This is a genomic window from Cupriavidus consociatus, assembly GCF_017814975.1.
Lineage (GTDB): Bacteria > Pseudomonadota > Gammaproteobacteria > Burkholderiales > Burkholderiaceae > Cupriavidus > Cupriavidus consociatus.
Window position 1 is genome coordinate 111012 of record NZ_JAGIQA010000019.1, and the last position, 46878, is coordinate 157889.

The following is a 46878-nucleotide window of genomic DNA, read 5'->3' on the forward strand; positions in this document are numbered from 1 at the left end:
CTGCGCGACCGTTACGACAGCGTGACCCACCTGGCCACTTTTGGCCGCCCGGTCATGGTGGTTGTGGCCGAACGCGACAGCATCGTTCCGCCCCGGCTAGGCAAGGCGCTCTATGAAGCGCTGGACGAACCGCGCCGCCTGGCGGTGATCGACCACGCGGGGCACAATGACTGGACCGGCTACGTCGACGAGGCATGGTGGCGCAACGCGCTCGCGTTCCTGCTGTCGCCGCCGGCGTCCCGCTGATTTGCGCGTGCTCGGCCTCATGTTACGCGGCCCAGCGCTCGCACGCCTTGCGCACCGTCTCGCGCTGGCTGCGCGCGTCGGCATCGGTCTGGCGCAGCCATTCGGCATCGCCGTCGCGACGTTCGGCGAGCGCACGGATATTGGCCAGCGCCGGTAGCGAACCGAGCGCCTCGGCATGCGGCACCAGCGCATCGCAGATCGACAGGATATGGTCGGCGATCGGCATCCGGGTCAGCTCGTTGGGATGCACGTACTCGCCATCCAGGCCGAAGCGGCACGCCTGGAAGCGGTTGAAGGTGTACACCAGGTAATCGTCTTCCTGCGGCATGAACGGGCGCGACAGGAGCAAGTAGCGCGCCAGCATCTGGATATAGGCGGCGATATCGCAAGCGCGCTGCACCGTCAGCGGCGTGTCCATCACGCGGACCTCGATGGTGCCGAATTCCGGCTTCGGCCGGATATCCCAGTAGAAGTCCTTCATGCTCTCGATCACGCCGGTATTGCGCATCTTCTCGAAGTACGCCGTGAAGGCGTCCCACGTCAGCAGGAAGGGCGCGCGCCCGCTCATCGGGAATGCAGCGACCGAATTCAGGCGCGCCGAGGCAAAGCCGGTATCGACACCCTGCACATACGGTGACGACGCCGCCAGCGCAACGAAGTGCGGCACGTAGCGGCCGATGGCGTGCAACAGGAACAGCGACTCGTCCGCTGTCGGGCAGCCGATATGCACGTGCTGGCCGAACACGGTGAACTGCTTGGCCAGGTAGCCGTACAGCTCGGAGATGTACTGGTAGCGCGGCGAGTCCGAAATGGTGCGGTCGGACCACTGCATGAACGGGTGGGTGCCGCCGCCGGAAATGCCGAGGTTGAGCGAGTGCGACGCCGCCACCATCAGGTCGCGCATGGTGGTCAGCTCGTCCAGCGCCTGCTGGTAGCTGTGGCAGATGCCCGTGCTGATCTCGATCATCGACGGGCTGATCTCCGGCTTGATGTCGCCGGCATGCTCGGCGCCCTTGAGCGCGCGCAGCAGGTCGGGCGCGAACGGCGCCAGGTCATAGTCGTGGCGGTTGACCAGCTGCAGCTCCAGCTCCACGCCGAAGGTCAGCGCCTCGGATTGCTTGAACGATTCGAGCGACATCAGCGCCCTCCTCCATTGGCCCGGGATTCGCCGGCGAAGCGCAGCGCCCACGCTGCCAACACCGGACCCAGCAGTTGTTCGATCGCCAGCGCGCACAGGATGATGGCGGCCAGTGGCTGTCCGGTACCGGGGTAGATGCGCGCCACGTCGCTCATCAGCAGGTAGGCCAGCCCCGACATCGGCGCCAGCGCCAGCCCCAGTGCCATGCACTGGCGCATGCTCAGGCCCGAGAACGATCCCAGCGACACCACCCCGGCGAACTTGGCGAGGTGGCGCAGCAGCACCAGCACGACGGCATAGACGCCGCCCACGGCCCAGTCATGCGCGGTCAGCGGCAAGCCCAGTGACACCACCATCACAATGATCAGCAGGCTGCCGGCACTGCCAAAGTGCGGCGGCCACACATGCGGCTGGCTGTCCTGATGCTTGAACACCACGCCGGCCAGCAGCAGCGTCAGCGGCATCGACAATTTTAGTACCCGGGTCAGCGCCAGCGTGAACAGGACCAGGCCCACCAGCACCAGGAAGCTGTAGTGGTCATCAGCCGACATGCGCTCATAGATCACGTGGCCCACCTTGCCCACCACCCATGCCAGCAGGCACGAGCCCAGCAGGAGGTAGAGGGGATGCAGCAGCGCGGCGCCCAGGTTGCCGTATTCGGAATGCAGCCACCCGGTGGTCACCTGTACGATCGCGGCGGCGTAGATGCTGTTCAGCGCCGCCATTGCCATCAGCCGCTCCGTGACCTGGCCCTCGGCGCGCAGTTCGTTCTTGAGCTGCAGCACGATGGTGGGCGAGGTGCTGACGGCAATGCCGCCGGCCAGGATCGCCACGCCGGGCGAGGCGCCTATCCATTGCAGCACCGCCGCGACCAGGCCCCAGGTCAGCAGGCTCTCGAAGGCGCTGGTCAGCAGCAGCCAGCGATTGGCGCGCAGCCAGGTCAGCGACAGCCGGTGCCCGAGTTCGAACAGGGCCAGGGCCAGCGCCATATCGATCAGGATACGGGTCTGGTTGACCATGTTCTCGTCGACGATGCCGCGCCCCAGCATGCCGGCGAAGAGGCCCGCCACGGCATAGCCCACGATGCGCGGGCAGCGCAGCCAGCGGCGGCTGACTTCCCCCGCCAGGCCCGCGCCCACCAGCGCGAGTCCGACCCAGAACAAGCCGCCTGGGGCGAGGGGGAGTGTAGGAAATAGTTGGCTCAGTCCGTTCATGGTCGACATGGTAATGTAAGCACATCACAATCCATGTCAGTGATTGTCCGACACCGCACCAAACGCATCACGAACTTCTGTCAACTTCTCGTAAAAAACGCCATCTTCGAGATGGCGTTTTTTACATTTTGTGGGGAACTCAGCGCGCCCCGATCGCCGTGCGGCGCTTCAGACGCCCCAGACTTTCCAGCGCGGGCGCGTGGACTTCAGCGCCGTCTCCATCTGCGCATACAAAGTGCGCGTGGCGCCCTGCGCGGCGCCGCGTGTCCGCGCCTTGTCGAAGTAAGCCAGCGCGGTCTCGCGCTGCTGCACGCCGAGTGCCGACTCGACCACGCGCAGGCATACCTCGGCATCCCAGTCGTCGCGCACGGCAAAGGCGGCGGCGAAGTCCGCCATGGCCGCCTCATGGCGCCGCGCGGCGTTGTGGACCAGGCCGCGCTGGAGGCGCGGACCGGCCTGGTCGTCGGGATCGCCCTCGGTCAGCGCGACCGCCTGCTCGAACATCGGCAGCGCGCGCTCCGGATCGCCCAGCTCGCGCCAAAGCAGCCCGAAGCGGTTGTACAGCCAGGCGTCCTCGACCAGAAGCGCGCGGCGCTGCTGGGCCTCGATCTCGGCCAGCGCGTCGGCACGGTCATGTTCGTCCATGCGGGCCATCTGCGCCTGCAGCAGCACGGCGAAGTGTGCGCGCGCATGCGCCATGGGGTGCGCGGCTTCGCTGCGGGCCTCTACCGGCAGCGCATCCAGGCGCGCGTCCATATGCGCCATCGCGGCGCGCGCGGCCTCGGTCGGTTCGGCGCCACCCATGGCCTTCCAGGCCGCGATCAGGCGGCTGAAGGCCCAGGTGACATCGGCCGGGTTGCGCTCGAGCGGGTAGCGGTTGAGCACTTCGCCGGCCAGCTCGACCACCTTGCTGTGCTGGCCCGCGCCGGCATGGCAGTCGAGCAGGTCGATCCAGTGGTCGATGAACTCGCTGGCGGCCATCCCCTGGCGATGCAGCGCGATGCGCTCTTCCAGGTGAGCGGCATCGGCGGGCAGGCTGCGCGCCAGCAGGCGGCACAACAAGGAATACACGTGCGGATCGGCATTGCCGCCGTGCCCCGCGGCATCGCCCTGGCCGGTGGCGAAATACTGGTCGTAGCACGTCACGCCGCGGCGGCACGCGGCCACCAGCGCGGGGCGCAGCGCTGCCTCGGCAGCTGGAACTTCGTCGATGAACTCGCCCAGCGCCATGGCGGCGCGGTAGTAGGCGGCGCCGTCATCGGACTTGTCGGTGATGGCAAAGCGCAGCCAGGGCTCCCGTTCGGCATCCTGCGCGCCGGCCTTGGCCAGTTGATGGCGCCAGGCCAGTTCGCGTACCTGGGCCTGCGGGTCAGGCACCTGGCGCAGGTAGACGGCCAGATCGTCGAGCGCGCCCTGCGTGTCGCCAACGCCCCAGCGCAGCGGCGCGCGCAGCCGGCGCGCCTCGGGATGGTCAGGATGCTCGGCCAGCACCCGGGCGGCCTGGTCGGCGGCGAGCGCGTCGCCGGCGTCAGCGTCGAGCTGCAGCAGCTGCGGGTTGTCCAGCGCCACGCGGCCCAGGCAGACGCGCATCAGCGGCTCCACCGGCACGCCGGCGGCCTTGGCACGGGCAATGTAGTCCTGCGCCAGCGGCGCGATGTCTTCCGCGCCCAGGTCGGGATTGCGGAACATCAGATCGTGCCAGTAGCGTGCCGCGCCAGCCATATCGTTCATGCGCAGCGCGGCCAGGCCGGCGTGGAAATGCGCCGGCCATTCGCCCGACAGCAAGCCGCTGCGCTGCGCGGCCTCGTGCAGCCACGGGCGCGCCTCGGCGTCGCGGCCCACGCTCATCAGCATGGCGCCGTAGCGGTGCGCGATCACGCCGCGCGAGGCCCAGCGGTGCGGCGGCTGCAGAGGCAGGCTGTCCACGCGCCCAAGTGCCTCGTCCAGCACGGCGAATGCCGCGGCGGCATCGCCGTTGTCGAAGTGCAGCCGCGCGCGCAGCGTGACGAAATCGACCACCTCGGGCCGGGCCTGCGCGAGCTGGTCGGCGATCTGCAGGGCTTCGGCAAAGCGGCCCAGGTTGGCAAGCTCGATGGCGTGGTCGTAGCTGACTTCCGGCACGGACACGTACTGCTCCTTCTGCATTTTGGTAAGCGAGTGCGGGATTATGCGCCATGAGGGCGATCCGCATCCGGACAACCATCGGCACAGTGGCCGCTTTTTTTAGCCTGCGCACCAAAAACAAAACGCCACCCGAGGGTGGCGTCCTGCCTGGCGGGCATGGATGGCTTACTTGCCGCCAACCGTTTCCAGCACGGTCCACTTGCCGCCCACCACCTTGTAGACGGTGATGCCGCCGTCCTTCAGGTCGCCGCGGGCGTCATAGGCCAGCGTCCTGGTGGTCACGCCCTGCATGCTGGTCGCGGCCAGCACCGGCAGGTAGCGCGCCGGATCGGCCGAACCGGCCTTGACCATCGCGGTCATCATCGCGGTGGCGCCGTCATACGAATACGGCGAGTAGGTCTGCACCTTGGAGCCGAAGCGCTTCTCGTACTTCTTCTCATAGGCGGCGCCGCCCGGCATCTGCTCCAGCGGCAGGCCTGCCAGCGACACCACGGTGCCTTCGGCGGCAGGGCCGGCCAGCTTCAGGAAGTTGTCGGTCTTGGACATTTCGCCCGACACCAGCGGAGCCTTGATGCCCAGTTCCTTGACCTGCTTGGCCATCGGCGCGGACTGGGTTTCGGCGCCGCCGTAGAAGATGATGTCCGGGTTGCTGCGCTTGATGTTGGTCAGCACGGCCTTGAAGTCCACCGCCTTGTCGTTGGTGAACTCGCGGCGAACGATCTTGCCGCCGGCGGCCTTGGCGGCCTTCTCGAACTCGTCGGCCAGGCCCTGGCCGTACGCGGTGCGGTCATCGACGATGGCGATGTTCTTCGCGCCCAGCTTCTTCACCACAAAGGCGCCGATCACCGAACCCTGCTGGGTGTCGGAGGTCATCATGCGGAAGGTGGTCTTGAAACCCTGCTTGGTGTATTCGGGCGCGGTCGCCATGGCGATCTGCGGAATGCCGGCACGGTTGTAGACCATCGACGCCGGAATGGTGGTGCCCGAGTTGAAGTGGCCGAGCATGCCCTGGATACCGCCGTCGACCAGCTTCTGCGCGACCACCGAACCGGTCTTGGGGTCGGCCTGGTCGTCTTCGGAGACCAGCACGAACTTGACTTCCTTGCCGCCGATCTTGGGCTTGGTGGCGTTCATGTCCTCGATCGCGAGGACGATGCCGTTCTGCATGTCCTTGCCGTACTGGGCCTGGCCGCCGGTCATCGGGCCGGCATAGCCCAGCTTGATTTCCTGTGCCTGCGCGAAGGCGGCGGAGGCGGCGGTCAGGCCGGCCAGGGTCAGGGCAACGGTCAGTGCCGTCTTGTGGAATGTCGAGCTCATCAGATCTCCTTGGGTCCCAATTGGTGCCACGCTGTGCCGCGGGGGTGCCGGTATGGCTCCCTGAGCGGCGTATTTTTCGAGGTGCGGCCTGGCAGTGCCGCGCCCTCCTTGGTATGCGCGCCGGGGGCAGGATCGCCGCCACCGGTGCGCGCTTCGACAAGACGCGCGTCCGAGAGTGCCTCAGCCGATCGTCATCAAACTTGCATTGCCGCCCGCGGCGGCGGTGTTGACCGACAGCGAGCGCTCGATCAGCAGGCGGTCGAGCGCGACGGTCGGCTCGCCTTGCGCCAGCCCCTGCACGCCGATGATCGGCCCCGGGCGCGCCGCCACCTGCTCGCACACCGTGCGCAGCTGGTCTGAGTCGCCGTGGTGCAGCACCGCATCGATGGCGATGTCCGCGGCGGTCCAGTCAGCCACCATGCGGACGCGCGATTGTACGCCCTTAGGCAGGCGCGCAAACAGCCCCCGCGCAACAGGGTTTTCCGGCCATACGGCGCGCGCGCCGACGGTCAGCACGGCGGCCAGCTGCACCGCCAGGTCGGCTTCCTGCGCGGCCAGGCACAGCACGTGAGCGCGCGGCAGCAGCGTGTAGGTGTTGCGCTCGCCGGTGGGGCCGGGCAGCGTCACCGCCAGGCCCGACGGCGATGCCTCGGCAAAGCGCGCGCAGGCGTCGGCGACCGCGGGCAGCTCGGTGGCGGCCCAGTTGCGGAAGGCTTCGGCGGCGCGCGCTGCTTCATCGTCCGGGCCGACCATCTCGGCGTGGCTCGTCACATCTGCCGCGCGCACGCTGCGTGCCACCGCGTCCTGCGGACACACCGACAGCAGCCGGTGCAGGTAGAGCGGGCCGCCCGCCTTGGGTCCGGTGCCCGACAGTGCCTCGCCACCGAACGGCTGCACGCCCACCACCGCGCCGACGATGTTGCGGTTCACGTACAGGTTGCCCACATGGGCGCGGCTGACGATAAACGAGATGGTTTCGTCGATGCGGGTATGAATGCCCAGCGTCAGGCCGTAGTTGGTGCCGTTGATCTGGCTGACCATGGTGTCGAGCGCGGCGCGCGGGAAGCGCACCACGTGCAGCACCGGGCCGAACACTTCGCGCTTCAGTTCCTCGATGCTGTCCAGCTCGATCAGCGTCGGCGGCACGAAGGTGCCATTGCGGCAGCTGGCGCCCTGCGCGGCGTTGGGGTCGGCCTGATGGACGCGGCGGCCCTTGGCACGCATGGCGTCGATATGGCGCACGATGTTGGCGCGCGCCTCTTCGTCGATCACCGGGCCGACGTCGGTGGACAGGCGATCCGGGTTGGCCATGGTCAGTTCCTGCATCGCGCCCTTGAGCATCTCCAGCACGCGGTCAGCCACGTCCTCCTGCAGGCACAGCACGCGCAGCGCCGAACAGCGCTGGCCGGCCGAGTCGAAGGCGGAGTTGACCACGTCGCCGACCACCTGCTCGGCCAGCGCCGAGGAGTCGACGATCATCGCGTTCTGGCCGCCGGTCTCGGCGATCAGCGGGATCGGACGGCCGGCGGCGTCAAGACGGCCGGCGACATTGCGTTGCAGGATGCGCGCGACCTCGGTCGAGCCGGTGAACATCACGCCCTTGATGCGGGCATCGCCCACCAGCGCGGCACCGACGGTCTCGCCGCGGCCCGGCAGCAGCTGCACCGCGCCGGCCGGAACGCCGGCGTCGCGCAGCAGCTTCACCGCGGCGGCGGCGATCAGCGGGGTCTGCTCGGCGGGCTTGGCCAGCACCGGGTTGCCGGCGGCCAGCGCCGCGGCGACCTGCCCGGTGAAGATCGCCAGCGGGAAATTCCACGGGCTGATGCACACCACCGGGCCCAGCGGGCGATGGGTCTCGTTGTCGAAGCCGCGGCGAATCTCGGCGGCGTAGTAGCGCAGGAAGTCCACCGCCTCGCGCACTTCGGCGATGGCGTTGGAGAAGGTCTTGCCGGCCTCGCGCATGATGATGCCCATCAGCGACTGCATCTGGGCTTCCATCAGGTCCGCGGCGCGCTCGAGCGCGGCGGCGCGCACGTCCGGGGGCGTGGCTTGCCAGATCGGTGCGGCATTGACGGCGGCCTGCAGCGCGGCGTCGACGTCGGCCTGGCTGGCTTCGGTGACCTGGCCGACCACGTCACGGTGGTCGGCGGGGTTCAGCACCGGCGTGGTGATGGCGTCGGCCGAGCGCGGCGAATCGGCGACCAGCGCGGCGCCCAGCATCGGCTCGGCAACCTGGCGCTCGCTGGTGCCCGCCAGCAAGGCCGACGACAGCGACGCCAGCCGGTGTTCATTGGCCAGGTCGATGCCGGCGGAATTGGGACGGCTCTTGCCGTACAGCGTGCGTGGCGACGGGATGCGCGGATGCGGCAGGCCCAGCGTGCCTTCGTCGCGGTGCATGGCCTCGACCACGGCAACGGGGTCGGCAACCAGCTCGTCCAGCGAGATGGTGTCGTCGGCGATGCGGTTCACGAACGAGGTGTTGGCGCCGTTCTCCAGCAGGCGGCGCACCAGGTAGGCCAGCAGCGTCTCATGTGTGCCGACCGGCGCGTAGATGCGGCACGGGCGGTTGAACTTGCCGTCGGCGGTGGGGCCGACCACCTGGTCGTACAGCGGCTCGCCCATGCCGTGCAGGCACTGGAACTCGTACTGGCCTGGATAGTAGCTGTGGCCGGCGATCTGATAGATGGCCGACAGGGTATGCGCGTTGTGCGTCGCGAACTGCGGATAGATCGCGTCCGGCACCGACAGCAGCTTGCGCGCGCAGGCCACGTACGACACATCGGTGTAGACCTTGCGCGTGTAGACCGGATAGCCTTCCAGGCCTTCCACCTGGCCGCGCTTGATCTCGCTGTCCCAATAGGCGCCCTTGACCAGCCGGATCATCAGGCGGTGGCGGCTGCGGCGGGCCAGGTCGATCAGGTAGTCGATCACGAACGGGCAGCGCTTCTGGTAGCCCTGCACCACGAAGCCGATGCCATTCCAGCCGGCCAGCTCGGGCTCGAAGCACAGGCGCTCCAGCAGGTCGAGCGAGATCTCCAGGCGGTCGGCTTCCTCGGCATCGATATTGATGCCGATGTCGTACTGGCGCGCCAGCAGCGTCAGCGACTTCAGGCGCTCGTACAGTTCGCCGATCACGCGCTCGTGCTGGGCACGGCTGTAGCGCGGATGCAGCGCCGACAGCTTGATCGAGATGCCCGGGCCTTCATAGATGCCACGGCCGCGCGAGGCCTGGCCGATAGCGTGGATGGCCTGCTCGTACGACGCCAGGTAGCGCACGGCGTCAGCCTCGGTCATGGCCGCTTCGCCCAGCATGTCGTAGGAGTAGCGGAAGCCCTGCGCCTCGTACTTGCGCGCGTTGGCGAGCGCCTCGGAAATGGTCTCGCCGGTCACGAACTGCTCGCCCATCAGGCGCATCGCCATGTCCACGCCCTTGCGGATCAGCGGCTCGCCGCCCTTGCCGATAATGCGCGTGAGCGCCTTGGTCAGGCCCGATTCGGTATGCGTGGCGACCAGCTTGCCGGTCAGCAGCAAGCCCCAGGTGGCGGCGTTGACGAACAGCGACGGGCTCTGGCCCAGGTGCGACTGCCAGTTGGCGCCGCTGATCTTGTCGCGGATCAGCGCGTCACGCGTGGCCTTGTCGGGAATGCGCAGCAGCGCCTCGGCCAGGCACATCAGCGCCACGCCTTCCTGCGACGACAGCGAGAATTCCTGGATCAGGCCCTGCACCAGGCCTTCGCGGCCCGTGCCGACCTTCTGCTCGCGCAGCCGCATGGCCAGCGTCTTGGCCATCTTGATGGCGGCCTCGGCCTGCTGCTGCGGCAGGCGCGCCTGTTCCAGCAGCACCGGCACGCAGTCGGTCTCGGGACGGCGGTAGGCGGAGGTAATGGCGGCTCGCAGCACGGATTGGGGCTGGATGCTCTGGGCGAATTCCAGGAACGGCTGCGGCGCGCCGTCGGCAGGGACCAGGTCCGAGGCGTCGGCACCATCGGTGTCGGCCGAGCCGGCGGCGCTGGTCTCGTGCGGCAGGTGCCCGCGCTCGACTTGCTCCAGGTAAGTGAAGATGGCCTGCTTGATCAGCCAGTGCGGGGTGCGGTCGATGGATTGGGCGACTCGCTTGAGGCGTTCGCGCGAGGCGTCGTCGAGCTTGACGCCGAGAGTGGTGGTGGCCATGCGGGCAGTTCTCCGAAAAAACTGGGGCGCCGCCGGTATTGCCGCGCCGATGCCGCGGGCATGGACGCACGACCGGCCGCAGCCTGTGAGCTGGCGCGATCTTACTCCCGAAAAACCTAAGGGTGCAACCCAGTGCAACCCTAACGTTAACCCTGACAAATGGGTTGCACCTGCGCAGCTCGCCGCCGCCGGCTCATATCCGGAGGGGGTCGATTTCCAGCTGCCAGCGCACCCCTTTCACCTCGGTTCCCACCTCTGCGAAAGTCTGCACCCACTCAGCCATAAACCGTTGCAGCGCCGGCCTGGAAGTCGCCTCGACCAGCATCTGGGCGCGCTCGCGGTAGGCGATGCGCACCATCGACATCGGCACCGGGTCGTGCAGTTGCACCTCGGCCGCCAGCTGGCACGAATCGGCGTGCCGCCGCGCTGCCTGCAGGAACTGCAGGGCCCGCTCCAACTCGCCGTGCTCCGCGGTGACCAGCACCTGGAAGCAGAACGGGGGCAACCCGGCCTGGCGCCGCTCCCGCAACTGGCTGGCTGCGAATCCATCATAGTCATGGCGCGTCAGCGCCTGCAATGCCGGGGTGTCCGGGTAACGGGTCTGGATCAGCACCTCGCCCGGCAGCCCGGCGCGTCCGGCGCGCCCCGCCACCTGCATCAGCGATGCGAACAGGTGTTCGGCGGCGCGGAAATCGTGGCTGAACATGGCGGCGTCCGGGTGCACGATGCCGACCAGCGTCACGCGCTGGAAGTCATGGCCCTTCGCGACCATCTGGGTGCCTACCAGGATATCGACTTCACCCGCATGGACTTCGTCGAACATTGCCTGTGCGCTGCCTTTGCGCCGGGTGGAGTCGGCGTCGATGCGCGCGATGCGCGCCTGCGGGAAGCGTGATGCCAGCGCTTCCTCAATGCGCTGGGTGCCGCGGCCGAGCGGCGCGACATCGACATTGCCGCAGTCCGGGCAGTGGTGCGGCACCGGCGCCTCCAGCCCGCAGTGGTGGCAGCGCAGGCGCCGCTCGGGCCGGTGCAGTACCAGGTATGCCGAGCAGCGTGGGCAACCGGACAGCCAGCCGCAGCTGTCGCAGGCAATGACCGGCGCGTAGCCACGGCGATTCAGGAACAGCAGGCTCTGCTCGCCGCGTGACAGCCGGGCATCTATCGCTTCGAGCAGCGGCATCGACAGGCCTTCGAACAGTGCACGCTGGCGTTGGCGCTCATGGTTCAGGTCGACCAGGCGCACGGTGGGCAGCGCTGCATCGGCCTGGGCGCGCTCGCGCAGCACCAGCTTGCGGTAGGTGCCCTGCCCTGCCCGCCACCACGTTTCCATCGACGGCGTGGCCGAACCCAGCACGACCGCGATGCCGCGCTGCTTGGCGCGCCACACCGCCAGGTCGCGGGCCGAGTAGCGCAGCCCTTCCTGCTGCTTGTAGGAGGTATCGTGCTCCTCGTCGACCACGATCAGTGCCAGCGCCGGCAGCGACGCCATCACGGCCATGCGCGTGCCCAGCACGATACGAGCCTCGCCGCGGTGCGCGGCCAGCCACTGCAGGCTGCGCTCCTGGTCAGCCAGGCCGCTGTGCAGCACCGCCAGCGGCAGGTGCGGGAAGCGCGCGGCAATGCGCGTCTGCAACTGGGGCGTCAGGTTGATTTCGGGTACCAGCATCAGCACCTGGGAGTGCGGGTCGCGCTCCAGCACGGCCTGCATCGCGTGCAGGTAGACCTCGGTCTTTCCGCTGCCGGTAACGCCGTGCAACAGGAACGGAGCGAAACCCTGTGCTTCGGCGATCGCCTGCACCGCGGCGCGCTGCTCGTCGTGCAAGGCGGGGGCCGCGGACGGCGCCTGCATCGGCGCGGTCGCCAGCAACCGCCGGGCGGTGCGATCGGCGCCGACCCAGCCGGCGGCCTGCCATTCGGCCAGCCGGACCGGTGCCGCCGCGCACAGCGCGCGCGCATCGGCCAGCGCCAGTGGCGTGCCAGCGGCCGCGCGTTCGGCGAGCGCCTGCGCCAGCGCCCGCACGCTGCGGGCCCGCGGCGGCACGGCGGCGAGCAAGTTATCCACATGCACGGGCAATACGCGGTATTCGTCGGTGCGGGCACGCTGTGCCAGGCCTGGCCAGCTGTCGGCTTCGCGCAACGCCGGCGGCAGCGCCGGCAGCATGACTTCGCCCAGGCGGCGCTGGTAGTAGCGCGCCGCAAACGCGGCCAGCGCGATCCAGTCGGGCGACAACGGCGACATCCAGTCCAGGCGCTGCGCTATCGGGCGCAGCCGGTCGGGCGGCACATCGGAGGCGGCAGCGCGCTCTACGGCTACGCCAACCAGGCTGCGGCGGCCAAAAGGCACCACCACCAGATCGCCGGGGGCGACCTCCGGCGTCGCCAGGTAGTCGAAACAATCGTCGGCGGGGGTGTCCAGCGCCACGCGCACAATCGGCAGAGCGATGGCGGGGTCGCCACTCGATATGGCGGTGGCGCCGCTATCGTCCGCCATCGGACCAGACCTGGTGCACCCCGATTGCGCACTCGCTGTGCACGAGGCGGCAGCACGGCAGGCGCAGGCGTTTTTGGGTGCGGCGCAACATCAACTTAAAGTAAAACTTCAAATGTGGCCCTAAGTCGATGATAGATGACTGGTTTTCCACTAATTACATTGCCCCTGTGGATAACTTTGTTGAAAAGTCGCTCGCGATAGCCCGGAAGGCCCGGGGATCAAGGGATCCACCGGCATCGGTCCGCGCTTTGCAATTCTTCCAAATCCTTAAAAATCAAGAACTTGCAAAATCCCCCGGATAGGTTAAGGCGTTACCCTCTCTTGCACTGCGGCAAACCTATCGGTGTGCATAAGTCAAGCCCCGAGAATCAACTCCGGGCACCTTTTTGGCGAATGGTGGCAAAAAAGTTAACTTGACAGGCGTAACGGCGCGGCTCCCGCATCACCGGGTGTGTGCAGGCGCGTTTCGCTGCAGCGCGGGGCGCCGCGAGCCGCGCCGCGCCGCCGTATATCACCCGGGTCACTTCTGCGCGGTGCGCAGCTTGCGGCTGTATGCGTGTACTTCGTCGACCAGCACGGTGACATGCTCGGGCGGGGTGAACTGCGAGATGCCGTGGCCAAGGTTGAACACGTGGCCATCGCTGCCGCCGCCCGCCGCGTAGCTGTCCAGCACACCACGCACCTGCTCGCGGATCGCCGCCTCGGGCGCGAACAGCACGGTGGGGTCGATATTTCCCTGCAGGGCCACGCGAGCGCCGGTACGGCGGCGCGCCTCGGCCAGGTTGACGGTCCAGTCCAGCCCGATCGCGTCGGCGCCGGTATCGGCCAGCGCCTCGAGCCACAGTCCGCCGCCCTTGGTAAAGAGGATCGCCGGCACCTGCTCGCCGGCGTGCTCGCGCTTCAGTCCCGCAAGCACGCGGCGCATATAGGCCAGCGAGAACGCCTGGTACATGCCGTCGGCGAGCGCACCGCCCCAGGTGTCGAAGATCATCACTGCCTGCGCGCCCGCCTCGATCTGGGCGTTCAGATATGCCGAGACGGCCTGCGCGTTGAGGTCGAGGATGCGGTGCATCAGGTCCGGGCGGCCATACATCATCGCCTTGACCTTGCGGAAGTCGTCCGAGCCGCCGCCTTCGACCATATAGCACGCCAGCGTCCACGGGCTGCCCGAAAAGCCGATCAGCGGGACGCGCTGGCGGCCGTCCTGCACCAGCGCCCGGCGAATCTCGCTGACCGCGTCGAACACGTACTGCAGCGTGGACATGTCCGGCACCGCCAGCTTCTGCACGTCGGCTTCGGTGCGCAGCGGATGCGCGAAGCGCGGACCTTCGCCCTGGGCAAACGAGAGGCCGAGGCCCATTGCATCGGGCACGGTCAGGATGTCGGAGAACAGGATGGCCGCGTCCAGCGGATAGCGGTCCAGCGGCTGCAGGGTCACCTCGGTGGCGTAGGCCGGATTTTTGGCCAGCCCGAGAAAGCTACCGGCGCGCGCCCGCGTGGCGTTGTATTCGGGCAGGTAACGGCCTGCCTGGCGCATCAGCCACAGCGGCGTGTATTCGGTGGGCTGGCGGCGCAGCGCGCGCAGGAAGGTATCGTTCTGCAGTGCGGTCATGGTCATCCTCGTAAGACCGCCATTCTAAGGGATGGGCGGCGCGCGCCGGCGCTTCAGGGTACGGTCCGAATGTACTCTGGGTGCACGCCTGATGCGCCGTGACCACGCTCAGGACTCGTCGAGCAGGTCGCGGAAGACGCCGGCAGCACGCCGCATCCATTCGCGCGCACGCTGGGCTTCAGGCTGCAGCCGCGCAAAGCCATGGACCATGCCGCTGGCCTCGATGGTAATCACCGGGGCATCGTGGCGCACCAGGAAGTCGGCATAGGCCAGTCCGTCGTCGCGCAGCACGTCATGGGCCGCGACCAGGATCACCGTCGCGGGCGGCCGAACTGGCGCTGCGGCCATCAGGTGCACGCGCGGGTCGGGATGCGCCGCCCCTTGTGCGAGCGCCTCGGCGCCGATGAACTGGGTCCAGAACCAGGTCATTTCGTCGCGCGTCAGGCCGGGACCGTCGGCAAAGGCACGGTAGCTTTCCGTGGCCAGTACCGGCGCCGCGACCGGGTAGATCAGCAGTTGTGCGTCGACCCGCACCGCGTTGCCGCCGTTGAGCTGCTGTGCGGCCTGCGCCGCCAGATGGCCACCCGCGCTGTCGCCGGCAAGCGCCAGGAAGCCTGGTGCCAGGCCTAGCGCCTGCCGCTGGCCCGCCAGCCACGCCACCGCGTCCACTGCGTCTTCGCAAGGCGCCGGGAATGGATGCTCGGGCGCCAGCCGGTAGTCGACGCTGACCACCGCGCAACCGGTATCCGCGGCAAGCAATGCCGCCACGATGTGGTGGGTCTGCGGTGAGCCGATGACCCAGCCACCTCCATGGAAGTACACGATCAGCCGCTGCCTGACCTCGCCCTGCGGCCGGAACAGCCGCGCGCCAAGGGTGCGCCCCGGCAACGGAATCTGCAGCTCCTGCACGGCGACGCCCTCGGGGTCCGGCAGCCTCGAAGTCGCGGCGATCTCAGCGAAGCGAGCGCGGCGCGCGCCGGCGTCGGCAGGCGCGGGCACGCCGGCATAGCGCTCGGCCAAGCGGCGATAGTAGGCAGTCAGTTCGGGATCGATGGCCATGGTTGCGAGGGCTTGTAAGAATGAAAACGGGCCAATGCCGGCGCGGGTTGGCGCAACTTAGCGCGGCGCCAATGCGCGCGTCAGCTCGATCTTGCTGCAGCAGTCCTGGACCGCTAGGAGTCCCGCGGCAGCGGCGCGGCGCACCGCTTCGTCATTGACGATGCCAAGCTGCAGCCAGACCCCGCGCGCACCGATTGCGATGGCGTCATTGACCACCCCGGGCGTGTCCTCGGCACGGCGGAAGATGTCGACCCACTCAATGCGCGCGCCCTCGGCGCTCATCGCCTCGGCGGCTTGCTGCAGACTGGGGTGACAGGTTTCGCCCAGGATGCGCTCGCCAGCGTGGCGTGGATTCACCGGCACGATACGAAAGCCGTGGCACTGCAGGAACTCCGCCACCTCATGGCTGGCCCGCTCCGGCCGGTCGGACAGGCCGACCACGGCCACGGTCTTCATCGCCAGCATGGCATGTATCGCTGGCTGCATCTCTGGGTGCATTACGGCTCCGGCTGTGAATAACTGCGGGATAAGTCTTGGGATAACGGCTGCACAACTGCAGGATAACCAGGGACAAGCGTGCCGCTTCGGTCGGCCGGAGGCTGGCCAGCACGGCGAACGTAGCCAATCGTAACCGCGAATCGCCACATGGACATGGTGCGAGAGCGAACACGGAAAACGAACCGGAAATGATACGCTACAGGCACGTTATAGCGGCGAACGTGATCGTAACTTGCATAAAAGTGGCGCACACGTCGGCCATTTGCGCCCGCGGCTTTCATCTTCTTGCAAAACGATACATTTTGTTACTGCCATGCCGGGGAGTTTCCCCCACAATGCATTGACACACCCGCTGTCTGGGGTGCGGCGCCCCAGCAAAGAATGCTGTGCAGACCTAAAGGGGCGTGGAGAAGAAAGCCTTTTTGTAGCGTTTCTTGCAGCAACCCGATTTTCCGATCCAGCAAAATTGCCGCTGGACCGGAACACCAGGAAGACCGTTTTAGCGCGTGGCCTTTGCAGCCTGTAGCGGATATCAGGTATCCGATGCGCATTGATTGTCACCTGGACCGAACCCGTTCCTTCGAATTGACCCCTCGAAGGGATTTTCCCGTCCGCGCGGAGCCTCCCCGGCCCGCGCGCTTTTTTTTGTCCAGGCAGGACGAAAGCATATCGCTCTGCCCACAAAAAAGGCAGCCTCGCGGCTGCCTTTTTTAAATGTCGCATCGAAAAAACAACAACGCGACAGTACTACCAAAGTAGTTACTTCTTACGACGCAGGCGGGCAATGGCAGCCAGCTGCGCAGCCGCCACGGCGAGTTCGCTCTGGGCACGTGCCAGGTCGAGGTCGCTGCTCTGGTTCTGCATCAGCTCTTCTGCCGCGCGCTTGGCTTCCTGGGCCTTGGCTTCGTCCAGGTCGCCACCGCGGATAGCGGTGTCGGCCAGCACGGTAACGTGCTTGGGCTGCACTTCAAGAATGCCGCCGGCAACGAACACGAACTCTTCGCTGCCGTCTTCCTTCTCGATGCGCACCGCACCCGGCTGGATGCGCGTGATCAGCGGCGTGTGGCCCGGCAGGATGCCCAGCTCACCCGACTCGCCCGGCAGCGCCACGAACTTCGCCTGGCCGGAGAAGATTGACGCTTCCGCGCTGACGACGTCTACAAGAATGGTTGCCATATCTGATCCTTTCTCCAATCGCTTCGCTTCTGGCGGCTGCACCGCTTGGCGCGATGCACCGCCGCCCCCGCAGACGCGGGGGCATCGAAACAAGGCTTACTGGATCTTCTTGGCCTTCTCGAAGGCTTCGTCGATCGAGCCGACCATGTAGAACGCCTGCTCGGGCAGGTGATCGCACTCGCCGTCGACCAGCATCTTGAAGCCGCGGATGGTTTCCTTCAGCGGCACGTACTTGCCCGGCGAACCCGTGAACACTTCGGCCACGTGGAACGGCTGCGACAGGAAACGCTGGATCTTACGCGCGCGGTTCACTGCCATCTTGTCTTCCGGCGACAGTTCGTCCATGCCCAGAATCGCGATGATGTCGCGCAGTTCCTTGTAGCGCTGCAGCGTCTGCTGCACGGCGCGCGCGACGCTGTAGTGCTCCTGGCCCACAACCTGCGGGTCCATCTGGCGCGAGGTCGAGTCGAGCGGGTCCACTGCGGGGTAGATACCGAGAGCGGCGATGTCACGCGACAGCACCAGGGTCGAGTCCAGGTGCAGGAAGGTGGTTGCCGGCGACGGGTCGGTCAAGTCATCGGCGGGCACGTACACGGCCTGGATCGAGGTGATCGAGCCAGTCTTGGTCGAGGTGATGCGCTCCTGCAGCTTGCCCATTTCTTCAGCCAGCGTCGGCTGGTAGCCCACGGCGGAAGGCATACGGCCCAGCAGTGCCGACACTTCGGTACCAGCCAGCGTGTAGCGGTAGATGTTGTCGACGAAGAACAGGATGTCGCGGCCCTCGTCGCGGAACTTCTCGGCCATGGTCAGGCCGGAAAGTGCCACGCGCAGACGGTTGCCCGGCGGCTCGTTCATCTGGCCGAACACCATGGCCACCTTGTCGAGCACGTTGGATTCCTTCATTTCGTGGTAGAAGTCGTTCCCTTCACGGGTACGCTCGCCCACGCCGGCGAACACCGACAGACCGCTGTGCTGCTTGGCGATGTTGTTGATGAGCTCCATCATGTTGACGGTCTTGCCCACGCCAGCGCCACCGAACAGGCCCACCTTGCCGCCCTTGGCGAACGGGCAAATCAGGTCGATCACCTTGATGCCGGTTTCGAGCAGGTCGGTCGAAGGCGACAGTTCGTCGAACTTCGGCGCCTTCTGGTGAATCGCGCGACGCTCTTCGGAAGCGATCGGGCCAGCTTCGTCAATGGGGCGACCCAGCACATCCATGATGCGGCCCAGCGTGCCCTGACCCACCGGCACCGAGATCGGCGCTTCGGTGTTCTTCACGGGCATGCCGCGGCGCAGGCCGTCCGACGAACCGAGGGCAATGGTACGCACCACGCCGTCACCCAGCTGCTGCTGGACTTCGAAGGTCAGGCCCTTTTCGGCGAACGACGATTCGCTGCTGTCTTCCAGCACCAGCGCGTCGTACACCTTCGGCATCGCGTCGCGCGGGAACTCGATGTCCACCACGGCGCCGATGCACTGCACAATATTTCCGATACTCATTTCGTATCTCCGATAGCTTGAATTCTTGACGCCTCAGACCGCTGCCGCGCCGCTGACGATCTCCGACAGTTCCTTGGTGATCGCTGCCTGCCGGGTCTTGTTGTAGTCCAGCTGCAGTTCGCCGATCACGTTCTTGGCGTTGTCGGATGCTGCCTTCATGGCCACCATGCGCGCCGACTGCTCGGACGCCATGTTCTCGGCCACGGCCTGGTACACCAGCGCCTCGACGTAGCGGACCAACAGCTCTTCCACCACGGTCTGCGCGTCAGGCTCGTAGATGTAGTCCCACGAGTAGGCGCGCTTCTCTTCTTCGGTCTGCGACAGCTTGTCGGCGGCGAGCGGCAGGAGCTGCTCAACCATCGGTTCCTGCTTCATCGTGTTGATGAACTTGGTGTACGCCAGGTACACCGCGTCGACTTCACCGTTGGTGAATGCGTCGAGCTGGACCTTGATCGCGCCGATCAGCTTTTCAAGGTGCGGGGTGTCGCCGAGCTGCACCACATTCGAGGCAACCTTGGCACCGATGCGGCTCAGGAACTGCAGGCCCTTGCTGCCAATGGCAGTGGCGCGCACATCCACGCCGCGGCCTTGCAGGCTCTTCAGCTCGTTGGTCACCGCACGCAGCACGTTCGTGTTCAGACCGCCGCACAGCCCCTTGTCGGTCGTGACCACGATCATGCCGATGCGCTTGACTTCACGCTCCTGCATGAACGGGTGCTTGAACTCGGGGTTGGCCGAAGCCAGGTGCGCTGCGATGTTGCGCACTTTCTCGGCATAGGGACGGGCATTGCGCATCCGTTCCTGCGCCTTGCGCATCTTGGATGCGGCGACCATTTCCATCGCCTTGGTGATCTTGCGCGTGTTTTGCACGCTCTTGATCTTGGTTCGAATTTCTTTCGTTCCGGCCATATCTTCCTCTCCGTCCGAACCAGCGCCGCGCCGGCGTCAGCCAGGCGCGGCGGCGGTGTCGGGGAATTGCGCAGTTAGAACGCGGCGGACTTCCTGAAATCCTCGATCGCGGCACGCAGGGCGGGCTCGTCTTCCTTCGACAGCACCTTGGTGTCTTCGATACGGTTGACGAGGTCGGCGTACTTGGTCTTCAGATGGTCGTGCAGGCCCTTCTCGAACGGCAGAATGTCCTTCACTTCCACGTTGTCGAGGAAGCCGTTGTTGGCCGCGAACAGCGACGCTGCCAGCTGCCACACCTGCTGCGGCTGGTACTGCGCCTGCTTGAGCAGTTCGGTCACGCGGCGGCCGCGCTCGAGCTGCTTGCGGGTGGCGTCGTCCAGGTCCGAAGCAAACTGCGCGAAGGCAGCCAGTTCACGATACTGGGCCAGGTCGGTACGGATACCGCCGGACAGGTTCTTCACCACCTTGGTCTGTGCTGCACCACCCACGCGCGACACCGAGATACCGGCGTTGATGGCGGGGCGGATGCCGGCGTTGAACAGGTCGGTTTCCAGGAAGATCTGGCCGTCGGTGATCGAGATCACGTTGGTCGGCACGAACGCGGACACGTCGCCGGCCTGCGTTTCGATGATCGGCAGCGCGGTCAGCGAGCCGGTCTTGCCCTTGACGGCGCCGTTGGTGAACTTCTCGACGTAGTCTTCGTTCACGCGGGCAGCACGCTCCAGCAGGCGCGAGTGCAGGTAGAACACGTCGCCCGGGTAGGCTTCGCGGCCCGGCGGGCGGCGCAGCAGCAGCGACACCTGGCGATAGGCCCAGGCTTGCTTGGTCAGGTCGTCATAAACGATCAGCGCGTCTTCACCGCGGTCGCGGAAGTACTCGCCCATCGTGCAGCCGGCGTAGGCAGCCAGGTACTGCATGGCGGCCGAGTCCGAAGCGGCGGCGGCCACGACGACGGTGTATTCCATCGCGCCGTGCTCTTCCAGCTTGCGCACCACGTTGGCGATCGTCGAAGCCTTCTGGCCAATGGCGACGTACACGCAGTACATGCCCTTGCCCTTCTGGTTGATGATCGCGTCGACGGCCACGGCGGTCTTGCCGGTCTGGCGGTCGCCGATGATCAGCTCGCGCTGGCCACGGCCGATCGGCACCATCGAGTCGATCGACTTCAGGCCGGTCTGCACCGGCTGGCTCACCGACTGACGCGCGATCACGCCCGGCGCGACCTTCTCGATCACGTCGGTTTCCTTCGCGTTGATCGGGCCCTTGCCGTCGATCGGCTGGCCCAGCGTGTTCACCACGCGGCCCAGCAGTTCCTTGCCAACGGGCACTTCCAGAATGCGGCCGGTGCACTTAACCGTGTCGCCTTCGGAAATGTGTTCGTAGTCGCCCAGCACCACGGCGCCGACCGAGTCGCGCTCGAGGTTCAGCGCGAGGCCGAAGGTGTTGCCGGGGAATTCCAGCATCTCGCCCTGCATCACGCCAGACAGGCCATGCACGCGGCAGATACCGTCGGTCACGGAAATCACCGTGCCGGTGTTGCGCACTTCAGCTTCGGCGCCAAGACCCGAGATGCGGGTCTTGATCAGCTCGCTGATTTCTGAGGGGTTCAGTTGCATCACAATGCTCCTAATTCTTCAATCCGTCGGACGGCCGCTCAGGCGGCGGTCAGCGCGGTTTGCATGGCTGCCAGGCGCGCACGCACGGAGGTGTCGAGCACTTCGTCGCCAACCTTGACGCTGACGCCGCCGATCAGGGACGGGTCCACCGCCACCTGCGCGTACAGCTTGCGGCCGAACTTGCGTTCGAGTGCGGCGACCAGGTCGTTCAGCTGACCATCTTCCAGCGGGAAAGCACTGGTGATCTCAACGTCGGACGACCCTTCGCGGGCGTTCTTGAGCGCATGGAACTGTTCGGCGATGTCAGGCATCACCGTCAGGCGGCCGTTCTCCACCAGCAGCTTGACGAAGCGGCGTGCCTCGTCGCTGACCGGGGACTTCAGCACCGACAGGAACAGTTCGGCCAGCTTGTCGCCGGGAACGTTCGGATCGTCGGCGACCGCCTTCATGTCGGCATTGGCGGCAACTTGCCCCATTTCCGACACCAGCTCGGACCATGCACCCAGGTTGCCTGCGCTCGATTCACTGGCGACGCGGAACAGCGCCTCAGCGTAGGGACGGGCAATGGTTGCAGTTTCAGCCATGATTAGAGCTCAGCCTTGAGTTGATTGAGCAGATCGCTGTGGACCTGCGCGTTCACTTCACGCTTGAGGATCTGCTCGGCACCCTTGACGGCCAGCACGGCGACCTGGTCGCGCAGTTCTTCGCGAGCACGGGTAACCTGCTGTTCGGCATCGGCCTTGGCCTGGGCAATGATGCGTGCGGCTTCTGCCTGGGCGTTCTGCTTGATCTCGTCGGCCGTCAGCTGGGCGCGCTTCTCGGCGTCAGCGACGCGTTGAGCGCCCTCGGTGCGGGCTTCGGCCATGGCCTGGTCCACACGCTTGTTGGCGAGTTCAAGCTCGGCCTTGCCCTTCTCGGCAGCGGCGAGGCCATCGGCGATCTTCGTTGCGCGTTCGTCGAGCGCCTTCACCAGCGGCGGCCAAATGAATTTGGCAACAACCCACCACAGGATGAAGAACACGACCATCTGCGCAAAAAACGTTGCGTTCAGATTCATGGTGTGTTCCTTTCGGTAATCAAACTACAGATAAATGCACAAAAGGCGGCCAGGCTGGTGGCCCGCGCCGCCCGTCAGCATCATGCAGACCGAAAAGAATTACTTGATGACAGCCAGCAGCGGGTTGGCGAAGGCAAACAGCATTGCAACACCCACGCCGATCAGGAATGCCGCGTCGATCAGGCCAGCCAGCAGGAACATCTTGGTTTGCAGCGGGTTCATCAGTTCAGGCTGACGTGCGCAGGCTTCGATGTACTTGCCACCCATCAGGGCGATACCCAGGCAGGCGCCGATAGCGCCCAGGCCGATGATGATGCCGATACCGATGGCGGTCAGACCCTGGATGTTGGCGAGAAATTCTTGCATGACGACTCCTTTAATTTAGAGAGACTTAGAACCAAAAAATCAAAAAACCAAAAACCTAAAACTTGAAACCTGCGGCGATCAGTGGTGATCGTGAGCCTGGCCGATGTACACCAGCGTCAGCATCATGAAAATGAAGGCCTGGAGCAGGACGATCAGGATGTGGAAGATCGCCCAGACCGCGCCGGCCAGGACGTGGCCGACAAAGCCCAGCGCCGACAGGTCGGCACTGAACGTCCAGATGGAGCCCAGCAGTGCGATCAGCAGGAACACGAGTTCGCCGGCGTACATGTTGCCGAACAACCGCATGCCGAGCGAAACGGCCTTGGCCAGGAATTCGATGATGTTCAGGATCAGGTTGAACGGGGCCAGGTACCACTTGGCGCCGAACGGGGCCGAGAACAGTTCGTGCATGAAGCCGCCCGCGCCCTTGATCTTGAAGCTGTAGTAGATCATCAGCACCAGCACGGCGCAGGACATGCCCAGCGTGCCGTTCAGGTCAGCCGTGGCCACCGCGCGGTGGTGGGGCAGATGGATGTGGAAGATGCCCAGGACATGATTCAGGCCGGTGACCCAGTCCACCGGGATCAAGTCGATCGCGTTCATCATGGTGATCCAGCAGAACACCATCAGTGCCAGCGGAGCGATCCACGAACGATCGCCGTGAATAATGCCCTTGGCCTGGTCGTCGACCATCTCGACGATCATTTCAACGAAAGCCTGGAAGCGGCCCGGCACGCCCGAGGTAACACGGCGCGCGGCGGCATACAGGAACAGCACGGCGATGGCGCCGCACAGGACCGACCAGAACACCGTGTCGTAGTTGATCACGGAGAAATCGACCACCGACGACTGCTTGCCGCCGACCGAGTTCAAGTTCTGCAAGTGTTCGGCGATATAGCCGGAGGGTGTCAGCACGTGTTCCGCGCTTTGGGTAGCTTCTGCCATTGTCGAGTCGAACGGTATATTGCGAAATCTTCGGGCCGTGCGCCGCTACTCCTGTGCAGCGCCCGGTACGCGTCTTGCATTGCCTTCGGCGGATTCGCCGGTCACCGCGATGCAAGCGGGCTTCCAACCTTGACCGTGTCCGGTGTCACCGCTGTGAAACCACAGTGAAACCGCCACGGAAACACCTTGATATTCCGTTTCGGTGCCCCACCTCCGGATGAAGCACCTGTTTTGTGCAGCGGCCTAGCGCATCGCAAGGGCCACCACCCAGTAAGTCTTGAGCGCCAGCAGGAACGTGACGAGCATCGGTACCCAACGCAGATCCCGGTACAGCACCACCACTAGCACCAGCATGGCCACGGTGGCGAACACCTTGATCGCCTCGCCGAGGACCAGCCCGCCGACCGATGCACGATCCCGCGCCACCCACAGCCGGAATGCGAAGAATCCGCTCGGCACGAAGCACACCATGCCGCCGAACAACGCTGACCAGCCGTACGGCCCTGCCTCTTTCCCGAACAACGCCCAGCACAATGCCGACAGCAGGGAAACGATCACCTGCGCCAGGACAACCTTGCCCGGGGTCATGCGCGAAGGACGCAGCGCGCGTTCGCCAAACAGCTTCACCGCATCGGCGTGCGACAGCGGATCGACAGCTTCCTCTTCACGGTCTGCGCCTTCTTTCCAGTCTTCCCAGTCATCTTCCTGACGGGAACCGGCGCTGCGCTGCTGACGGTCTCGAACCACTACCTGCCTGCCTCATTCCAGGCCGGAACTTATCGGCCCGACCAGAATTCAAACCGCACGATTTTAAGGGGAACTACTGATTCGCGTCAATCTGCTTACAGTTAGCTTGCAGTGCGTTGCGCACAACGGTTGCCATCACGATTGCATGATGGCTTCACAAAAATTGCGCCGCAATGATGTTGGACGTAATTGGATTGCGCAGCGGACCCTGCGCATGATGATGGATTGGCGGGTACGCCTCACGTATACCGATAATCGCACCGGCCACTGCTGCATCGATGCAACAGTTACCCCTGCAATGGCCGGTTATCGCCCGCTATTTCAGGCGGCTTGCTGCCCTTCGCTCGATTCGCGCAGCCGCGCGAGCACGCCATCGAGCGCTTCGTTGTCGCTGAAGTGGATGGTGAGCTGGCCCTTGCCGCGCGCACCCAGCTTGATCTGCACCGCCAGCCCCAATGCATCCGACAGTTCTTCTTCCAGCCGCGCCACATCGCGGATATTGTTCACGCCCTTCTGCTTGAGCGACTTCAGGTCGAACGGCTTGAGCGTGGACGCCACCAGCTTTTCTGTCTCGCGCACCGATAGCCGCTTGTTGACGATCTGGTTCGCCAGCGTGATCTGGTTCGCGCCGTCGACAGCGAGCAGCGCGCGCGCGTGCCCCATGTCGAGATCGCCCGCCATCAACATGGTCTGCACCGGCGCCGCCAGGTTCAGCAAGCGCAGCAGGTTCGACACCGCGCTGCGCGAGCGGCCCACCGACTCGGCGGCCTGCTCGTGCGTAAACTTGAACTCGCGGATCAGGCGCATGATGCCCTGCGCTTCTTCCAGCGGGTTCAGGTCTTCACGCTGGATGTTCTCGATCAGCGCCATCGCGGCCGCGGCTTCGTCAGCCACATCCTTGACCAGCACCGGAACCTTGTCCAGGCCCGCGAGCTTCGACGCGCGATAACGGCGTTCGCCCGCGATGATCTCGTAGCGATCCGGCTCGGCCACGCGCCGCACCAGGATTGGCTGCATCAGGCCCTGCGCGCGGATGCTTGCGGCAAGCTCCTGCAGCGCACCTTCATCCATGCGCGTACGCGGCTGGTACTTGCCCGGCTGCAACTGGTCCACGTGCAACACGCTGGGCGCGCCCTCCTGCTTCGCGGTCTCGACGATCTCGGCGGGACCGCCCAGCAACGCTTCCAGGCCCCGGCCCAGGCCCTTCTTCTTGGCCGGCGTCTTTGCGGTACTCATGGTCGATGCCTCCTTCAGCTTCAGCCCAGCTGCCTGACGCGCGCGATCATCTCGGCGCCAAAGTCCAGGTACGCCTTGGCGCCCTTGGATGACGGATCGAATGCGACGCCCGGCATGCCATAGGACGGTGCCTCGGCCAGGCGCACGTTGCGCGGGATCAAGGTCTTGAACACCTTGTCACCGAAGTGCGATTCGAGCTGCGCCGACACCTGCTGCTGCAGCGTGACGCGCGGGTCGAACATCACGCGCAGCAGGCCGATCACCTTGAGCTCGCGGTTCAGATTGGTGTGCACCTGCTTGATGGTGTTGACGAGATCGGACAGGCCTTCGAGCGCGAAATATTCGCACTGCATCGGCACGATCACCCCATGCGCTGCGCACAACCCGTTCAACGTCAGCAGCGACAGCGACGGCGGGCAGTCGATCAGCACGAAGTCGTACTCGTCGTCGACTTCGTCGATGGCCTGCTTGAGCCGGCGCTCGCGCTGATCGAGTTCGACCAGTTCGACTTCGGCACCGGCGAGCTCGCGGTTGGCCGGCAGTACGTCGTACCTGCCGGTCTCGGATTTCTGGCGCGCCTGCGGGACGCTGGCCAGGCCAACCAGCACCTGGTACACGCTGTGTTCCAGCGCCTGCTTGTCGATGCCCGAACCCATCGAGGCATTGCCCTGCGGGTCCAGGTCGACCAGCAGCACGCGCTGGTCCTGCGCGGCCAGGCCGGCGGCGAGGTTCACCGTGGTGGTGGTCTTGCCCACCCCGCCCTTCTGGTTTGCGATCACGAATACCTTGGCCATATGCTCCTGAGGCTCCTGCTTCAAATCATCCGGCCAGCCTCGTGGCCGGCAGTTCGCGACGCTGTGCAGCGCCGCGGCGTAAGTCATGCGTGCGCGCCCGCGCGCCGCGACAGCACCACCAGGTGGCGCTCAGCGTCCAGTCCCGGCACCGTGAGGCGCGGTACATCATCGACTTGCCAGTGGGCCATCAGCCCGGCGGCTTCCATCCGGTCCAGCTCCGCCTGTGGATAAACGCCTTTCATGGCGATCAGCTTGCCTTGCGGCGCGAGCAGCTGGCCCGAGAGGTTCACGAAGTCGGTCAGCTCGGCAAAGGCGCGCGAAGTGATCACGGCAAAGCCATCTGTGTCGTCCAGTTTTTCCACCGGCCCCCAGTGTGCCGCGGCGTTGGCCAGGCCAAGTTGGGCGCGGCACTGCGTCAGGAACGCGGTCTTCTTCTGCACGATGTCGACCATCAGCACGGACACGTCGGGACACGCAATCGCCAACGGCAACCCGGGCATGCCGCCGCCCGAGCCGACGTCCAGCACCCTGCCCCGCGCGGGCGTACCTGCGTCTGCAGAACGCGCGGCGGCAGCCAGCGCAGGCACTGCCGCGAGTGAATCGAGCATGTGATGCGTAAGCATCTCATCAGGATGGCGGATCGCGGTCAGGTTATAGACGCCGTTCCATTTGCGCAGTAGCGCGAGATAGTCGAACAGCTTGTCGATCTGTGCCGGTGCCAGGTCCAGTCCGATCTCCGCGAGACCGGCCTCGAGGCGACGACGCTGCGTGGCGTCGTCCGTGATGGTGTGTCGAGCGCCCGCCACTCAGGCCGCCTCTTCCGAGTTGTCGCCAGCGACAGCCGACTCGGCGCGCGTGCGGCCGAGCCCCTTCTTCTTCAGGTGTACCAGCAGCAGCGAGATTGCCGCCGGCGTCACACCCGAGATGCGCGATGCCTGGCCCAGCGTTTCCGGGCGATGCTGGTTCAGCTTCTGGCTGACCTCGAAACCCAGCCCGCGTACCTCGGTGTAGTCCAGATTTTCGGGCAGACGGGTCGATTCATTGGCTTCCAACTTGTCGACCTCGGCTGCCTGACGGGCAATATAGCCGTGGTACTTGATGCCGATCTCGATCTGCTCACGGATCTGTTCGGCCAGCATGGCATCGGAGTCGAGCGGTGCGTCGGGCGCATGGCGGCCGCCTTGCAGCGCCATCAGCGACTCATAGCGGACTTCTGGCCGGCGCAGCAAGTCGGCCAGGCTGTACTCGCGCTCGATCGGCTTCCCGAGCAGCGGCAGGGCGTCTTCCGGCGGCAGCATTGCCGGGTTCACCCATGTGCTCTTCAGGCGCTCTGTTTCACGTGAAACACTGTCGCGCTTGCGGTTGAAGGCATCCCAGCGCGCATCGTCAACGACACCCAGTTCCCGGCCGATTTCCGTCAGCCGCATGTCGGCGTTGTCCTCGCGCAGGCTCAGGCGGAACTCGGCACGGCTGGTGAACATGCGGTACGGCTCGGTCACCCCACGCGTGATCAGGTCGTCGACCAGCACGCCCAGGTAGGCCTGGTCTCGGCGCGGCGTCCAGGCATCGCGCTCGCGCACGTAGCAACCGGCATTGATGCCGGCCAGCAAGCCCTGCGCGGCGGCCTCTTCATAGCCGGTGGTGCCATTGATCTGGCCGGCAAAGAACAGCCCGCGGATCGCCTTGCTCTCCAGGGATGCCTTCAGGCCGCGCGGATCAAAGTAGTCGTACTCGATGGCATAACCGGGGCGCAGGATGTGCGCGTTCTCCAGGCCGCGGATCGAATGCACCAGTTCCAGCTGCACGTCGAACGGCAGGCTGGTCGAGATCCCGTTCGGGTAGAACTCGTTGGTGGTCAGCCCTTCCGGTTCCAGGAAGATCTGGTGGCTTTCCTTGCTGGCAAAGCGATGGATCTTGTCCTCGATGCTCGGGCAGTAGCGCGGCCCTACCCCTTCGATCACGCCGGTGTACATCGGCGAACGGTCGAGACCGCCGCGGATGATGTCGTGCGTACGGCTGTTGGTATGGGTGATCCAGCAAGGCAGTTGCTGGGGATGCTGCTCCGGACGGCCCAGGAAGGAGAACACCGGTACCGGATCCAGGTCACCGGGTTGCTCTTCCATGACCGAGAAGTCGATGGTGCGGCCGTCGATGCGCGGCGGCGTGCCGGTCTTCAGGCGGCCCTGGGGTAGCTTCAACTCCTTCAGGCGCGCCGACAACGACACTGCAGCGGGATCGCCGGCACGGCCGCCGGTGTAGTTGTCCAAGCCGACGTGGATCTTGCCGTCCAGGAAAGTGCCAGCGGTCAACACCACGGCCCGCCCGCGAAAGGCGATGCCGACCTGCGTCATGGCGCCGACGACCCGGTCGCCCTCCACCATCAGGTCATCCACTGCCTGCTGGAACAGCATCAGGTTGGGCTGGTTTTCCAGGCGGGTACGGATCGCCTTGCGATACAGCACACGGTCCGCCTGCGCGCGCGTGGCGCGCACCGCCGGCCCCTTGCTGGAATTGAGGATGCGGAATTGGATGCCGGACTCGTCCGTGGCGGCTGCCATGGCGCCGCCCATCGCATCCACTTCCTTGACCAGGTGCCCCTTGCCGATGCCGCCGATGGACGGATTGCAGCTCATCTGGCCCAGCGTCTCGATGTTGTGGGTCAGAAGCAGGGTCTGGCAGCCCATGCGCGCGGCCGCGAGTGCTGCTTCAGTGCCGGCGTGACCACCACCGACGACGATGACATCGAATTCTTTTGGGTAAAGCATGGGACACCTCCTCCGGGAGGCTGGCGGGAAAATGCGGGAATGCGAAATTATAGCGGCATTCGACTGACGGCTTTTCGGGCGTCACCATGTTTCACGTGAAACATGGCGTGGACGATACCTGCGCGTGGCCGGCAAGCGACGTCGGAGATGCCGAGATGTTCCACGTGAAACAAAAAGGCCGGGCATAAGGCCCGGCCAATGTTTCACGTGGAACAAGCTGCTCAGAGACTGGCGCGGATATACGCTGCCACCTGCGCCGTCAGCTTGCCAAGATCACGCTGCAGGGTATCGAACCCGGCATTCCGTTCCCGCGTCGCCTCGTCCATATAGAGCGGCCGGCGGATCTCGATCTGCAGGCTGCTGCGCCGCTCGGCCGGCCGCCCGATCTGGGCGATCAGCTGCACGCCCTTATAGGGGTCATTAAGCGCCACCGTGTAGCCCATGCCGCGCAACTCGCGTTCCACCAGATCGACCAGTCCCGGCTCGCAGGTGGTCCCGTCCCGGTCTCCCAGCACAAAGTCCGCAAGCGGATGCGGGCTGTCGATCTTCAGGCGCTCGTAGGCATTGTTCGGCATCGAGTGCAGGTTCAGGTGCCAGACCGCCCCAAAGCGCCGGTATGCGCCCTCCACCGCCTCTGCGAGTGCCGCATGGTACGGGCGGTAATAGCGATCCAGACGCCCCTGCACTTCGGCCACGGTCAGCCGGCGGTCGTAGATCGGCGTGTTCGCATCGATTCGGCTCCAGACCAGGCCGTATCCCAGGCCGGTCTTCGGTCCCGGCGCCAGCGCCGTGGGCCATGTCCCGTCAAGCTGGTCGGGGTCGATATCGTCGGCCATCCGGTTCGGGTCGATATAGACCCGTGGGAAGGTCGCCGCCAGCAACGTGCCGCCGGCGGCGGGCACCGCTGCCCACAGCGCATCAACGTGCGTGTCTTCACCACCGCGCAGCCGTGCCGCCGGGATCGCTGCGCCGAAATCCGCCGGGTATACGGTGCCACTATGCGGCGAGTCACACACCAGCGGCAGAACCTCCCCTTCCGGCAGACGCATGATGACCGGCGGCAACATGCCCTGGTTATTTGCTTCAGCCATAACTCAGTCCAGCTTGATCTCGGCCGCCTTGGCCACACGGGCATAGCGCGCCATCGCCTGCTGGATCTGCGCCTTGAACTGATCCGGCGTGGTCGGCACCAGCGTGCCGCCCGACTCTTCCACCTTGCGCTTGAACTCGGGGTTCTGCATCGCCTTGTGGATGGCCTGGTTCAGCCTGGTAACGATCGCCGGCGGCGTGCCGGCCGGGGCGACGATGCCGAACCAGCCGCCCTCGCCCATGTCCTTGAAGCCCAGTTCGGCATACGTAGGCACGTTCGGCAACTGGGCCGAACGCGTCGCCCCGAGCACCGCCAGCGCGCGCAGCTTGCCCGATTTCACGTGGGGCAGCGTCGACGACAGGTTGTCGGTGATGGCATTTACCTGCCCCGCCACCGCGTCATTCAGCGCCAGGCCGGCGCCCTTGTACGGCACGTGCAGCAGGTCGATCTTGGCCAGCATCATGAAGTTCTCGATGTTGACGTGGCCCAGCGAGCCGGCACCCGGCGAGGCAAAGCTGTACTTGCCCGGGTTGGCCCTGGCCAGCGCGATGAACTCCTGCATGGTCTTGGCTGGCACGCTCGGGTGCACGGCAAACACGCTGGGAATGGCGACCACATTGGTCACCGGCGCGAAGTCCTTGATCGGGTCGTACTTCAGCCTCGGGTACACAGCCGGGTTGGAGCCATGCGTGCTGACCGTGGCCATGCCGATGGTGTAGCCGTCCGGTGCCGAGCCGGCCACCTGCTCCATGCCAAGCGAACCGCCGGCGCCGCCCTTGTTCTCGACCACGATGGACTGGCCCAGCTCGCGGCCAGCGAACTCGGCCACCAGGCGCGCCGACAGGTCGGTCGATCCGCCTGCGGCAAACGGCACGATCAGACGGATCGGGCGAGTCGGATAGCTGGCCTGTGCGAAGGCGCTGCCGGCAAACACCAGCGTGGCAGCGGCTGCGATGCCCGACAGCATCAGCTGGCGGCGCGTCATCGTGGCTCGGTTCATGAGTGCTTTCTCCTGTTGTTGTATGCGAAGGGAACCGAGCGAGTGTCCGGCGTTTACCGGCTGCGCACAAACGACTATATTGCACGTTTGCATTACCAAAGATCATCCTGCCCACGTCCCGGCTAAATACTGTGGCGCATCGCAGGTTCTGCCCTCCACTCTCCTGCGCTGTACCCTGCGCCATGCGGCTGCGTTCCCCGTCGATGTCCGAGTTGCATGCCTTTGCCGCCGCAGCAAAGCTGGGCAGTTTCACCCGTGCCGCAGACACGCTGTGCGTTACCCAAGGCGCGATCAGCCGGGCAATCGCGCGGCTCGAAGAACACTTCGGCCAACCGCTGCTCCAGCGCAATGCACATCGGCTGGTGTTGACCGATGCCGGCCGGCAACTGCTCGATGCCGTGGCCGAACCGCTGGCCGCGATCGAGAACGCCAGTGCGGCCCTGCTCGCTGGCGACCGGCGCCACCGCCTGACGCTGTCGGTCGTACCGACGCTGGCCAGCGTATGGCTGGTGCCGCGCCTGCCGGACTTTCATCGGCGCCATCCGGACATCCATCTCGACTTCGTTCCCTACCAGCGCGATGAAGATCTCTCAGGCGCCACACCCGACGCCGCCATCCTGGCGGGCGAAGCGGGCAAGTGGCCGGGCTTGCAGGCCGACTACGTAATCGGGCGTGAGATGGTGCCGGTCTGCCATCCGGACCGCGCTCGCGCTCGCCGCGAGGCCGGCCGCTGGCAGACGCCGGCGGAGTTGTTGCAAGAGCCCCTGCTCTATCACACGTCAGCGCCGGCCAACTGGCAAAACTGGCTGCGAGCTGCCGGCGTACCCACCGCTGCGCCGATGTTATCCACAGCGTTCGACCAGGTGTCGATCCTGATCCAGGCTGTTCGCGCCGACATGGGGGTCGCGGTGTTACAGCGATGCCTCGTGAGAGACGAAATTGCTGCAGAACGTGTTCTTGCGCCGTTTGATTTGCCGATTTCGCTGCAGCGGGGCTATTTCTTGTGCGCTCCGCGGGAGCGCCGTGATCATCCGGCGTTAAACGGGTTTCGCGATTGGTTGCTGGAGACCGCGCATCAAGAAGCTATGCAAGACACGCAAAAACATTCTCACGAAAACTAAGCTGCACTGAAAATTAGAAAAATAAATTCGTGCACTGAATAATTTCGCCGAGACAATCGAAACGATAGATAGCTTAAGCGACATTTACGGCAGCTTAATTCTTCAAGCGAATCAAAGTGTACCCAACCCTGCGCCATGCCCCTGGACGTCAAAAAACAAGCCTCCAAAACCACTTATTCCCAAAGTTATTCACACGAGAAATGAAAAAGGGCTCGCCTAGGCGAGCCCTCATTCATCTGGCTATCATCCTTATGGATTAAGCGGCCCTTTTTGCCAGTCCAAGATACGTTTCAATCACCTTTGGGTTGGCCGCCAAGTCGCCTGCCGGCCCCTCCATCGACATATCCCCGGTCTCGATTACGTAGCCATAGTCCGCCACCTGCAGCGCCGCGCGGGCGTTCTGCTCGATCAGCAGCGTGGCCACACCGGTCTGGCGCAGGTTGCTGATGATGTGGAAGATCTCCCTGACGATCAGCGGCGCCAGCCCGAGACTGGGCTCGTCCAGCATCAGCAGTTGCGGCTTGGCCATCAACGCCCGGCCCACCGCCAGCATCTGGCGCTCGCCTCCCGACAGCGTCCCGGCATCCTGGCGCGCACGCTCGCGCAGGCGCGGGAACAAGTCGTAGACCACATCCATCTGGTCCAGGTAGTTCTTCTCGCCGGCACGCTTGCGGCGGAACGCGCCGAGCAACAGGTTGTCCTCCACCGTCATCGATGCGAACAGCTCGCGCTTCTCCGGCACCAGGCACATGCCTCGCGCGACGCGGCCCTCCACGGGGATGCCCGCCATGTCGTGGCCAAGATAGCTGACCGCGCCGCTCGCCGAGCCATTGACCGGCAGCGCCCCCATGATCGCGTTGAGCATCGTGGACTTGCCGGCTCCGTTCGGGCCGATCACCGTCACGATCTTGCCGGCTTCCACCTTCAGGTTGGCGCCGTGCACCGCTTCCACCTTGCCATAGCGGACGTGGAGGTCCTTCACTTCCAGAATCAGGCTCATATCGGCTCCTTACTCCACGCCACCGAGGTAGGCTTCCAGCACCGCCGGGTTCTTCTGCACGTCCTCAGGCACACCCTCGGCGATGCGCGTGCCGAATTCCATCACCACCAGCCGGTCGGTCAGGTTCATCACGAAGTCCATGTCGTGCTCGACCAGCAGCACGCTCATGCCCTCGCCCTTGAGCTTGCGCAGCAGGTCGGCCAGCGCCTGCTTCTCCTTGTAGCGCAGGCCCGCGGCCGGTTCGTCGAGCAGCAGCAGCGCGGGGTCGCAACACAGGGCACGCGCTATCTCCAGGATGCGCTGCTGGCCCAGTGCCAGGCTGCCCGCTTCCATGTACATGCAGTCGGCCAGGCCTACGCGTTCGAGTTGCCGCTTCGCTTCGAACAGCAGCTTCTCTTCCTCGACCTTGTTCATGCGCAGGATCGCCGCCGAGACACCGCCTTGCGCGCGGAAGTCGCCGCGCAGGTGCGCGCCGATGGCAACGTTCTCCAGCACCGTCATGGTCGGCAGCAGGTGCACATGCTGGAAGGTGCGGCCAATGCCGCGCTTGACGATCTCGCGCGACGGCAGGCCGGAAATCACCTCGCCCCGATAGTGCACCTCGCCACGCGTGACCGGCAGCACGCCCGTCACCAGGTTAAAGGTGGTGGACTTGCCGGCACCGTTGGGGCCGATCAGGCCGATGATCTCGCCCGCACGCACCTGGAAACTGACATCGTTGACCGCGACCAGCCCGCCGAACTCCTTGCGCGCGGCGCGCACGTCGAGGATCAGCTCGCCCGCCTCGGGCTTGCGCCGCACCGCCAGCGCCTCGGCTTGCGCCGGCGCCAGCACCGCGGGGCCCGACGGGAACAGCCGGCGCAGGAACGGCCAGATGCCATCGCGCGCATACTGCAGCAACAGCACCAGCAGCACGCCGAACACGATGATCTCGAAGTTGCCGTTGGCGCCCAGCAGCTTCGGCAGCACGCCCTGCAGCACATCCTTCAGGATGGTCAGGATGCCCGCACCCAATACTGCGCCCCACACATGGCCAACGCCGCCGACCACCGCCATGAACAGGTACTCGATGCCGTAGTTCAGTCCGAACGGCGTCGGATTCACCGCGCGCTGCAGGTGCGCGTAGAGAAAGCCCGACACGCACGCCAGGATCGCCGCCACGACGAAGATCACCACTTTCATCCAAGCGGTATTGACGCCCATCGCCTCGGCCATCACGCCGCCGCCCTTGAGCGCGCGGATGGCGCGGCCCGGGCGCGAGTTCAGCAGGTTCTGCATCGCCAGCACGGCCAGCAGCACCACTGCCCAGATCAGGTAGAACATCGAGCGGCCCGACTGCAGTTCGATGCCGAAGAACGACAGCACGGGGATGCCGTTGATGCCGTCGTACTTGCCCAGGAACTCCAGGTTGCCGAACAGGAAGAACAGCGACAGGCCCCACGCGATGGTCGCCAGCGGCAGGTAGTGGCCCGACATGCGCATGGTGATCAGCCCGATCACATAGGCGGAGGCCACCGTGATCACCAGGCCCACCAGCAGCCCGAACCACGGCGACAGCCCGAACTGCGTAGTCAGGTACGCGGTGCTGTACGCGCCCAGCCCCACGAACGCGGCCTGTCCGAACGATGTCATGCCGCCCACGCCGGTCAGCAGCACCAGCCCGATCGCGACGATGCTGTACAGGCCGATGTAGTTGCCCAGCGTGATCCAGAATTCAGGCGTCGGCAGCACCGGCAGCAACGCCAGCACGACGATAAAGGCGAGCACCAGCAGCCGGTTGCGGTTCAGCCGCGCGCGGCTGCCGGCCTCGGCGCCGGTCACGGCCGCCGCTTGCTTGTCGGTCAGCATGGTCATGGCTTATTCCTCCTCCTCGACATGCTTGCTCGTCAGCGAGCGCCACAGCAGCACCGGGATGATCAGTGTGAAGACGATGACCTCCTTGAACGCACTGGCCCAGAAGGACGAATAGGATTCGAGCAGGCCCACCAGCAGCGCACCCAGTGCTGCGACCGGATAGCTCACCAGCCCACCGACGATCGCGCCGACAAAGCCCTTCAGGCCTACCAGGAAGCCCGACTCGTAGTACACCGTGGTCAGCGGCGCGATCAGGACACCGCACAGCGCGCCCATTGCCGCGGCCAGCGTGAACGACAGCCGCCCCGCCTGCGTGGTGCCGATCCCGACCAGGCGCGCGCCCAGCCGGTTCACCGCGGTCGCGCGCAGCGCCTTGCCCTGCAGCGTGCGCTCGAAGTAGAAGTACAGCGCGCCGATCAGCAGCGCCGACACGCCCACCACCCAAAGGCTCTGGCCCGAGACGCTGAGCGCGCCAACTTCGAAGCGCGCATCCGAGAACGCCGTGGTGCGCGAGCCCTCGGCGCCGAACATCACCAGCCCCAGTCCCACCAGCGCAAAGTGCACCCCGACCGATACGATCAGCAGCACCAGCGTGCTGGCCTCGGCCAGCGGCTGGTAAGCGAGGCGGTACAGCATCGGCCCGAGGGGAATGATGACCAGCAGCGTCAGCGCGATCTGTGCCAGCATCGGCAGCGGCTGCGCGCCGTATTGCTGGACCACCCAGTGCACCGCCAGCGGGAACACCAGGTACTTGCCGGCCAGCACCGCCAGCCGCTGTCCCAGCATGCGCCGCAGCTCGGCGCTGCGCAGCACGGTCACGGTTTCATAGACGAACGTCAGCGCGCCCATGGCCAGCAGCAGCCAGCTGGTCTGCGGCGCATGCCCGGCCTGCATCGCGGCCAGCGTCAGCGCGCCGTAGGCAACGAACTCCCCTTGCGGGATGAAGATGACGCGCGTCACCGAGAACACCAGCACCAGGGCCAGTGCCAGCAGCGCGTAGATCGCGCCCGAGGTGATGCCGTCCTGCGCCAGGATGGCGGCGATAGATAGGTCCATTGTCTCCCCGTATCGTTGAAATACCTGCCTGCTTCGAAGGGGGCCGACAGGGTGCTGCGCGCGGTGGGATTTACGAAATGGTAAACAGGTTGCCCATTGCGGAAATACTCGGCAACCCTAGGTATGGCGGTGCGGCAAAAAAAAGGCGCATGGCATCACCCATGCGCCCTGCTTCACCCCAGCTTCGCTGTCACTCGGGAAGTTAGTGTGGCGGCTTATTTCAGCAGCTTCCACTTGCCGTCGACGATCTGCACCATCACGCGTGCGCGCTGGTCAAAGCCGAGGTGGTCGGTGGTGCTCATGTTCATGATGCCGTGCGACACCGGCAGGTTCCTGGTCTGCTCCATGGCGTCGCGCAGCGCCTTGCGGAATTCCTTGGTGCCGGGCTGGCCCTTCTTGAGCGCCTCGGGGATGGCGTGCTGCAGGATCAGGCCCGCATCCCAGGCATGCCCGCCGAAGGTCGAGACCTGGCCGCCGAAGGCCTTCTCGTAGGCGGTCTTGTAGGCCATGGCCGGCTTCTTGACCGGGTTGCTGTCGGGCAACTGCTCGGCCACCAGCAACGGGCCGGCCGGCAGGAACGTGCCTTCGCAATCCTTGCCGCACACGCGCAGGAAGTCGGCATTGGCAACGCCGTGAGTCTGGTAGACCTTGCCCTTGTAGCCGCGCTCCTTCAGCGTCTTGGCCGGCAGCGCCGCGGGCGTACCCGAGCCTGCGATCAGCACCGCATCGGCGTTGGCGCTCATCATCTTCAGCACCTGGCCGGTCACCGAAGTATCGGTGCGTGCAAAACGCTCGTTGGCGACCACCTTGATCTTGCGCATCTCCGCTACCTTGGCGAACTCCTGCGCCCAGCTGTCGCCATAGGCATCCGCGAAGCCGATGAAGGCCACCGTCTTCACGTTGTTGTTGCCCATGTGCTCGGCAATCGCGGTGGCCATGTGCGAGTCGTTCTGCGGCGTCTTGAAGATCCAGGCGCGCTTGGCATCCATCGGCTCGATGATGCGGGCCGAGGCAGCCATGGTGATCATCGGCGTATCGTTCTCGGCGACCACGTCGACCATGGCCAGCGAATTTGGCGTCACGGTGGAACCGACCACCACGTCGACCTTGTCTTCGCTGATCAGCTTGCGGGTGTTCTTGACCGCGGTGGTGGTGTCGGAAGCGTCGTCCAGGACGATGTACTCGATCTTCTTGCCCGCGACTTCCTTCGGCATCAGCGTGAAGGTGTTCTTCTCCGGAATACCCAGCGAAGCCGCCGGCCCCGTTGCCGACACCGTGACCCCGACCTTGACCTGTGCCTGGGCGGCGCCGGCAGCCAGGCAGGCCGCCGCGATTGCCAGCAGGCTGGCGCGCTTGAAATCCATCTTGTCTCCTTCGGTTCCTGAAACGGAAAGGCATCCGTCCGGCGTCCACCGGCGGATGCCCGGGTTCACTGAACCGGATGAATCGCGCCCGAGGCGCTGCGCAGCAAGGTCGTAGACTAGGCGCAAAGCGCAGCAATAGCAAAGCTATTGCGAGCATTTGCAACGACGCATACGGCCTTGAGGCGCAGCCCAGCGGGTGCGTATCTCATCCGGTTCAGTGGACCTGTGCCGACCCCTCGGGTCTGCGCAGGCACATCGCCGGCACCTGCGCTACTGCCAGGAACGATGACACACCGTTCCCCATTTCCCGTCCACGCCGAGAACCCGCTCGCCCTGGCGAACCGGCCCATTTCCCCCGGAATTGGCGCTTCTGTCATTCGCCGACCGTGCGGTCGGGAATGCGAATCGAGTCTATCACAGCGACTTGACGCGAAAAGCAGGATTAACCCGCATCAAGGTCCGCGCTCGGCCGCTCAGCGTGCAAACGCATCCCATGCCGTCTTCAGGATCAACGCGCTCACCACCACGATAAACACCTTGCGCACGAATGCGCTGCCATGCCGCAACGCCAGCCGGCTGCCCACCTGGCTGCCGGCAACATTGGCCACCGCCATCACCAGCCCCAGCTGCCACCAGATATGGCCCTTGCTGGCGAGCAGCAGTAACGCCGCCAGGTTGGTGGCGAGGTTGACCAGCTTGGTCGATGCCGCGGCGTGCAGGAAGTCATAGCCGAATACGCGCACGAACGCGATCATCAGGAAGCTGCCGGTGCCCGGGCCGAACACGCCATCGTAGAAGCCGAGCACCGCGCCGGCAAGCAACGCCGCGAACCGTTCACGGCCGCCTTTCAGCGTCGGCGCATGCTCCGCACCCAGGTCCTTCCTGGCCAGCGTATACACCAGCAGTGTCACCAGGATGAACGGCAGCGCCTTGCGCATCGGCTCGGCCGGGATCATGGTCAGCGCCCACGCGCCGGCCATCGAGAAGACAAAGGCCGCCACCACCGCCGGCGCGGTCGCGCCCCAGTAGATGCGCACGCTGCGGCCATAGCGCAGCGCCGCGTTGGCGGTGCCGGCGATCGAGCCAACCTTGTTGGTTCCCAGCAGCGTTGCCGGCGCCATGCCGGGGTAGGCGGAGAACAGCGCCGGGATCTGGACCAGGCCGCCGCCGCCGGCGACCGCGTCGATCATGCCGGCAAGAAAGGCGGCAACCGCCAGGAATGCGAACTCCATCATTACAGGAACGGGGAAAGAAAAACGGGAGGAGGAAAAACGGCGTGCCGGGGCGTGTCAGTGCCGGCTCAGCCAAGCACCTTGGCTGCCGGCACAAGATTGCGCAGCCACATGCCGCTCGCATGCGGGGCAAAGCCGGGCGGCGCGCCGCCGTGCGCGCCGGCCAGCGCCGGGGCGAGCAGCGCATGGCGGATGCCATGGGCGCGCCCCCAGTCGGCCAGCGTGTCGCAGCTGGCGTCCAGGCAGGCGCGCACCATGCCGCCACCGAGGCCGGGGCGCACCCACCATTCCGTGACCAGGGCGGCCAGGCCGGCCAGTTCCAGGCTCGGCACCAGCGCCACCGGCAGGCAAGCCAGCACATCGTCCGGCGTGGCGCCATGGGCCAGCAGGCAGATCCCGCGCCCCGACTGCGCCAGCAGCTCGTCCAGCATCAGCCGCCGTGCCCTGGCCGCCGGGACCGGCAACGGCTGCACGGCTGCCAGCCAGGCCTCCAGCATGGCGCCATCGGTACTTTGGCCCGCGCGTACCCACCACTGCGGTGGGAGCAGTTGCGGCATGGCGTCGGGACAACCCAAGGCGTCCGGATGCGGCGGATCTTGGAAATCGGGGGGATAGGCAGGCATGGCGGGCAACGGAAAGCGCCCGCATTGTCGCATGCGGCGGAGACCGGGGTGATGCCGATCCGGCATGGATGCCTAGCAATGCGACTGATAACGCACGGCTTGGTAATCCAGGGCTCGCGGCCCTGGGGCGAAGCCCAATGAAAAAAGCGTTGCCGAGGATCACCCGGCAACGCCCTTTATTTTATAACGCTGCTACCCGACACCGGGTGCGCGCCTGTCGTCTCCTCGCTTCCGCCTCCATTTAACCTGCGAAAACCGTATATGGAATGTAACGAAGCGGTGCACCGAGGACAAGCTAGAAAAAACCCTAGCCCCAGAATCGGGAATGTCGCCCCACGATCACTCGTGCTTGCGGCCGAACCGGGCCAGCAGTTCGCCCATGATGCCACGGCGGAAGGTCAGCACGCAGATCACGAAGATCACGCCGGTCACCATCGTCACCGACTCGCCCAGGGTGTTGAACCACTGCAGGCCGGTGGCCGAGGCCAGGAAGCTGCCGATGTCGCCAAGCTTGTTCTCCAGCGCCACGATGACAAAGGCGCCGACGATCGGGCCTGACAAGGTGCCCAGGCCGCCCACCAGCGTCATCAGGATCACCGAGCCCGACATCGACCAGTGCACGTCGGTCAGCGTCTCGAAGCCCAGCACCAGCGCCTTGATCGAGCCGGCCAGCCCCGACAGCGCCGCCGACAGCACGAAGGCGGTCAGCTTGAAGCGGTCGACATCGTAGCCCAGCGAGATCGCCCGCGGCTCGTTCTCCTTGATCGCCTTCAGGATCTGGCCGAACGGCGAGTGCACCGTGCGCACGATCAGCGCGAAGGCCGCGACGATGATCACCAGTGCCACGTAGTACAGCGTCAGGTCATCCGACAGCGGCAGCACGCCGAACAGCTTGCCGCGCGGAATGCCCTGCAGCCCGTCCTCGCCGCCGGTAAAGGGCGCCTGCAGGCAGATAAAGAACAGCATCTGCGCCAGCGCCAGCGTGATCATCGAGAAGTAGATGCCCTGGCGGCGGATCGCCAGCGAGCCGACCACGTAGCCGATCAGTGCGCCGGTGGCCGTTCCCAGGATCAGCCCGATCTCGGGCGTCACGCCCCAGACCTTCATGGCATGGCCGGCCGCGTAGCCGGCACCGCCGAAGAAGGCCGCATGGCCGAACGACAGCAGCCCGGTATAGCCGATCAGCAGGTTGAACGCGCACGCGAACAGCGCGAAGCACAGAACCTTGAGAACGAATACCGGATAGGCACCCGCCAGCGGCGCGGCGATCAGCGCCAGCAGCAGCAATCCGTACAACAGTTTCTTCTGCACGCCCTGTCCCTTTCCTGCCTGGCCCGCGTTGGCAGCCACCGAGGGCTGCGTCGATGATGTGGTTGGTGCGCTCATCACTTCTCCTTCCCGAACAGCCCGGCCGGGCGCAGCAGCAGCACGATCACCATGATGAAGAACACCACGGTCGACGATGCTTCAGGATAGAACACCTTGGTCAGTCCCTCGATCACGCCCAGCCCCAGGCCGGTCAGGATCGCCCCCATGATCGAGCCCATGCCGCCGATCACCACCACCGCGAACACGATGATGATCAGGTTCTGGCCCATCAGCGGCGAGATCTGGATCACCGGCGCGGCCAGCACCCCGGCAAACGCAGCCAGCGCCACACCGAAGCCGTAGGTCAGCGTCACCATCAGCGGCACGTTGACGCCGAAGGCCTCGACCATCTTGGGATTTTCGGTGCCAGCGCGCAGGTAGGCGCCCAGCTTGGTCTTCTCGATCACGTACCAGGTGGCAAAGCACACCACCAGCGACGCCACCACGACCCAGGCGCGGTAGTTCGGCAGGATCATGAAGCCGAGGTCGGTCGCCCCTTGCAGCGCGTCGGGCGTCTGGTACGGCAGGCCCGAAACGCCGTAGACCGAGCGGAAGATGCCCTCGATCACCAGCGTGATGCCCAGCGTCAGCAGCAGGCCGTAGATGTGGTCGAGCTTGTAGATCCAGCGCAGCATGGTCTTCTCGATCACCACCCCGATGGCGGCGACGACCAGCGGCGACAGCAGCAGCATGATCCAGTAGTTGAGCCCGGCGTACTCCATGCCCATCCAGGCCAGCACCGCACCCAGCATGAAGAGCGCGCCGTGCGCGAAATTGATGACGTTGAGCAGGCCGAAGATGACCGCCAGGCCCAGGCTCAGCATCGCATAGAAGGCGCCGTTCACCAGCCCCAGCAACAGCTGGGAAAGCATGGCAGGCAGGGGAATTCCGAAGATGTCCATCGCGGTGGCAATTTGTCGCTGTGGTGAGCTCCCCTCTCCCGCTTGCGGGAGAGGGGTTGGGGGTGAGGGCGGGCGTTGCCAGGAACTCTATCGATTCATCGCCGCTGCCTTGCGTTGCATTGCACGGCCATTGCGTCCGTGCCGCCGCGATCCTGTGGGCGCCTGCCCTCACTCACCCCCGGCCCCTCTCCCGCAAGCGGGAGAGGGGAGCAAACCGGCCGGCTTGCCAACTTCTCAAGCCAGCCTGCCGTCTTACTTCTTGATCAACGCACACTTCGACTCGGCCACCGTCGTGAACGCCTGATCGCCCGGGATGGTCGCCACCACCTTCAGGTAATCCCACGGCTTCTTCGACTCGGCCGCGGTCTTCACCTGCATCAGGTACATGTCGTGGATGCCACGGCCGTCCTGGCGGATATAGCCCTTGGTGTAGAAGTCGTTGATCTTCATCTTCTTCAGCTCGGCCATGACCTTGTCCGGATCGTCGGTCTTGGCCGCTTCCACCGCCTTCAGGTAGGTGCTGACTGCGGAGTAATCCGCCCCCTGCAAGCTGCTTGGCATCTTCTTGTTTCGGATGAAGAAACGGCTGGCGAACTTGCGGGTGTCGTCGTTCATGTCCCAGTACCAGCTGTCGGTCATCAGCAGGCCTTCGGTGTTCTTCAGACCCAGGCTGTGGATGTCATTGATGAACATCAGCAGGCCGGCGATCTTCATCGTCTTGGTGATGCCGAATTCCTTGGCCGCCTTGATCGAGTTGATGGTGTCGCCGCCGGCGTTGGCCAGGCCCAGGATCTGCGCCTTGGACGACTGCGCCTGCAGCAGGAACGACGAGAAGTCAGACGCCGACAGCGGATGGCGCACCTGGCCCGCGACCGTGCCGCCACTGGCCTTCACCACCGCGGCGGTGTCGCTCTCCAGCGAGTGGCCGAAGGCGTAGTCAGCGGTCAGGAAGAACCACGACTTGCCGCCCTGCTTGACCACCGCGCTGCCAGTGCCCTTGGCCAGCGCCACCGTGTCATAGGCGTAGTGCACCGTGTACGGCGAGCACTCTTCGTTGGTCAGGCGCGCGGTGCCGGCACCGATGTTGATGTAGACGCGCTTCTTCTCCGAAGCGACCTTGTTCATGGCCAGCGCGGTGCCCGAGTTGGTGCCGCCCAGCAGCATGTCGAGGCCCTGCTGGTCCATCCATTCGCGCGCCTTGGAGGCGGCGATGTCGGCCTTGTTCTGGTGGTCGGCGGAAACGATCTCGATGGGCTTGCCCAGCACCTTGCCGCCGTGGTCCGCGATCGCCATCTTGATGGCTTCCAGGCCGCCGGGGCCGTCGATGTCGGCGTACAGGCCCGACATGTCGGTGATATAGCCGATCTTCACGGTGTCGCCGGATACCTGCGCGGCAGCGCCGAACGAAACCGCACCCATGGCAATAGCCGCCATCGCGGCCGCGAGCCGAGTCTTTTTCATCTCTTTGTCTCCTGATATGCGGCGGCGATGCGCCACCCGTTCCTGCCAAACAGCAATCAACGATCCGGGTATCGGTCAGATCCCGGAATCAGACCCCGAGCAGTTCATGCAGCACCGGCATCTTTGCCTGCAGTTCGCCGGCATCGAAGCGTTCGACGATGCTGCCGTGCTCCATCACGTAGAAGCGGTCGGCCAGCGGCGCGGCGAAGCGGAAGTTCTGCTCCACCATCACCACCGTGTACCCCTTCTGCTTGAGCATCCGGATCATGCGCGCCAGCGCCTGCACGATCACCGGCGCCAGCCCTTCCGAGATTTCATCGAGCAGCAGCAGGTTGGCGCCGGTGCGCAGGATGCGCGCCACCGCCAGCATCTGCTGCTCGCCGCCCGACAGGCGCGTGCCCTGGCTCTGGCGGCGCTCCTTCAGGTTGGGGAACATGTCGTAGATCTCGGCCTCGCTCATGCCCGCGCTTTCGCCCGACTTGCCCTTGAGCTGCGGCGGCAGCAGCAGGTTCTCCTCGCATGACAGGCTGGAGAAGATGGCGCGCTCTTCGGGGCAATAGCCGATGCCGTAGTGCGCAATCTTGTGCGTGGGCAAGCCGATGGTCTCGTTGCCGTTGACCTTGATCGAGCCCTTGCGCGCGCCGGTCAGGCCCATGATCGCGCGCAGCGTGGTGGTGCGGCCGGCGCCGTTGCGGCCCAGCAGCGTCACCACTTCGCCGCGGTTCACGGTGAGGTCGACGCCGTGCAGGATGTGCGATTCGCCGTACCAGGCCTGCAGGCCCTTGATTTCGAGTGCGGGAGTGTTGTTCGTGCTCATCGTATCGTCCCCCGCTTCAGTGCGCGCCCTGCAGCTCGGCTTCGGCCGTGCCCATGTAGGCCTCCATCACGCGCGGGTCCTTCGACACCTCGGCGTAAGGCCCCTCGGCCAGGATCGCGCCCCGCTGCAGCACGGTGATCTTGTCGGCGATCGACGAGACCACGCTCATGTTGTGCTCGACCATCAGGATGGTGCGGCCGGCGGAGACCTTCTTGATCAGCTGCGTGACGCGGTCGACATCCTCGTGGCCCATGCCCTGCGTGGGCTCGTCGAGCAGCATCAGTTCGGGCTCCATCGCCAGCGTGGTGGCGATCTCCAGCGCGCGCTTGCGCCCGTACGGCAGGTTCACCGTCAGCGTCTGCGCGAACTCGGTCAGCCCTACCTGCTCGAGCAGCTCCATGGCGCGGTCGTTGAGCACATCGAGCGAGCGCTCGCTGCGCCAGAACTGGTAAGCGGTGCCGAGCTGGCGCTGCAACCCGATGCGCACGTTCTCCATCACCGTCAGGTGCGGGAACACCGCCGAGATCTGGAACGAGCGGATCACGCCGCGGCGCGCGATCTGCGCGGGCTTCTCGCGGGTGATGTCGATGCCGTTGAATACGATGGTGCCGGTGGTCGGCTCCAGGAACTTGGTGAGCAGGTTGAAGCAAGTGGTCTTGCCCGCGCCGTTGGGCCCGATCAATGCATGGATCGAGCCGCGGCGCACCTGTAGGTTGACGTCGCTCACCGCGGTGAACCCCTTGAACTCCTTGGTGAGGTTCCGCGTTTCCAGGATGGTTTCCTGCTGGTTCATGTCTCCTGCCCGCCCTTCGTTGTACGCCGGGTGATGCCCGGCACTGACTGATGGTCCGAACCGGCCTGTAGGCCCTGTGCCGCGTCCGTCAGGCACGTCCGTGGTGGCGGCATGCTGCGGTGTCTTTGTTATGGCTGTGCGGGGCGGCTCCCGCCGGAGAACGAGACCAGCACAATGTGCTGCCCCCACCCTCCGAGGCGTCTATTGTGTGCGCCTGTTGCATCGCAAAACATCGGGGTTTGCACTATGAAACATGAACCAAGTGTCAGTTTTTTTGCAGACGCACATGATCAGCAAACGCCACCTGGCGCCCGCGCGCTTTCGCGCCCCCGATTTCCCATGCTGCGCCGCCTGCTGGCCGCTAGCGTCAGCCGCTTTCCGCCGCGGCCAGTGGCGCCGGTGCCATCACGCCCGCCGCCCCCGCGCCGCGCCGGCGGTCTTCGCGGATCATGTCGCTGGCGCGCTCGGCAATCATGATGGTGGGCGAGTTCGTATTGCCCGAGGTGATCAGCGGCATCACCGAGGCATCGACCACGCGCAGTCCCTCGATGCCGAACACCCGCAGCCGATTGTCGACCACCGCCATGCCGTCGTCGCCACGTCCCATCTTGCAGGTGCCGACGGGATGGAAAATCGTGGTGCCGATGCTGCCGGCGGCTTCGGCCAGTTCCTCGTCGGTCTGGAATGCGGGGCCCGGCAGGTACTCCTCGGGTTGGTACGGCGCCAGTGCCGGCGATGCCACGATGCGGCGCGTCAGCCGCAGCGAATCGGCCGCGACACGCCGGTCTTCGTCGGTCGACAGATAGTTGGGCGCGATCACCGGCGCGTCGCGGAAGTCGGCGCTGCGCGCATGCACGCTGCCGCGCGACGTCGGCCGCAGGTTGCAGGCACTGGCGGTGAAGGCATTGAACGCGTGCAGCGGATCGCCGAACTTGTCCAGCGACAGCGGCTGCACGTGGTACTCCACGTTCGGCCGCGCCTGCGACGGATCCGAGCGCGCGAAGGCCCCCAGCTGCGACGGCGCCATGCTCATCGGCCCGCTCTGGTTGAAGGCGTACTCGACGCCAATGCACAGCTTGCCCCACAGGCTGGCGGCGCGCGTATTGAGCGTACGCACGCCGTTGACCTTGACCACGGTACGCAGCTGCAGGTGGTCCTGCAGGTTTTCGCCCACGCCGGGCAAGGCATGGCGTACGTCGATGCCCAGTGCGCGCAGCCGTTCGGGCTGGCCGATGCCGGACAGCTCCAGCAGTTGCGGCGTATTGACCGCGCCGGCGGAGAGGATGACTTCGTGCCGCGCTGCCGCAGCATGCGGCTGCCCGCCGCCGATGTATTGCACGCCGGTGCAGCGGCGCCCGTCGAAGGTGAGCGCGCTGACTTGCGCGCCGGTGACGATGGTCAGGTTCGGGCGCTCCGACGCGCGGCGCAGGAAGGCCTTGGCGGTGTTCCAGCGGATGCCGCGGCGCTGGTTGACTTCGAAATAGCCGACGCCAAAGTTATCGCCCCGGTTGAAGTCGTCGGTACGCGGGATGCCGGCTTGTTCCGCCGCATCCGCAAAGCGCTCGAGAATGTCCCAGCGCAGCCGCTGCCCTTCGACGCGCCACTCGCCGTGGGCCCCATGGAATTCGCTTGGGCCGCGGTGGTGGTCTTCGCAGCGTTTGAACAGCGGGAGCACGTTGTCCCATTTCCAGCCGTCGTCGCCGGACAGGCGGGCCCAGTCATCGTAGTCTTCGCGCTGGCCGCGCATGTAGATCATGCCGTTGATGGAAGAGCATCCGCCCAGCACGCGGCCGCGGGGATAGCCAAGGGAGCGGCCATTCAGGCCGGCCTCTGCTTCGGTGCGGTAGAGCCAGTCCGTGCGAGGGTTGCCGATGCAATACAGGTAGCCTACCGGGATGTGGATCCAGTGGTAGTCGTCCTTGCCGCCGGCTTCCAGCAGGAGGACGTTGATGTCAGGGTCCTGGGTCAGGCGGTTTGCCAGGACACAGCCGGCCGAGCCGGCGCCAACGATGATGTAGTCGAATGTCTCCATGGCGGATTTGGTTTGCATTTTTATCTTCTGTGTCTGACGGCTTGGCAGCTGGTGGTGTTGGATGCGCCCTGTTCCGCCCTTCAGGGCGGAACCGGAAATATCAAATATCTACCAGATGTCAGCCGCAGCAAAGAACCCACAAACCAATCCCACTACTTAGCCACCGGCATCGTAAATTCCGCCCC

Annotated in this window: 38 protein-coding genes (1 of these 38 cut by a window edge); 2 read left to right on the top strand and 36 right to left on the bottom strand. The window is 65.5% G+C overall.

What is annotated here, in order from left to right:
- Positions 1–246, top strand: the 3' portion of a protein-coding gene (locus tag J8I82_RS24370; RefSeq protein WP_209761420.1) for an alpha/beta hydrolase. It extends 588 nt beyond the left edge of the window; the window shows 246 of its 834 coding nt (coding positions 589–834); the start codon falls outside the window, past its left edge; its stop codon occupies positions 244–246.
- A gap of 22 nt (positions 247–268) precedes the next feature.
- Here the strand turns inward: J8I82_RS24370 and J8I82_RS24375 are convergent, their stop codons facing one another.
- From J8I82_RS24375 to J8I82_RS24490, 24 genes are all read right to left on the bottom strand, one after another.
- Entirely contained in the window at positions 269–1384 is a 1116-nt protein-coding gene (locus J8I82_RS24375; RefSeq protein ID WP_209761421.1) for a YbdK family carboxylate-amine ligase, read from the bottom strand.
- Complete coding sequence (locus tag J8I82_RS24380; RefSeq protein ID WP_209761422.1) at positions 1384–2607, bottom strand: cation:proton antiporter; 1224 nt, start codon at positions 2605–2607, stop codon at positions 1384–1386. The genes J8I82_RS24375 and J8I82_RS24380 overlap by 1 nt, the downstream gene beginning before the upstream one ends.
- A gap of 159 nt (positions 2608–2766) precedes the next feature.
- Positions 2767–4725, bottom strand: a complete 1959-nt coding sequence (locus tag J8I82_RS24385; RefSeq protein ID WP_209761423.1) for a tetratricopeptide repeat protein — start codon at positions 4723–4725, stop codon at positions 2767–2769.
- Between the two features lie 162 nt (positions 4726–4887).
- Positions 4888–6039 (bottom strand): branched-chain amino acid ABC transporter substrate-binding protein, encoded by a 1152-nt coding sequence (locus J8I82_RS24390; RefSeq protein WP_209761424.1) that lies wholly within the window; start codon positions 6037–6039, stop codon positions 4888–4890.
- Positions 6040–6219: 180 nt separating this feature from the next.
- Positions 6220–10209: a trifunctional transcriptional regulator/proline dehydrogenase/L-glutamate gamma-semialdehyde dehydrogenase gene (putA, locus tag J8I82_RS24395; RefSeq protein WP_209761425.1), complete on the bottom strand. Its 3990-nt coding sequence runs from the start codon at positions 10207–10209 to the stop codon at positions 6220–6222.
- A 193-nt stretch (positions 10210–10402) separates the two neighbouring features.
- Entirely contained in the window at positions 10403–12700 is a 2298-nt protein-coding gene (locus J8I82_RS24400; protein ID WP_209761426.1) for a primosomal protein N', read from the bottom strand.
- 520 nt (positions 12701–13220) lie between these two features.
- Positions 13221–14318, bottom strand: coding sequence for a uroporphyrinogen decarboxylase (gene hemE / locus J8I82_RS24405; RefSeq protein ID WP_209761427.1), 1098 nt, complete (start codon positions 14316–14318; stop codon positions 13221–13223).
- A gap of 102 nt (positions 14319–14420) precedes the next feature.
- Positions 14421–15371, bottom strand: coding sequence for an alpha/beta hydrolase (locus tag J8I82_RS24410; RefSeq protein ID WP_209761428.1), 951 nt, complete (start codon positions 15369–15371; stop codon positions 14421–14423).
- A gap of 57 nt (positions 15372–15428) precedes the next feature.
- On the bottom strand, positions 15429–15869 hold the full coding sequence (locus J8I82_RS24415; protein ID WP_209761429.1) for a CoA-binding protein: 441 nt from the start codon (positions 15867–15869) through the stop codon (positions 15429–15431).
- A 759-nt stretch (positions 15870–16628) separates the two neighbouring features.
- Positions 16629–17045 (bottom strand): F0F1 ATP synthase subunit epsilon, encoded by a 417-nt coding sequence (locus J8I82_RS24420; protein ID WP_010811262.1) that lies wholly within the window; start codon positions 17043–17045, stop codon positions 16629–16631.
- Between the two features lie 96 nt (positions 17046–17141).
- Positions 17142–18545, bottom strand: coding sequence for a F0F1 ATP synthase subunit beta (atpD, locus tag J8I82_RS24425; RefSeq protein ID WP_209761430.1), 1404 nt, complete (start codon positions 18543–18545; stop codon positions 17142–17144).
- 33 nt (positions 18546–18578) lie between these two features.
- Positions 18579–19454 (bottom strand): F0F1 ATP synthase subunit gamma, encoded by an 876-nt coding sequence (atpG, locus tag J8I82_RS24430; RefSeq protein WP_209761431.1) that lies wholly within the window; start codon positions 19452–19454, stop codon positions 18579–18581.
- A 74-nt stretch (positions 19455–19528) separates the two neighbouring features.
- Positions 19529–21070 carry a F0F1 ATP synthase subunit alpha gene (atpA, locus tag J8I82_RS24435; protein ID WP_115688486.1) on the bottom strand — a complete coding sequence of 514 codons (1542 nt, stop codon included), beginning with the start codon at positions 21068–21070 and terminating at the stop codon, positions 19529–19531.
- A 38-nt stretch (positions 21071–21108) separates the two neighbouring features.
- A complete protein-coding gene (locus J8I82_RS24440) occupies positions 21109–21654 on the bottom strand; it encodes a F0F1 ATP synthase subunit delta (protein WP_029046524.1) in 546 nt (181 codons plus the stop codon).
- 2 nt (positions 21655–21656) lie between these two features.
- Positions 21657–22127: a F0F1 ATP synthase subunit B gene (locus tag J8I82_RS24445; RefSeq protein ID WP_029046523.1), complete on the bottom strand. Its 471-nt coding sequence runs from the start codon at positions 22125–22127 to the stop codon at positions 21657–21659.
- Between the two features lie 99 nt (positions 22128–22226).
- Positions 22227–22493 carry a F0F1 ATP synthase subunit C gene (gene atpE / locus J8I82_RS24450; protein WP_010811268.1) on the bottom strand — a complete coding sequence of 89 codons (267 nt, stop codon included), beginning with the start codon at positions 22491–22493 and terminating at the stop codon, positions 22227–22229.
- A gap of 78 nt (positions 22494–22571) precedes the next feature.
- Positions 22572–23438: a F0F1 ATP synthase subunit A gene (gene atpB / locus J8I82_RS24455; RefSeq protein WP_209761432.1), complete on the bottom strand. Its 867-nt coding sequence runs from the start codon at positions 23436–23438 to the stop codon at positions 22572–22574.
- Between the two features lie 243 nt (positions 23439–23681).
- A complete protein-coding gene (locus tag J8I82_RS24460) occupies positions 23682–24185 on the bottom strand; it encodes an ATP synthase subunit I (RefSeq protein ID WP_209761433.1) in 504 nt (167 codons plus the stop codon).
- Between the two features lie 321 nt (positions 24186–24506).
- Positions 24507–25421 (bottom strand): ParB/RepB/Spo0J family partition protein, encoded by a 915-nt coding sequence (locus J8I82_RS24465; RefSeq protein ID WP_209761434.1) that lies wholly within the window; start codon positions 25419–25421, stop codon positions 24507–24509.
- A 20-nt stretch (positions 25422–25441) separates the two neighbouring features.
- A complete protein-coding gene (locus J8I82_RS24470) occupies positions 25442–26215 on the bottom strand; it encodes a ParA family protein (protein ID WP_209761435.1) in 774 nt (257 codons plus the stop codon).
- An 83-nt stretch (positions 26216–26298) separates the two neighbouring features.
- Entirely contained in the window at positions 26299–27000 is a 702-nt protein-coding gene (gene rsmG / locus J8I82_RS24475) for a 16S rRNA (guanine(527)-N(7))-methyltransferase RsmG (protein WP_431831577.1), read from the bottom strand.
- A 21-nt stretch (positions 27001–27021) separates the two neighbouring features.
- Entirely contained in the window at positions 27022–28980 is a 1959-nt protein-coding gene (mnmG, locus tag J8I82_RS24480) for a tRNA uridine-5-carboxymethylaminomethyl(34) synthesis enzyme MnmG (protein WP_209761437.1), read from the bottom strand.
- Positions 28981–29201: 221 nt separating this feature from the next.
- Entirely contained in the window at positions 29202–30071 is an 870-nt protein-coding gene (locus J8I82_RS24485) for an N-formylglutamate amidohydrolase (protein WP_209761438.1), read from the bottom strand.
- A gap of 3 nt (positions 30072–30074) precedes the next feature.
- Positions 30075–31070, bottom strand: coding sequence for a Bug family tripartite tricarboxylate transporter substrate binding protein (locus J8I82_RS24490; RefSeq protein WP_209761439.1), 996 nt, complete (start codon positions 31068–31070; stop codon positions 30075–30077).
- A 182-nt stretch (positions 31071–31252) separates the two neighbouring features.
- On the opposite strand from J8I82_RS24490, the gene J8I82_RS24495 reads away from it, so the two are divergent.
- A complete protein-coding gene (locus J8I82_RS24495) occupies positions 31253–32191 on the top strand; it encodes a LysR substrate-binding domain-containing protein (protein ID WP_209761440.1) in 939 nt (312 codons plus the stop codon).
- Positions 32192–32447: 256 nt separating this feature from the next.
- On the opposite strand, the gene J8I82_RS24500 is transcribed toward J8I82_RS24495, so the two are convergent.
- The 12 genes from J8I82_RS24500 to J8I82_RS24555 all read right to left on the bottom strand — a co-directional run bounded on the left by J8I82_RS24500 (position 32448) and on the right by J8I82_RS24555 (position 46693).
- Entirely contained in the window at positions 32448–33191 is a 744-nt protein-coding gene (locus J8I82_RS24500) for an ABC transporter ATP-binding protein (RefSeq protein WP_209761441.1), read from the bottom strand.
- Between the two features lie 9 nt (positions 33192–33200).
- On the bottom strand, positions 33201–35045 hold the full coding sequence (locus J8I82_RS24505) for a branched-chain amino acid ABC transporter ATP-binding protein/permease (protein WP_209761442.1): 1845 nt from the start codon (positions 35043–35045) through the stop codon (positions 33201–33203).
- A gap of 3 nt (positions 35046–35048) precedes the next feature.
- Positions 35049–36101, bottom strand: coding sequence for a branched-chain amino acid ABC transporter permease (locus J8I82_RS24510; RefSeq protein ID WP_209761443.1), 1053 nt, complete (start codon positions 36099–36101; stop codon positions 35049–35051).
- 215 nt (positions 36102–36316) lie between these two features.
- On the bottom strand, positions 36317–37465 hold the full coding sequence (locus tag J8I82_RS24515; RefSeq protein ID WP_029046510.1) for an ABC transporter substrate-binding protein: 1149 nt from the start codon (positions 37463–37465) through the stop codon (positions 36317–36319).
- 473 nt (positions 37466–37938) lie between these two features.
- Positions 37939–38697 (bottom strand): sulfite exporter TauE/SafE family protein, encoded by a 759-nt coding sequence (locus J8I82_RS24520; RefSeq protein ID WP_209761457.1) that lies wholly within the window; start codon positions 38695–38697, stop codon positions 37939–37941.
- Between the two features lie 68 nt (positions 38698–38765).
- Positions 38766–39254, bottom strand: coding sequence for a hypothetical protein (locus J8I82_RS24525; protein ID WP_245180048.1), 489 nt, complete (start codon positions 39252–39254; stop codon positions 38766–38768).
- Positions 39255–39659: 405 nt separating this feature from the next.
- The gene (locus tag J8I82_RS24530) at positions 39660–40706 is read right to left on the bottom strand and encodes a branched-chain amino acid ABC transporter permease (protein ID WP_245180050.1); all 1047 of its coding nucleotides are present in this window, start codon (positions 40704–40706) and stop codon (positions 39660–39662) included.
- Positions 40706–41590 (bottom strand): branched-chain amino acid ABC transporter permease, encoded by an 885-nt coding sequence (locus tag J8I82_RS24535; protein WP_209761445.1) that lies wholly within the window; start codon positions 41588–41590, stop codon positions 40706–40708. The genes J8I82_RS24530 and J8I82_RS24535 overlap by 1 nt, the downstream gene beginning before the upstream one ends.
- 252 nt (positions 41591–41842) lie before the next feature.
- Positions 41843–43051 carry an ABC transporter substrate-binding protein gene (locus J8I82_RS24540; RefSeq protein ID WP_209761446.1) on the bottom strand — a complete coding sequence of 403 codons (1209 nt, stop codon included), beginning with the start codon at positions 43049–43051 and terminating at the stop codon, positions 41843–41845.
- A gap of 88 nt (positions 43052–43139) precedes the next feature.
- Positions 43140–43868 (bottom strand): ABC transporter ATP-binding protein, encoded by a 729-nt coding sequence (locus tag J8I82_RS24545; RefSeq protein ID WP_209761447.1) that lies wholly within the window; start codon positions 43866–43868, stop codon positions 43140–43142.
- A gap of 16 nt (positions 43869–43884) precedes the next feature.
- Complete coding sequence (locus J8I82_RS24550; protein ID WP_209761448.1) at positions 43885–44661, bottom strand: ABC transporter ATP-binding protein; 777 nt, start codon at positions 44659–44661, stop codon at positions 43885–43887.
- Positions 44662–45028: 367 nt separating this feature from the next.
- Positions 45029–46693, bottom strand: coding sequence for a GMC family oxidoreductase (locus tag J8I82_RS24555; protein WP_209761459.1), 1665 nt, complete (start codon positions 46691–46693; stop codon positions 45029–45031).
- Between the last annotated feature and the right edge of the window lie 185 nt (positions 46694–46878).

Excerpts from the sequence above, each read along its gene's own strand:
- J8I82_RS24375 (WP_209761421.1), bottom strand. The coding sequence starts at position 1,384 with ATGTCGCTCGAATCGTTCAAGCAATCCGAGGCGCTGACCTTCGGCGTG.
- J8I82_RS24380 (WP_209761422.1), bottom strand. The coding sequence starts at position 2,607 with ATGTCGACCATGAACGGACTGAGCCAACTATTTCCTACACTCCCCCTC.
- J8I82_RS24390 (WP_209761424.1), bottom strand. The coding sequence starts at position 6,039 with ATGAGCTCGACATTCCACAAGACGGCACTGACCGTTGCCCTGACCCTG.
- putA (WP_209761425.1), bottom strand. The coding sequence starts at position 10,209 with ATGGCCACCACCACTCTCGGCGTCAAGCTCGACGACGCCTCGCGCGAA.
- J8I82_RS24400 (WP_209761426.1), bottom strand. The coding sequence starts at position 12,700 with ATGGCGGACGATAGCGGCGCCACCGCCATATCGAGTGGCGACCCCGCC.
- hemE (WP_209761427.1), bottom strand. The coding sequence starts at position 14,318 with ATGACCATGACCGCACTGCAGAACGATACCTTCCTGCGCGCGCTGCGC.
- J8I82_RS24410 (WP_209761428.1), bottom strand. The coding sequence starts at position 15,371 with ATGGCCATCGATCCCGAACTGACTGCCTACTATCGCCGCTTGGCCGAG.
- J8I82_RS24415 (WP_209761429.1), bottom strand. The coding sequence starts at position 15,869 with ATGCACCCAGAGATGCAGCCAGCGATACATGCCATGCTGGCGATGAAG.
- J8I82_RS24420 (WP_010811262.1), bottom strand. The coding sequence starts at position 17,045 with ATGGCAACCATTCTTGTAGACGTCGTCAGCGCGGAAGCGTCAATCTTC.
- atpD (WP_209761430.1), bottom strand. The coding sequence starts at position 18,545 with ATGAGTATCGGAAATATTGTGCAGTGCATCGGCGCCGTGGTGGACATC.
- atpG (WP_209761431.1), bottom strand. The coding sequence starts at position 19,454 with ATGGCCGGAACGAAAGAAATTCGAACCAAGATCAAGAGCGTGCAAAAC.
- atpA (WP_115688486.1), bottom strand. The coding sequence starts at position 21,070 with ATGCAACTGAACCCCTCAGAAATCAGCGAGCTGATCAAGACCCGCATC.
- J8I82_RS24440 (WP_029046524.1), bottom strand. The coding sequence starts at position 21,654 with ATGGCTGAAACTGCAACCATTGCCCGTCCCTACGCTGAGGCGCTGTTC.
- J8I82_RS24445 (WP_029046523.1), bottom strand. The coding sequence starts at position 22,127 with ATGAATCTGAACGCAACGTTTTTTGCGCAGATGGTCGTGTTCTTCATC.
- atpE (WP_010811268.1), bottom strand. The coding sequence starts at position 22,493 with ATGCAAGAATTTCTCGCCAACATCCAGGGTCTGACCGCCATCGGTATC.
- atpB (WP_209761432.1), bottom strand. The coding sequence starts at position 23,438 with ATGGCAGAAGCTACCCAAAGCGCGGAACACGTGCTGACACCCTCCGGC.
- J8I82_RS24465 (WP_209761434.1), bottom strand. The coding sequence starts at position 25,421 with ATGAGTACCGCAAAGACGCCGGCCAAGAAGAAGGGCCTGGGCCGGGGC.
- J8I82_RS24470 (WP_209761435.1), bottom strand. The coding sequence starts at position 26,215 with ATGGCCAAGGTATTCGTGATCGCAAACCAGAAGGGCGGGGTGGGCAAG.
- mnmG (WP_209761437.1), bottom strand. The coding sequence starts at position 28,980 with ATGCTTTACCCAAAAGAATTCGATGTCATCGTCGTCGGTGGTGGTCAC.
- J8I82_RS24485 (WP_209761438.1), bottom strand. The coding sequence starts at position 30,071 with ATGGCTGAAGCAAATAACCAGGGCATGTTGCCGCCGGTCATCATGCGT.
- J8I82_RS24490 (WP_209761439.1), bottom strand. The coding sequence starts at position 31,070 with ATGAACCGAGCCACGATGACGCGCCGCCAGCTGATGCTGTCGGGCATC.
- J8I82_RS24495 (WP_209761440.1), top strand. The coding sequence starts at position 31,253 with ATGCGGCTGCGTTCCCCGTCGATGTCCGAGTTGCATGCCTTTGCCGCC.
- J8I82_RS24500 (WP_209761441.1), bottom strand. The coding sequence starts at position 33,191 with ATGAGCCTGATTCTGGAAGTGAAGGACCTCCACGTCCGCTATGGCAAG.
- J8I82_RS24505 (WP_209761442.1), bottom strand. The coding sequence starts at position 35,045 with ATGACCATGCTGACCGACAAGCAAGCGGCGGCCGTGACCGGCGCCGAG.
- J8I82_RS24510 (WP_209761443.1), bottom strand. The coding sequence starts at position 36,101 with ATGGACCTATCTATCGCCGCCATCCTGGCGCAGGACGGCATCACCTCG.
- J8I82_RS24515 (WP_029046510.1), bottom strand. The coding sequence starts at position 37,465 with ATGGATTTCAAGCGCGCCAGCCTGCTGGCAATCGCGGCGGCCTGCCTG.
- J8I82_RS24520 (WP_209761457.1), bottom strand. The coding sequence starts at position 38,697 with ATGGAGTTCGCATTCCTGGCGGTTGCCGCCTTTCTTGCCGGCATGATC.
- J8I82_RS24525 (WP_245180048.1), bottom strand. The coding sequence starts at position 39,254 with ATGCCGCAACTGCTCCCACCGCAGTGGTGGGTACGCGCGGGCCAAAGT.
- J8I82_RS24530 (WP_245180050.1), bottom strand. The coding sequence starts at position 40,706 with ATGAGCGCACCAACCACATCATCGACGCAGCCCTCGGTGGCTGCCAAC.
- J8I82_RS24535 (WP_209761445.1), bottom strand. The coding sequence starts at position 41,590 with ATGGACATCTTCGGAATTCCCCTGCCTGCCATGCTTTCCCAGCTGTTG.
- J8I82_RS24540 (WP_209761446.1), bottom strand. The coding sequence starts at position 43,051 with ATGAAAAAGACTCGGCTCGCGGCCGCGATGGCGGCTATTGCCATGGGT.
- J8I82_RS24545 (WP_209761447.1), bottom strand. The coding sequence starts at position 43,868 with ATGAGCACGAACAACACTCCCGCACTCGAAATCAAGGGCCTGCAGGCC.
- J8I82_RS24550 (WP_209761448.1), bottom strand. The coding sequence starts at position 44,661 with ATGAACCAGCAGGAAACCATCCTGGAAACGCGGAACCTCACCAAGGAG.
- J8I82_RS24555 (WP_209761459.1), bottom strand. The coding sequence starts at position 46,693 with ATGGAGACATTCGACTACATCATCGTTGGCGCCGGCTCGGCCGGCTGT.